Origin of the sequence: Marinobacter sp. 1-4A (genome assembly GCF_016597725.1) — a bacterium.
Classification (GTDB): Bacteria; Pseudomonadota; Gammaproteobacteria; order Pseudomonadales; family Oleiphilaceae; genus Marinobacter.
In genome coordinates this window covers 288,358-346,028 of record NZ_VCGY01000001.1, presented here as the reverse complement: position 1 = coordinate 346,028, position 57,671 = coordinate 288,358, and the positions used below count along the sequence as shown (strand labels likewise).

Genomic DNA, 57,671 nt, shown 5'->3' with positions numbered 1-57,671 from the left:
CTCGACTGGGGCAGGGTAGACGTGTTGCTTGCAGATGAACGCTGGGTAGACGAGACCGACGAGGACAGTAATACCAAGCTGGTAAAAGAAAATCTGTTGCAGAATAACGCGGCAGTGGCGCAGTTCCTATCTATCAAGCAGTCGGCAAGTACGCCTGAGGAAAGTTTGGGCGCCGCAGAAGCTGAGCTCTCCAAGCTAATGCGCCCGCTGGATGTTCTGATTTTGGGGATGGGGAATGACGGCCACACCGCATCGTTATTTCCGGACGCCCCCGAGCTTGCCCACGCTATGAGTGTTGAAACCCATAATGCGTTGGCGGCCATGACCCCGCCGTCTCAGACGCACCAGCGTATTACGCTGACCTATGCCTTAATGCGGGAGGCTCGTTTCATGGCGCTTCACCTCAAGGGTGAAGATAAGCTAGAAACGCTGAAGCGTGCGTGCAGTAAACCGAATGATATGCTCAAGATGCCGGTTCGTGGATTCCTTAAATCTGGCCTTCGAGTTTTCTGGAGCCCCTAAAGCATAGTTAGCCCTATTAAGCCCCTGTGGAGAGAACCATGAATCATGTATCCGGCTTTCACCGCGAGCGCATCAGATCTGTTCTGGGTGCTTCACAGATAATGCCTGTGATCACCGTCAAGAATCCTGACGATGCCGTCCCGCTTTGTCAGGCGCTCTTTGAGGGCGGTATTCGAGTGATGGAAATAACCTTGCGAACAGAGCATGGGCTTAAGGCGATTAAAAGTGTACGAGAGGCTCTGCCAGAAGTCTGGGTTGGTGCTGGCACGGTTACTTGCATTGCCCAGTACCGTCAGGCGGAAACTGCAGGTGCACAATTTATCGTCACTCCCGGCGTTACCAAAGCGCTGCTTGATTTTGCATTAACCTCTGAAGCGGCGCTTTTACCCGGAGTATCTACGGCTTCCGAGTTAATGCTGGGCTATGGTTTGGGTTATCGCGAGTTTAAGTTTTTTCCTGCAGAGGTCGCAGGAGGCGTACCTGCGTTGAAGGCTTTTAGTGGCCCCTTTCCGGATGCAATCTTTTGCCCGACTGGTGGCATTCGCCGCGACACCGCCAGAGGGTATCTGGGTTTGAACAACGTGCAAACCGTAGGGGGCAGTTGGCTGACCCCTGACGATGCGGTTGCAGCGAAAGACTGGGCTAAGATTACCGAGATTGCGTCGGATAGTTTGCGTGATCTCAGCTGATATCAGAGCCAACCCGCACAATCTTCATGGTGTTGGTTCCGCCTTGAGCGTTCACATAGTCACCTTTGGTGATGACCACTAAATCGCCTTTGCTTACGGCTTTCCTGTTTACCAGTTCCGATATAGCCAGCGCATTGGTTCGTTCATTCGGTATCTTTGCAGAATCAAAGGGGACCGTTTGAACGCCGCGATACATCACCACGCGATGCTGCGTTGAATGGTGCCGGGAGTACGCGAAGATCGGAAGGCTAGATTTGATTCGGGACATAAGTCTGGGCGTTGCGCCTGTTTCCGTCATACAAATAATCGCCGTGACACCGTCTAAGTGATTGGCTGCATACATAGCGGACAAAGCAATGGCCTCATCTACGTGTTCCATGCTTTCGTGTATGCGATGGTTCGATTGGTGCATCGTAGGGTGCTTTTCTGCACCAATACATATACGGGCCATTGCTTCTACGGCTTCAACCGGATAATCACCAACCGCTGTTTCTGCTGACAACATAACGGCATCTGTGTAGTCCATAACAGCGTTTGCCACATCGGACACTTCAGCTCGCGTCGGCATTGGGCTGGTGATCATAGACTCCATCATCTGGGTTGCAGTAATCACTGCGCGATCCAATACTCGAGCTCGCGCAATAATGTGCTTCTGCACACCCACAAGCTCCGCATCACCTATCTCGACCGCAAGGTCGCCACGGGCCACCATCACAACGTCGGATGCTTCGATAACCGCATCCAGTGCTGCCACATCGTGGGCTAATTCGGCCCGCTCGATTTTTGCAACCAAACCTGCATCAGAACCGGCTTCTTTAAGCAGTTTGCGAGCGGTGTGCATGTCTTCGGCCGTGCGGACAAACGAAACGGCTACGTAGTCGGCTCCAAGGCGTGCGGCCGTTACGATATCCTGCTTGTCTTTTTCGGTTAGCGCATCGGCGGAAAGCCCGCCGCCACGCTTATTGAGCCCTTTATTATTGGACAGGGGGCCGCCGATCAGAACCAAAGATGTGATGCTGTGACTGTCAACCGACTGCACTTCCATTTCGATGCGGCCGTCGTCCAGAACAAGAATGTCGCCCGGCTTTACATCGTTAATCAGCTGTTCATAGTCGATGCCTACACGCTCTTCCGTACCCGCCTCTTTATCCATTGAGGCATCCAGAACAAAGGTTTGTCCTGTTTTCAGAGTCACCTTGTTGTCCGCAAAGCGTGCAATGCGTAGCTTTGGGCCCTGCAGATCGGCAAGTATCGCCACGAACCGCCCTTGCGCTGCGGCCGCCTTGCGCACTTGTCTGGCGCGTTCCAGGTGTTCGTCAGCACTGCCGTGGGAAAAGTTTAACCGGGTAACATCTACTCCGGCGCGGATGATGGCAGCCAGCGATTCTGGTGTGTCTGTGGCGGGGCCGAGGGTGGCGACTATCTTGGTACGCCTGAGCATATTTCGTGTCCCTTTGATGTTCGAGTTAATGTCGCCCACGTGTGCGGGCGATTGCGGGTTGATCGATTCTATTGGCTGGCCTTCATCAGCGCGAGTGCGTTGTCTAGCATTCGGTTTGAAAAGCCCCACTCATTATCGTACCAAGCCATGACTTTTACATGACAGCCCAGCACGCGAGTGTGGTTGGCGTCGAAAATGCTAGAGAGTGCATTATGGTTGAAATCAATACTAACCAATTTCTCAAGGTTGTATCCCAGCACCGGATTTGATTCAGCAGCAGCTTTTACAGCTGCATTGACCTCTTCTACCGATGTTTCTCTACTTGCAATAAAACCGAAATCGACCAAAGAGACGTTAATGGTAGGAACCCGAACTGCCAGCCCGTCAAGCTTTCCCGAGAGCTCAGGGATAATTTTTCCAATTGCGGCTGCAGCACCGGTTTGAGTTGGAATCATCGATTGAGTTGCAGAGCGTGCACGGTAAAGGTCGGAGTGATAGACGTCGCTCAAATTTTGATCGTTGGTGTATGAGTGTATTGTCGTCATTAGACCGCTTTCGATGCCAATGGCCTTGTGCAAGGCTTCAGCAACCGGTGCAAGGCAATTAGTTGTGCAGGAGGCACTCGAAATAATAGTGTGCTTTGCTGTTAGAACGTCGTGGTTAACACCATAGACGACCATGGCATCAGCATCCGGACTTGGTGCAGAGATAATGACTTTTCGGGCTCCGGCCTTTAGGTGGGCTTCTGCTTTAGCGCGCTTGGTGAAGAGCCCTGTGCACTCGAAGACAACGTCAATATTCAGGTCGCTCCATGGCAGTTCTTCCGGGTTGCGGGTGGCAGTAATGGCAATTCGATCGCCGTTTATGGTGAGGGATTCCGCATCGTGGCTGACTTCAGCGTCAAACCGCCCGTGTACACTGTCATATTTGAGTAGGTGGGCGTTGGTTTCTGCATCCCCAAGGTCATTGATGGCGATGACCTGAAGTTTGTCGCGGTAGTTGTTTTCATAAAGTGCCCGTAAAGTGTTGCGGCCAATCCGCCCAAAACCATTGATCGCGATACGAATTGTCATAGTCTGAGTCCTGATCTAGGTGTTTTTGTTTGAATTATGTTTGTGATGTAGTAAACATAACAAAATAATGCTCGAATATGAACATTGAAACGGTATTGAGCGAAAAAAGAAGGTAAAATTACGTAGTATTTATTGTGATTGCATTAGTTTTGAGACTGGAGCTCCACCATGCACCTGACTGTCCAATCAGTAACGCAAAGAATTATCGACCGCAGCCGCGCTTCTCGAAAGGATTACCTCAAACGCATGCGTGAGCTAAAAGCCAGCGCACCCCATAGGGGCACACTTTCCTGCGGAAATCTCGCCCACGGTTTTGCAGCCTGCGGCCAGAGCGACAAAGACACCCTGAAGCTGATGAACAAGGCCAATGTGGCGATGGTTTCTGCCTATAACGACATGCTCTCGGCACACCAGCCCTATGCGGCTTTTCCGGACGTTATCCGTGACGCGGCCCATGGCATGGGGTCCGTGGCACAGTTTGCCGGTGGTACGCCTGCTATGTGTGATGGAGTGACTCAGGGGCAGCCGGGGATGGAGCTCAGCCTGTTCTCGCGGGACACCATTGCCATGAGCACAGCGGTGGCACTTAGTCACAACATGTTCGATGCCACACTGTTGTTGGGCATTTGTGACAAGATTGTTCCGGGGTTGTTGATTGGCGCACTTAGTTTTGGCTACTTACCCAGTATTCTGGTGCCTGCTGGCCCTATGCCGTCAGGTTTGCCGAACAAGGAAAAGCAGCGTATCCGGCAATTGTATGCAGAGGGAAAAATTGGCAAAGACCAGTTGCTGGAGGCTGAGAGCCGGTCCTATCACAGCCCGGGTACCTGCACATTCTATGGCACAGCAAACAGTAACCAGCTTCTGGTGGAAGTTATGGGCTTGCACTTGCCGGGCGCCGCGTTTATCCATCCGAACACACCACTGAGAGAACAGCTGACCCGTGCAGCGACAGAGCAGGTTATTCGGTTGTCCAAACCTCAAGGTGGGGAGTTTGGCCTTGGCGATATGGTTAGTGAAAAAAGCATCGTCAACGCACTGGTTGCCCTTCTGGTAACCGGAGGATCAACCAACCATACGTTGCACTGGGTTGCGATTGCCCGTGCCGCAGGCATTATCATTGACTGGGCTGATTACGCCGATCTGTCCTCCGTTGTGCCCTCCATGACCCGAATCTACCCCAACGGCGAAGAAGATATTAATGCGTTCCACGAGGCAGGTGGTACGCCATTTCTGATTCGTGAGCTGCTTGAAAAGGGGCTTTTGCATAACGATGTAGAGACGGTTGTCGGGCATGGTCTTGAGCGATATACCCGAATGCCAGAGCTTGAATCTGGCAAGCTGGTTTGGAAGCCAGCACTCAGAGAGAGTTTGCGCCCGGATGTGCTCAGTAGTGCGGCAGAGCCTTTTGCACCAGACGGTGGCCTAAAGGTATTGGACGGGAATTTGGGCCGGGGCGTTATCAAGGTATCTGCGGTTGCGCCAGAGCACCATCGAGTTGAAGCACCTGCTGTCATATTCAATGATCAAAACGAGTTAAAAGCGGCGTTTGAGGCTGGAGTGCTTGATAAGGACTGCGTTGTTATTGTGCGTTTTCAAGGCCCGAGATCGAACGGCATGCCTGAGCTACACAAGCTGACACCATATCTTGGTGTGTTGCAGGACCGCGGGTACAAAGTTGGTTTGGTAACCGATGGCCGTATGTCTGGCGCCTCAGGCAAGGTTCCGGCGGCGATTCATGTGTATCCCGAAGCACTCGACGGTGGCCCCCTTGCGAGGGTTCAGGATGGCGACCTGATTTGTCTGGATGCCGATAGAGGTATCTTATCGATTGTGACGGATGAGGCCGAGTTCGCAAAGCGAGAGCCAGCTAGGCCGGATTTATCGGCATATCATCAAGGCTACGGCAGAGAGCTGTTTGGCTGGATGCGGCGCGCGGTGAGCACGCCGGAAGAAGGCGCCAGCGTTTTGGGCGTCAGTAGCCCCTGAAAATCAGGGGCAGACCGCCGACAGGCTTTTTACAAGTAGTGAACGAGAGTTTTCTGATCGAATCTGTATTGGCTGTTATAAACGCCGTTTTCGGCGCGACGGCCAGCCGCCAATACCATGGTTACCAGCCCTTTGGAGGGTAGGTTCAACAGTTTCTTCACGCGGCATTCGTCCATTCCTTCCATGGGGCAGGAGTCGAAACCGTGTGCGCGCAATGCCAGCATCAGGTTCTGTGCGGCCAAAGCGGTGGATTTGGTTGCCCACACCTTCATTTCATTCACTGAATAGGGTCCGCGGGGAACCGGTCGAGCTAGGCCCACAGCCAGCCCGGCGGTCTTTTTGGCCACGCCCAGAAGCCCGAACGGCCCCTGATTGTAGTGAATGGGTGCGACTTTTTTATAGTACTTCTCAACGATAGAAGGCAGTTTTTCGTCCTTTGGCCAATCTTCTATCGCAAGTTGGGCGTGCTTGCGCCATGTGTCCGGGCGCGCAACGATGGCGATGAGCACCGGGGCAGTGGTGGCTGCATTCTGACCAAGACAAGCTTCTGCTAACTTGCTTCGCAGTGCCGGTGTTCTTACGACATAAAACTCCCAAGGTTGCAAATTACTGGAGTTTGGCGCCAGCGTGGCCAGCTCCAAGCAATCTTCAAGTACGGCATCCGGGATGGGCTCATCTGTGAAACGCCGAACAGACCTGCGGCTGCGAACAACCTTTCGGAACTCTTCAACATCAATCTCTGGCAAGGAAAGGTCACCCACTTTTGCGTTCATTGTTCATTCCTGATTTTGCAGATGTTCCGGAGACCGGCACCGGCTTGCTGCATTGAATTTTGAGCTATATGGTTACGGGAAAACGCTTTTGTTGCAATCGCCCGGATGACGCAGAGCCTATGACGCAAACCCTTGAAGAGCTATCTTTTGAAGAACTTGTTCAACAGGTGCGAGCCTGCACGATTTGTGCGGAGGCTTTGCCGTATGGACCCAGACCTGTGGTACAGCTATCACCGGAGTCCCGTATTTTGGTGGTGGGTCAGGCACCGGGTAGGCGTGTTCATGAAACCGGGTTGCCATTCAATGACCCCAGTGGTGACCGACTTCGGCAATGGATGGGTATAACGCGAGAGGCGTTTTATGATGACCAGAAGCTGGCCATTTTGCCCATGGGCTTTTGCTACCCGGGCGCGGGCAAATCCGGTGATTTGCCGCCCCGGCCGGAGTGTGCCCCGGCTTGGCGTAACGCTTTGCTGCAGCGACTACCCAATGTAGCGCTGACTCTAGTGATTGGCCAGTATGCCCATAGCTGGCATCTTTCAGGAGCGAAAAGGTCCGTTACTGAAAACGTCCAGAACTGGCGACAATACTGGCCAGATGTACTGCCTATGCCCCACCCGAGCCCGCGTAACAACCTTTGGTTGCGTCGGAATCCTTGGTTTGAACAAGAGGTGATACCGAAGCTTCAGGAACGGATTGCATCGCTGCTATAACCTTGCTTCGAAGGTAGGTATCAAGCGCTTCGACATTGCTCACAGATGCATAGAGCCCCTGTTTGGTTCTACGCCAGAGTATATCCTCTGAGGTCATGGCCCATTCGTTTTTCACAAGATGCTGAACCTCTTTCTCATAAAGCGTACCAGCGAAAAGCTCACCTAGATCGGCTATTGAGGTGCAGCCCTGCAAAATGTCTCGGGAAGTCGTGCCGTAGGTTCGCACATAACGGCTTAGAACCGCCTCGGGCAACCAAGGAAACTCCTGCTGAAGTGCCGTGGTGAGGTTGTCTTGATTATCGAAATCGCCACCGGGCAAGATCGCGGTTTTCGTCCAATAGCCACCAGTCTCCGGAAAAAAGTGGCAGAGTTTGTTGGTTGCTGCCTCTGCAAGCTTCCGGTAAGTGGTGATTTTCCCTCCAAACACAGAAATCAGGGGTGCTTTGCCTTTCTCTTGGTTAACTTCAAAAGAGTAGTCGCGGGATGCTTTCTGTGCGTTTTCCTCTTCGCCATCCATTAGGGGTCTCACACCGGAGTAGGACCAAACCACGTCGGAGGGCGTCAGTTGGCGAACGAAATGGGCATTCACAATATCCAGCAGGTAGTCTGTCTCTTCCTGTGAAATTTTGGCTTCTTTGGGGTCACCTTCGTACTCAACATCTGTCGTGCCTACCAGAGAAAAGTGGTCCTCATAGGGAATGACGAACACAATGCGTTCGTCCTCGTTTTGCAGAATATAGGCTTCCTGCTCACGATTGAGTCGAGGCACAACAATATGGCTGCCTTTGACCATGCGGATCATCTTGGGCGCAGGCATGGAGAGGGTTTCACCAAATAGCTTGCTCACCCAAGGGCCGGATGCATTAACAATCACCTTGGCCGAGACGGTTTGCTCTTCTGCGCTCACCGTGTTGCGTAGCGTGATCGCCCAGTTTTTGTCCCCTCGCTCAGCATGAACACACTTGGTTCTTGTCATGATAGTTGCGCCGCACTGCTGAGCTTTCTTGGCGGTTAGTACAACCAGTCTGGCATCATCAACCCAGCCATCGGAATACTCAAAGCCTTTGGTAATATCGGGCTTTAGCGGACCTGATCCATCAAAACGGATCGACCGAGATCCGGGAAGGATTTCACGCTTTGCAAGATGATCATAAAGAAACAAGCCTGTACGTATCATCCAGGCTGGCCGCAGGTGGGGTCGGTGAGGGAGGCGAAAGCGCATCGGCCACATGATATGGGGTGAATTTCTCAGAAGAGACTCACGTTCAGCCAAGGCCTTTTGCACAAGCCGGAACTCATAGTGCTCCAGATAGCGTAGCCCCCCGTGAATGAGCTTGCTGCTGTTTGACGAAGTTGCTGAAGCCAAATCGTTCATTTCACACAGCAGTACCTTGAGGCCACGCCCTGCGGCATCCATCGCTATACCTGTCCCATTGACACCGCCCCCAACGATGACAACGTCATACTGTTCGTGCCCCAAAGTCATTGCTCGTCATCTCCTGCCGCCGAACGAAAGGCGTCTTTTTGAAGTGAAATATTCGATGCTCAAATGCGCTATCGAACAGTATGCGAAAGACACAGATATTCGTAAAGGAAAATTTAGAAAATAAACGAAGATTTAAGCGTGAGGCAAGAGAAGGCAGGTTGCCTAAACATCTCCTGTATCTATCGGGCTGGTTAAACGAGGTGAAGCTTGATTCCTTGCTCGTTCAGAAGTTGGGATATTTCAGCGGGGGGCTGTTGGTCGGTAAATACATGATCGGCTTGGGTAATATTGCCTAACCTAACCATTGCATTGCGGCCAAATTTCGAGTGGTCGGCAGCGAGCAAAACTTGGTCTGAGTTGGCGATAATGGCTTGTGCGACACGGACTTCCCGGTAATCGAAGTCCAGTAGAGAGCCGTCGTTGTGAATGCCGCTGATTCCGATAATGCCAAAATCCATTTTAAACTGGTTAATAAAATCCCGGGTGGCTTCGCCTACAATGCCGCCGTCGCGACTGCGCACTTCGCCACCCGCGATAATCACGTGGAAGTCCTCTTTTGCGGAGAGGATGGAAGCAACATGAAGGTTATTGGTCACAACCTGCAAATTATTTTTTTCCAACAGGGCTTTAGCGATGGTTTCAGTGGTGGTACCAATGTTGATGAACATTGAGGAATTGTCTGGTATGAGTGCAACCATGGCAGAGGCGATACGTTCTTTGGCCTCCAAGTCCATGATTTTTCTAGCCTGATAGGCAGTGTTCACGGTGCTCGAATCGATTCCGGCACCGCCATGGTGACGGCGGAGTTTCTTCTCTTTCGCGAGTTCGTTCAGGTCTCTGCGGATGGTTTGAGGCGTTACTTTGAATTGCTCCACTAGCTGCTCGGTTGTCACAAAACCGTTTTGCTGGATCAGTTCCATAATCAGATCCTGTCGCCGCCGCTGCGCCATTAAACTAACCTCCACCCTGTCGCTTTTCTTATTCGAAATAATGAGCGTTTGTAAACTCTGCTAGAATAAAGTTTAGTCTTTTTGGCTGTTTTTTACAGCCTTTTGAGCGGCTTATCTCTTTGGTAGCTGGCGCGGTTTGCAAAACTTCTTGGCATTCATATTCAAAAAGGCAAAAATGCGAACAAATAAGAAAGCGAGGACGAAAACGAAATGAGCCAGTACCTACTGTCCATTGATCAGGGAACAACGAGCTCTCGAGCCATACTTTTTGACTTGAAGGGGAATATACACGCCGTTCGCCAGCAGGAGTTCCCCCAGCATTTTCCAGATAGCGGGTGGGTGGAGCACAACCCGGATGATATTTGGTCCTCAGTAAAGCAAACCTGCACCGATCTAATGGCGGAAGAGTGCGGTGAAGGCGATAAGGTGGTTGCTGTCGGCATTACCAACCAGCGGGAAACCACCATCGTCTGGGACAGGAAAACAGGTAAGCCGGTTTATAACGCAATCGTTTGGCAAGACCGACGAACAGCCTCATATTGCAAGTCACTCAAGAGCTCCAGCCACGAGCCGGGTGTTCACAGCAAAACCGGGTTGTTAATTGATCCCTACTTTTCGGCCACTAAAATCCGGTGGATTCTAGACAATGTTCCGGGGGCTCGTGAACGTGCTGAGCGTGGAGAATTGGCATTCGGAACAGTCGACTGCTTTCTGCTGTGGCATCTGACTGGTGGGCGCGAGCACAAAACCGACGCCACCAATGCAAGCCGAACCTTGCTGTTTAATATCCATACCCAGCAATGGGATCCAGAGCTGCTCGAATTATTCAATATACCGGAATCGCTGTTGCCAGAGGTGATGGACTCGGCCGATGATTTTGGGGAAATTGTGGATGGCGGAGCCCTTAACGGGGTACCTGTACTTGGGGTGGCAGGCGACCAGCAGGCCGCTCTGTTTGGTCAGACCTGTTTCGACGTTGGCATGGCGAAAAGCACCTACGGCACCGGGTGCTTTCTGATGCTGAATACCGGCGATAAGGCACTGAAATCTGAACACAGGCTGCTAACCACCGTAGCCTACCGCCTAAACGGTAAGCCCACTTACGCTATGGAAGGCAGTATTTTTGTTGCCGGGGCGGCGATTCAATGGCTTCGAGATGGTCTCCAGCTCATTCAAAACGCCTGTGACACTGAACCTTTGGCAGAGGGCACACCAGTGGATCATGGTGTTTATTTGGTACCAGCCTTTACCGGTTTGGGCGCACCTTACTGGGATCCAGACGCACGCGGCGCCATTTTTGGTTTAACCAGAGATACCGGCATCAAAGAAATTGTCACTGCGGGGTTGCAGTCTGTGTGTTACCAAACCAAAGATCTGCAAAAAGCCATGGAAAAAGATGGTATGCGGCCCATCAACCTGCGAGTTGATGGCGGCATGGTAACGAACAACTGGGTTTTGCAGTTTCTTGCGGATATTTTGGGTGCGAGGGTTGATCGGCCGTCAGTGGTTGAAACAACGGCTTTGGGGGTGGCTTATTTGGCCGGGCTTAAAGCGGGCGTTTACAAGTCGCTGGATGAACTCGCCAGTTTGTGGCGATGTGATCGGAGCTTTGAACCGGTCATGACAAAGGAGAAACGCGACGCTTTGTATGAGGGCTGGATTAAAGCGGTTCATAAACTCTAAGCCGCGTTTGTGATGGGGTGGGGGTCAACGAACCCCCAGTTCCCGGAGTCGCTTGTATAGAGTATTTCGGCTGATTGATAACTCTCTAGCCGCGCTTGATACGTTGCCTTTGCACTTATGATAGACCTGTAAGGTTAGAGCGTTGCTGTGTTGATCCCCGTTTTCCTGTCGATGTCCTGTTGGGGTTTTGGGATTTTGAGTAGAAGCAACAGGAAGCTCGTTAGTTTCCGTTTGGGCGGATGGGGCAGTGGTGTCAAATTCGGCCAGAAAATCCGCAGGCAAGTGCCAGATCTGCACATCGTCGCCGTCGGCAATAGCGATAGCCACCCTCAAAACATTGGTCAACTGGCGGATGTTGCCTGGCCAGAGGTGATTTTCCAAAGCTGATAATACTCTCGGAGTTAGAGATTCACTCTGCACCGGATCACGATGCTGACTGTAGATATGCTGAATCAGGTTGCGTTTGTCTGTGCGGTTCCGCAGCGCCGGCAGCTCAACACATAGCCCGTTAATTCGGTAATAAAGGTCTGCACGAAACTGACCTGATTCAATGCTGGACAGCGGCGAGCGGTTGGTGGCGGTGATAAGCAGGATATCCACAGGGATGCTCTCTGTGGCACCAACCGGTGTCACCACACGCTCCTGCAGCACACGAAGAAGTCTTGACTGGGCGGATAGGGGCATCTCGCCAATCTCATCAAGAAATAGAATGCCTTTGTGTGCCTTGCGGATGAAACCGAGGGAGCCTTGCGCCCGGGCGCCTGTAAAAGCCCCCGCTTCATAGCCGAATAGCTCCGATTCCACTAACTCTGGTGGGATAGCGGCGCAGTTCACTGCAACCAAAGGCTGGTCTCTGCGGTGTGTCGCCTTGTGCAGAGCATTCACCAAAACCTCTTTGCCAACACCGGTCTCCCCGGTTATCAAAATTGGCACGCCCCTTTCGAGAACTTTCAAGCTTTGCTCGGCACAGCGACGTACTGATACATCACCGTATTCGAGGTCAGAAAAGCTGGCCGGCTTGCTCCGGAGGTCTGGTTTCTGAGTGCCGCGTCCAGCCTCCAAGGGCATTGTTTCAACTGGGGAAGGCCGCTTCACACGGGCGCTTAGCCTCACCTTGCCTTTGGTCATTAATTGAAGTGGCGAATGCTCCGGATACCCGAGAATATCGTTGCGGTGAGTGGTGAAGAGGTCATCGAGCCAGACGTCTGTGGTTAGCGTGCCTAGAAGCTGATCCGCACGCTGATTGCTGGCAACAACCTTGCCCGACTCATCGCATATAAGAATGCCTGACCAGGGGCTGTCAAAGTTGTCGGCAGTTGTGTTCAGCGTAACCTGAAAGTAGTCCGCCTCAAACTGCCGGTTTAATAGGCGGTTTTCAACCGACTGGGCAAGCAATTTTACCATGCCAAGGGTATGGGCTTGCGGTAGGTAGGCATCACTGAAAACGCTCAACACACCGGTAAGCTGTTTTCGGGTGTCAAAAATAGGTGCAGCAGAGCCAATAATGCTTCGGTGGAATTTAAGAAAGTGTTCGTTTCTCTGGATTTGTATCGCTTTGCCGCTGGCAATGGCGGTTCCGATGGCGTTGGTGCCGCACTGTTGTTCCTGCCAGTTGGCACCTTCCTGAAAAAAAGGCCTGAGACCGGACTCTGTAATGCGCTGGTCGCCCCAGACTTTCAATACGGTGGCATGTTGGTTTGCCAGAAGGATTAAGCACCGGCTGCTGGAGAGCACATTGGTGTAATAGGGAACTACCTCTGCCTCTGTGCTGGAGATCAGTTCATTGTGTTGGCGGCTTAGGTCTTCCAGCCGCATATCACTGAGTGCTGGTGGTGTGGGTTGGTGCTCCGGGTCAAGTCCCCACGCAATACAGCGCTCCCAAGATATCGCAATGTCACTTCGGTCATCCAAATGTTTGTTTTTCCGCATCAGGTTACATCCCTGTGTTCATTTTCTTGTCTGAAACTGTTCAATACTCTGTGCAAATAGTGTTTGCGTCAATGTTCAATTTGAACAAAGTAGTGTTAAACGAACATTGGTGTTTTCGATTTAGAAATGCGTGATTAATTAAATTGCGTTTTAAATCAGATATGTAGGGGTAAACACCTAGGCTCTGTCTGAGTTTGGTACGAGCTTTGCGTTCAAAAAATAGAAATTGAATTCCCGGGCTTTCGTTTTCGTACCCGGGCACGCTTCCATAAGAACAACAAGGAATGCATATGTCCCTAACGCTGGAGAACCTCTCCCGAACGGTTGACGGCATTGATTATGTTCGGGATGCCAACCTCACTTTTGAGGCGGGATCCTTCAATGTTCTGCTTGGCCGAACTTTGGCTGGTAAAACCTCGATGATGCGGCTGATGGCCGGCCTTGATAAGCCAACCGAAGGCCGTGTGCTTTATAAAGGTGAAGATGTTACCGGGCAAAGCGTGCAGCGCCGGAACATTTCAATGATTTATCAGCAATTCATTAACTACCCCACACTCACCGTTTACGAAAATATCGCCTCCCCACTGCGGCTGGCCAAAATGGCAAAACCCGAGATCGATCGCCGAGTCAAAGAAACGGCGTCAATGCTACAGATTGAACCCTTGCTCAAGCGCTACCCCCTTGAGTTATCCGGAGGGCAGCAGCAGCGCACCGCTATGGCCCGGGCTTTGGTAAAAGATGCAACCTTGGTGTTGTTTGACGAACCCTTGGTGAATCTGGATTACAAGTTGCGGGAAGAGCTCCGCGCAGAACTAAGGGAGCTATTTCGGGAGCGGCAATGTATTGCGGTGTACGCAACCACTGAAGCTAACGAAGCTTTGGCTTTGGGTGGCACCACCACCTTGTTGCATGAAGGTCGGGTGGTTCAGACCGGGCCAGTTATGGATGTTTACCGTGCGCCGACGAACACTTTGGCTGCGCAGCTGTTCAGCGAACCACCGATGAACATGATCCGCGGGCGTGTGACGTCTACGGAAGTGACCTTCGATGAGTACTCCCATCACGCATTGACTCAGGAACTGGAGAAACTAACGCCCGGCGATTATTGGTTTGGTATTCGCCCCAGCCATATTTCATTGGTGCCCACCAACGATGACGACCTAGAAATGTCCATGGAGGTTGCGCTGAGCGAAATCAGTGGTTCCGAGACCTTTATGCATGTTGAAAACAGTCATTTCGAGATGGTCATGCAATTGATGGGCGTTCACCAATACCACACAGGTGCCCCGGTAAAGGTCTACTTGCCCGTTAATAAGCTCTTTGTATTCGATAGCAGTGAGCAGTTGGTGCATACACCATCCCGGATTTCAGGAGGCGCGCTCTAATGGCTGAAATTCAATTAAAAGCTTTGGCTCATAGTTACATCGCAAACCCAGCAGGGCCTGGTGATTACGCCATTCGCCAGCTTGACCACATTTGGCACAAAGGGGGCGCCTATGCACTGCTTGGGCCTTCCGGATGTGGCAAGAGCACTATGCTGAACATTATTTCCGGCTTGGTTCAGCCCTCCGAAGGTGACGTGCTGTTTGATGGGAAGCGGGTCAATGAACTGTCACCACGGGACAGAAACATTGCACAGGTGTTCCAGTTCCCTGTGATCTATGACTCCATGACCGTATACGAGAATCTCGCATTTCCGCTCAAAAACAACAAAGTGCCCGCAGCCAAGATCAAAACGCGAGTACAAGAGATTGCAGAGGTGCTTGAGATAGAGGACAAGCTCCATAAAAAGGCGAAGAACCTAACGGCAGATGAAAAGCAGAAGGTGTCCATGGGGAGGGGACTGGTTCGGGAAGATGTTTCAGCGATTTTGTTCGATGAACCTCTGACGGTTATTGATCCTCAGCTTAAGTGGAAGTTACGCAGAAAGCTAAAACAGATCCACGAGCAGTTCGACATTACTATGGTGTATGTCACGCACGATCAGCTTGAGGCATCAACATTTGCTGACAAAATCGCAGTGATGTACGACGGACAAGTTGTGCAATTCGGCTCGCCAACGGAACTCTTCGAAGCCCCCAACCACACGTTTGTCGGCTACTTCATCGGAAGCCCGGGTATGAATATTGTGGAGGTTGAGCGCTGTTCCGGAGGTGTGCGTTTCGGCTCTATTGTGTTGCCTCTTGAGGCATGGCAGGTCGAGCTTCTCGAACGTATGGAAACGAGTAATGTGAAGGTTGGTATACGGCCCGAGTTTATCGAGATTTCACCGGTAGTCTCAGATGATACCTACGCGGCGGAAGTGCTGGATGTAGAGGATCTGGGCACTTATAAAATTGTGACAGCGCAGCTTGGCGGGCAAGAGGTGAAGGTGCGCCAGAATGAGGAATTTGATGCCATTGTTGGTACCCGCGTAGACCTTTCATTCCCGAAGCAGTGGCTCTTGCTATATGTGGATGAATTTCTGGTACAGGAGCAGCAGCCATGAATAAAATACCCGATAACCGTGCCTGGTGGCTGGTTCTGCCGGTTTTCCTTTTGGTTGCCTTTTCGGCACTGATTCCTCTTATGACGGTCGTCAATTACTCGGTTCAGGATATATTCGGGCCGGGTCAGGCCTACTATGTGGGCACCGAGTGGTTCAAAGAAGTGCTAGCGGATGAACGCCTTCGGGACTCTCTGGTGCGGCAATTTGTGTTCTCGGGGTTCGTGCTACTGATCCAGATTCCATTGGGTATTGGTGTGGCTTTGATGATGCCGAAATCTGGCATTAAGGGCTCCTTGTGCCTGATTCTAATTGCTATACCTCTGTTGATTCCCTGGAACGTGGTAGGCACGATTTGGCAGATTTTTGCCCGCGGTGATATTGGGCTGTTCGGCTGGGGTATCAATCAGCTTGGAATAGACTACAACTACACCGGCGATACTCTGGACGCCTGGCTGACAGTGCTTTTGATGGATGTCTGGCACTGGACGCCTCTGGTTGCGCTACTCTGCTATTCCGGCCTGCGCGCCATTCCCGAGGCCTTTTATCAAGCAGCTGAAATCGACCGTGCTTCTAAGTGGGCAGTATTCCGCTACATCCAGTTGCCGCGTCTTAAGAGCGTATTGATCATTGCTGTGCTTCTGCGGTTTATGGACAGCTTCATGATCTATATCGAGCCCTTTGTTCTCACAGGAGGTGGCCCCGGGAGCTCGACAACCTTTCTGAGCCAGACGCTCACAACCATGGCAATAGGGCAGTTCGACTTGGGGCGTGCGGCCGCATTCTCTTTGATCTACTTCCTGATTGTATTGCTGATTTCTTGGTTGTTCTTCACTGCCATTACTCACGCCGACAAAGAAAAATAAGGAGAGTGCGATGAGACAAACACGTTCCAAAAATATCGGGATTACAATATACATCCTGTTGTTGCTGACGCCGGTATACTGGTTGCTGAACATGTCGTTCAAGACGAGCAGGGAAATTCTGGGAGGGCTTACCCTGTGGCCGCAGAATTTCACGTTTGATAATTACGTTGTGATCTTTACAGATCCTAGTTGGTACAACGGCTACCTAAACTCAATGGCGTATGTTTCCATCAACGTGGTTATTACACTGTTGGTTGCCTTGCCTGCAGCCTACGCGTTCAGCCGTTATAAGTTTCTAGGTGATAAACACCTATTCTTCTGGTTGCTCAGTAACCGCATGGCGCCTCCTGCCGTTTTCCTCCTGCCGTTCTTTCAGCTGTATTCATCCATTGGCCTTTTCGATACCCACATTGCCGTTGCGTTGGCGCACTGTTTGTTCAACGTGCCATTGGCGGTGTGGATACTTGAGGGGTTTATGAAGGGAGTTCCGCGGGAATATGACGAGATGGCTTACATAGACGGCTACAGCTTCCCCCGATTCTTTATCAAAGTGTTTTTACCGATGATTCGATCTGGCATAGGTGTGACGGCGTTCTTTGCCTTTATGTTCTCTTGGGTGGAGTTACTTTTGGCGCGAACGCTCACGTCTGTGGATGCCCAGCCTATAGGTGCAATCATGACCCGTACCATCGGGGCGAGTGGTATTGATTGGGGCGTTCTAGCGGCCGCTGGCGTTCTAACCATTATTCCCGGCTTGCTGGTTATCTGGTTCGTTCGCAACCACGTGGCCAAAGGCTTTGCTCTCGGGCGCGTTTAAGGAGAATTTGTATGATTGCCTGGATGAACTGGACACCTACAGTCATAGTATTTTTTGCGGTGATTGCCGCGATTCTTACGGTAATGACCGTTTATGAAATTGTTTCGCCCTGCACTGAGCGCAAAGGCTTTCTGCCGATTGAAACGACGCGCGGAGACCGTTTGTTTATCGGGTTGCTCTCGGCGGCCTATATCCATCTAACGTTTCTTGCAGTTAGCGATGTAACACTGTGGGTCGCCTTGGCGGTCTCTGTTGCTTGGCTATTGGTGCTGTTGCGTTGGGGTTAAAAAACGGCCGGAAGCTCGTTTAAAAGGTTGTAAAGAATTCGAAAGCGAACTAGTTTTTAAGCCATGATCGAAAACGATCACCAATTGCTTTTCGCAAAGGCAATATTCATCAGTTCAAGTGCTGTAACAAGCCTAAACGGAGTGCGGATTTACCTCGCTCCATTCATAAGAAAGTAAACGAGGTTGGGTATGTTCAAAAATAACAAATATCCGAAGACGCTACTGCTGAGCGCTGCAATCGGTGCTGTCAGTATGGGGCTGAGCCTGCATGCCAGTGCTGATCAATACTCAGACGCGGCTGAAAAGTGGGTAAATAACGAATTCAAAAAGTCGACGCTTACAAAAGAACAACAGATGAAAGAGATGGCATGGTTCACCAAGGCTGCGGAGTCTTTCCGTGGCATGGAGATCAATGTTGTTTCTGAAACCATTGCCACTCACGAATATGAATCTAGCGTGCTGGCAAAGGCATTCACTGAAATTACCGGTATTAAGCTCACTCACACCTTGATTCAGGAGGGTGATGTGATTGAAAAGCTGCAGACTCAGATGCAGTCTGGGCGCAACATTTACGATGGTTATGTGAATGACTCAGATCTGATCGGTACACACGTTCGGTACGGCAAAGTCGTAGCAGTTGAAGATATTATGAACGGTGAAGGAAAAGAATTTACGCTTCCTACACTGGATCTCGAAGACTTCATCGGTCTTGATTTCACGACCGGGCCTGATGGCAAGCTCTACCAGTTGCCAACTCAACAGTTTGCCAACCTTTACTGGTTCCGCGCCGACTGGTTTGAGCGTGAAGATCTGAAAAAGCAATTCAAAGACATCTACGGCTATGAGCTGGGTGTTCCTGTTAACTGGTCTGCTTATGAAGATATTGCAGAGTTCTTCTCGGTTCACGTAAAAGAGATAGACGGCAAAAAAGTATACGGCCATATGGACTACGGCAAGAAGGACCCCTCTCTGGGGTGGCGCTTCACAGATGCCTGGTTCTCCATGGCTGGAGCTGGCGACAAAGGCTTGCCTAACGGTTTGCCTGTAGATGAGTGGGGTGTTCGGGTAGAGGATTGTCACCCAGTTGGTTCTGATGTCTCTCGTGGTGGTGCTACAAACAGTCCTGCAGCCGTTTACGCAACTCAAAAGTACATTGACTGGATGGGTAAATATGCTCCGCCAGAAGCCACAGGTATGACTTTTTCTGAGTCTGGGCCAGTTCCAGCACAAGGGAATATTGCACAACAAATCTTTTGGTATACCGGCTTTACCGCCAGCATGATCGAAGAAGGTCAGCCAGTGGTTAATGAAGATGGCACCCCGAAGTGGCGCATGGCTCCTTCCCCCCGCGGACCATACTGGGAAGAAGGCATGAAGCTTGGGTATCAGGATGTGGGTTCCTGGACCTTCCTGAGCTCAACTCCTGAAAAACGCCGTTTGGCAGCGTGGTTGTATGCGCAGTTCACGGTTTCGAAAACAGTGTCTCTTGAGAAGCTTGTTGCTGGCCTCACACCTATTCGTGATTCCGATATCAATTCAGATGTCATGACCGAAATGGCCCCGAAGTTGGGTGGTTTAGTCGAGTTTTACCGCAGCCCAGCGCGTGTTCAGTGGACGCCTACGGGCACCAACATTCCTGATTATCCGAAAATGGCTCAGCTTTGGTGGCAGTACGTGGCTCAAGCCGCGAGTGGTGAAGCCACAGCTCAGGAAGCACTTGATGGTCTAGCAAAGGCGCAGGATAGAGTTATGGAGCGGCTTGAGAGAGCGAATGTTCTGGCCACTTGTGCACCGAAGCTGAATAAGCCTCGTGATCCACAATACTGGTTCGATCAGCCTGGTGCACCTAAGCCGAAATTGGCCAATGAGAAAGTGCAGGGCCAAACCGTTTCATACGATGAGCTAATTAAAACGTGGGAGACTGATCGCGAAAGCTGAGTTCTAAAATGAAATGCCCGCCGCAACAGGTTTAGCTGTTGCGGCGGGCATTGTCATATGGGTCTTAAGTAGCCTTGTTGGCTTTTTCCTATGCAACGGTGTTCACTCAGAGCTGAACGAGTGATGAGGGTGTCACAGATGAACCAGATTTCTATCATTCACCGCTTATATGCTGGTTTTGCCTTACTTTGTGTGATCATCGCATGCTGGGGCATCTTCAACATCTACATCATGTCTTCTTTTTCCGACACGACAACTGAACTCACACTCGACTATTTCCCGCTTGGGGAATTGGTTCAAGATATTCAGTCAAATCGCTCAGAGGCAGGAAAACAGGCTCTTTCTATATTGTCCGCAGATGATTCTGAGGCGCTTGGCTCCAGACAAGCACTCTTGCAAAGAACCCTTGATGAGATGAACGCGGGCGCAAGCCGAGTCTCAAGCTTCGCACGCCTAGATGCCTTCCCCGCGGTCCAGTCTGGCAATCAAGAAACTATCGAGCGCGTCTCAACTCTTAAGGCTTCTGCAGAACAGCTTGGCGAGTACAAGTCATCCGTGCTGGCGGTAACGGAAGTTGTGAATCAGGGGATATCCGTGTTTCTCGCGAATAACGCAGAGATGAAACGACTTTTGGTTCGGGAGGGTACAGAGCCGGCCGGAGACGATATCTACATTCGTGATCTTTTCACGACAGTGATGGAGAGCTTGGGAAATATTGAACTGCTGATCATGCAAATGGTTAGCACCGAGGATGCACGCAAGCTTGAAGACGTTGTTGAAAACTTGAAGTTTAACACTCAGATGATCGAGCCCGATATCGACGCTTTGGTTGCGGAGGTCCCAAGGCTTGAAGGTCTCCCGCCTCTAGTAAGCACATTTATGGCCGCGGTTAATCAGCAGGATGGGATTATCAATCAGTATCTGATGTACCGCCAGAATCGTGCCAAGCTTGATAAAGTGTCCGGCGCGCTGGAGCGTGAGTTGGGTTTGCTTGCTGCCCATCTGGATGAAATGAGCGCAGCGGTATCAGACCGAACAACGGCGGCAGTGTATTCTCTGGATGCAATGGCTAGACGATCTGAGCAGTTGGTGTATTGGTTACTTCCGCTCGTTATTTTTATAGCTTTAGCTACCTCGTTGTGGCTGGGAAAAATGATCAGTCGACCGCTGAAAGCAACGCTTGAACACTTGGCTGGCATGGCGCAGGGAGACTATTCTCAGCGTTTAGAGTTTGATGCAAAGGGCGAGTTTGTTGCTTTAAAAGCCTCTGTTAATCAACTGTCAGATGCCATGGCAACGGTTCTGGGGAGCTTACAGCAAGCTGGAGCTGATATTGCGGTGATTGCCTCAGGTAATGCCACATTTGCGAGAGATTTTAACGAGCGAATCAGAGGCCAATCCGACGATCTGGGAGCCATAGCGGCAGCCATGACTCAAATGGAAGCGTCTGCTAGGGAGGTTGCGGGGTCGGTGCGTGAAACCCACGGGCTGGTGGGTGAGATCAACCAGCAGGTTGAGGAAAACCTTGAGGCAGCCGAGCAAGGAAACCGCTGTGTAGCAGGCTTAGAAACGCAGGCCAGACATACTGCCGGTAAGCTCCAACAGCTTGAAAAGGCTTCGCTTGATATTGAGCGAATTACTGCGACGATCGACGGCATTGCCAATCAGACGAACCTGCTGGCGCTCAATGCAGCCATTGAATCTGCGCGTGCGGGCGAAGCCGGCCGCGGGTTTGCGGTAGTTGCTGATGAAGTGCGTAGCCTTGCTCGAAAAACTACGGAAAGTACAGATACGATACGTACACTGGTTGAACGTCTTCAAGCAGAAGCGACGGAGTCTGTAAGCTCAATGAATAGCAGCTTCTCTCAACTGGAAGCGGTTAGAGCGCTTATGGAAAGTGTATCCGACGGAGCCGAAAAGATTCGTGGAGCAATGGCTCTTATTCATCAGGGAGCTGACCAGATCCGTCATGGCATGGATGAACAGGAAGGTGTCAGCCAGTCTGTCGCCAGACAGGTCAATGATATCAGTGGTTCAGCCACCGTCAGCCTTGAGCAGATTGATGGCTTGGTCACAACCTGCGAGCAATTGGAGGCCTCCGTGGCTGATATCGAAGCGCTTACTGAACGTTTTCGTGTTCATTAGAGTGGCCGCTTGGGCGAAGTCGCGCGGTCGTCACCCGCGCACCCTTTATAGCAGCTTATCGACCCCAACTATCGCATCATAAGAGCTGCCAAGCTCACAACGTTACTGGCTTTCCAGCCTCTCTGCGACGAGCCTGCCATTCTTCGCGGGTTTGTGCGGCGTTATCGCCAGACATAGAGCCGATGATGCTGAAGTAATCCGCACCATACTCGTCGGCCATAATAGCTGTCCGGGGCTTAACTTTAACCACGTAAACAGACTGTACGTTTTGGTGGTCAAAGTCACGCCAGTACTGTTCGTCTTTCAGGAACGTGTATCTATGCCCTTCAAGGGCTCGAATCAATGCCCGGGTATCGGTTGTTCCGGCGCGTTCTACAGCGCTTTTGTACTGGTATACAATGCTGTAGGCGGAAGCTGCGGCGGTCGATGGCCGCATTTCATAGCGCTTTGAGAAGGCTTCAACAAATTCTTTACCACGTGGATAGTTCATCTCATAGGGGACGTTCCATACCCATGGGCTGCCACCAACAACACCTTCCATGATGGTTGGGCCAACCTGAATTGCCATGCCCAGAGTAAGGTTGGGAACAACAATCTGCATTTTTTTAGTCAGGCCCATTTCGTAAGCTACGTTCAGGGCGCGAACCATGTCATCCCCAAACAGTACCAGCATAAGCACTTCTGCACCGCTTGCATCGGCCTGTTCCAGCGCATTCTGGAAGTCGTTCACCAGAGCTCGTGGAAAGGGAGTTTTCACACCGGGATGGCGCTCTGTGTCTTCCGTATCGGAAAATTTGCGCACCGACTCCTCAACTGACCAGCCCCATGTGTAATCAGACGTAATATAGAAATAATCCTGACCGCCATGGTTTTGTTTTAGGTACTGGCTGAGAACCTTAGCCGTCATCCATGCATTGTAAGGTTCGCGGAACATGTGAGTGTGTGCAGCACTTCCGGTGGTCGCATTAGAATAGGTAAGGGTGCCGAAATAGAGCCGGTCGCGCTCGCGGGCGGCATTTCCCGAGGCGATTGCAACGGAGCTGGATACGCCACCAAACACCATTTGAACGCCTTCGTTATCGATCATTTCAGCCGTGTTTCTTGCGCCTCGGGCGGGCTTTCCGCGGGTGTTGCGAATCACCAGTTCCAAAGGTTGCCCCATAACCCCGCCGGCTTTGTTGATTTCATCTACCGCCAAAAATGCCCCCAGCCTTTGTTGCAGGCCCTGATCTTTGTAACGACCTGTTTGCGGATAATTCAGGCCGATTTTTAGTGTTTCAGCACCAAGGGTGCTTGCCGAAAGCAGTAGCAAACAGACGGTTAAAAGGGCTTTTCCGGGTAGCATAAATGGCTCCAGCTTTAGGGGGTGGCCAAGTGAGAAACACTCGGGCCAGCGCTCTGGTTGTTTTGGTTTGATTATTGGTGAGGCTGAGGGTTAGTTTCTTTTTTTGAGGCAGAGCGCGGCAATCAGACAAAAGTGGGAATTTGCGTAAATATTTGTACGTTTGCACGCTCACTTACATGAGTCATACTGCCTTAGCTGGTGTCGAGAGCGATTGAAAAAACCGGGAAACTGAAACCGAGGAGCTTTCCATGACGGGTAAGAATGCGCAGGACGAAACGATCATCTGGCAGACTGGCCACTGCTATCTCGGTGAAATTTTAGTTGCCTGCACATCACAGGGCGTATGTGCTGTTCTCCCGGGTGACTCGGTGGAAGAGTTGACTGCAGATCTGGCTCGACGCTTTCCCGATGCTCGCTTTGATCATGCAAATAATTCCCGTGCAGAGTGGTTTTCCAGTGTGATGAGTTATCTTATTGATAGCCGTAAACCGCTCGATGTTCAGCTTGATCTTCGTGGTACGGATTTCCAGTGCAAAGTTTGGCAAGCGTTGCAGGAGATTCCTTCGGGCAGTTCATCCACATATGGCGACATTGCACGGCGCATGGGAATGCCTACTGCATCAAGAGCAGTGGCCGGAGCCTGCGCCGCCAACCCCCTTGCTGTTGTGGTGCCATGTCATCGTGTACTGCGCGGCGATGGCAGCCTTTCTGGCTATCGCTGGGGTGTTAAGCGCAAACAAGCGGTGCTTAGCCATGAGCAGGGGCTGTCTGAACGATAATGTCGGTCGCTACTTTGTTGCTCATCCAGATTCGCCGGCTCTCTGGCGCGTTTCCCTCTGCGCTTATCCTGCTTGGTTTGCTGCTGCCGGTGACGTCGTATGCCCAGTGGTTTCGGTATACAGATACCGCCATGACAACGCCCGTGGAGCTGGAGTTCTGGTTTACTGACCGGAGTGCCGCCGATGCAATTGCGGAGGACGTGCTGGCGGTATTTCATCAAGTAGATAGGAGTATGAGTCGCTACCGGGAGGATTCCGAACTCTCCGCTCTTAACCGCCAAGCTGCGGAGCACCCAGTGCCCGTAAGCGCCGGTCTTTTTCGGGTACTCAAAAGAGCCGAAGACGTAGCCGTGCTCAGTGGTGGGGCATTCGATATCAGTTTCGGCTCTGTTGGTTATCTTTATGACTTCCGTGAACATCAGCAACCGTCGGAAGAAGATATTCAGGCAAGGCTAAGCCATATTAGCTATCAGGATATTGTTTTAGATGAGGCCGAACACACGGTTTGGTATCGGCAAAAAGAGCTGTTGGTTGATTTAGGCGGCATTGCAAAAGGCTATGCGGTAGACCTTGGGATTGAGCAACTGATGCGGGCTGGGGTTCGCCATGCGCGGCTCAGTGCTGGCGGAGATCTCCGGCTGCTTGGAGACAAACGTGGCCGACCTTGGTTAGTGGGGATTCGCGACCCTCGTTCAGAGAAGCGCAATGCGGTGGTGTTACCTCTTGAGAATCTTGCCATTTCCACTTCCGGCGATTACGAGCGGTTTTTCATCAACGGGCAGGGCGAACGGGTACATCATATTCTGTCACCCGGCACGGGCAAGTCTGTGCGCGGTGTGCAAAGCGTGACTATCATCGGCGAAGACGCGCTCACAACGGACGGGCTGTCTACGGCTGTTTTTGTTCTCGGGCCGGAAAAAGGTTTGGAGATGATTGAAAATCTGCCAGGTGTTGACGCGATTATTATTGATGATCAGCGTGTGATGCACTTTTCTGAAGGGCTGGCGCCTCCGGAGTCAGAACTCTGATTCCGGGGCGCTTTCACCCCTTAATGCGTTAGCGCCTCGGTGGAATGGTTCCGCTGACCACATCAGAGAAGGCAATCAGCCTGTCCTGACTAGCCGTATTGCCTAACCCATGGCCAAGAAACCTTGATGCGAACGCACCTTGCTCGCCGTGTAGTGCCATGTAGTTCAGCAGAACAGTCTGTACTAGCTGGTTCACGTTGTTTGCTGCCGGGCTGGATGCGGTTTCCACAGATGCGTCGGGGCGCATGAAGCCGATCTGATTGCGAATGGGGGTGGGGCGCCCGTTGGGGTTATACACTAAGAAAAACGAGGCTGCGGTCTGCTGGTTGTCGCCAGTCCACTCGCCTTTCCCACGGCCGTCTTCAGAATCATCCAGACGCCCGTTGCTGGACACGGAACCATCACTGAATACGTACAGCATGAGTGGTACCCCGACCCTTGCCGCGTATTCGAGGCAGGCGCCCATGCAACGGCCAGCCAGTTCGTCGCGGCGCTCACCGGTTGCCCGCTCACCCGTATGGTAGTCATAGCCCCCCATGGTCACGGTGCCTGCACCCGCGTAACCGTTTATAACCAGTTTCATCACAGAGGCGGTTTTTTGAAATTCCCGGTTGCCTGCGAATTCGGTACTTGAAAATATCCCGCCGGGGCCAACAATATCGGTATCCAGCATAGGGTCAAGAATGGCTGGGTTGCCGTAATTCTCGATCAGGTTTGCACTCTTGGCGTAGCCGCAGCGCACCAACTTTTTGATGTCTGCGTCGGCACCAGAACCGAGTTTGGTATTTACCTTATTCATTTTTGCGTCACTGATGCGCTGAACAGCTTCCATCACAGAAACGGCATCGGATTGATTCAAGATGGACGTCAGGTCGCCCACATCCACCAAGCCTTTTGCATCCGACGGGCGGTCTATTTTAGTGGGGCGCACTTTCGGGTTGATCATGCTCATTGGCGCCATAGAGTTGCCGCCGGATTGAGAGCTTTGCGAGCCAATCAGGGAGAGCAAGGAACCATCTGCACCGGCCTGGTAGATGCCATACATAGGATTGTGCGGGTTGTTGCCGGTATCGTTTTCGGAGCGTGCAGCAATAACGGCACCATTGATTGCCGCGCGGGTTCCGGCGCTGGTGCTTTGTTGGATTCCCCGCAAGAAGCCACTGTCAGAATGGAACGCAAGCCCAAGCTCCTCATTCACAAAAGCGGGGTCATTCGGAAGCATGTCGCCGGGCAGCCCTAGCTTGTTGTACCCCGCAGTGCTTAGAAAGTCCTTTTGGCCGCCGCTTCCACCCATAAGCACGTTTGAGCCTGCAATGCTGGCGCCTCCGGCAAGGTCAAAACAGATAAAAGGTATTTTCCCCGCACCGGGTATGCCGATACCACAGCTGTCTTTCAGTTCTTGCGACAGTTCTGCAGCGGCCATTCTTGGGTTGGCGAATAGGCTAAACATGGACGCGCCTAACACAGTGGCAGTGCCAGCCATCATGCCTTGGGCAATGAACTCCCGCCGGGTCTTTGGTCGCGAGTGGTCGCTGTGGAGGAGGGGCTCACCATTGGCCAGGGGCCGTTTACGAGATTTGCGTATAAACATGAGCGTTGTCCTCTACTGAACCAGGGTCGTGGCGCTGCCAAGCACCGCGGCACAACTTGCTTTAACAATGGTTTCGGTGCGGTCCGCCGGGCAGACGGCGCCGCCACACTGTGACAGCGCCTCAATGAGGCCGTCCAGCTCCGCTTCGATTGTCTGCGTGCTAGGCTGAGTTCCAAGATTCTCCCCCACAAAGCGTTCCAACAGGGGGGTGGTAATCTGGCGCTTGCCACTGGTATTAAACGCAGTGGCTACTGAAGCAGAGAAGTTGAAGCCGGGGAAGAAAGCCTGCCTTTTCGAAACGTCTGCAACCAAAGCATCACAATATTGAATCGCCATTTGAGTAATCGCCATTTGATGCGAAGAAAGGAAGCCCTCAATATTCTCTACCGTTGGTAGTTGCTGCTTCACTCTGGTGAATGTGTTCGCAATCGCCTCGTTGGTGCGAGGAATGCCCGTCATGCGTGCCATGGATTCATTAATCTCATCGAAGGTTTTTAGTCCAATGTCCGATGCAGGTGGCAAAATTTGCGGCGCTACGGTTCCGGGCAAGGGAGGCTCAGAGCGGGAGAACGTGCTGCTTCCAAGTCGATCAAAGGTTAAAAAGAACTCATCGCTGGCAGGGCCATTTTCTAGGGCGATGATCGTACCTAGCCGCGATAAGGATTGGCCGGTTCCGGGCAGGTATGTTTCGCTATCAAGAGTTACATCAAGGTTTGCCCAAGATTGCCCCACGGTTGCTTCTTTGCCGTTAATACCCAAACGCATGCCCTGAAGCGGGATGTTCGACGGCTCTGCATTCTCATCCAAGCTGATAAAGAAGGGGGCCGTGAAGCGATAGCTGTAGTTATCAAATACGCTAACATCGAAAACAACGAAGCTTTCAGGCACGTCAATCAGGTGGGATACGCCAAACAGCAAGTAGAACTTCTGCCCCACACCCACATCATAATTGGTTCTGATTTGTTCCGGCGTCAGCGACCGACTATGAAAGGCAACCATGCGAATGGCACCCTGCCAAGGTGAGTTGCCGTCGGTTTCGTTGCCTAGAACCAGCGCAAAACTGTTATCCCATTCGGAGAGCAGGCCTGCATTGTCTGGGTCGACATCGCCAGAGTGCTGGCCGTTAACAAAGATTTGCCGTCCGGTGCCCGGGGCATAGTTAATCACCACATGCTGCAGTGTGGCTTGCAGGAGCTTATCGCCGTCTTGAGTTGCGAATGGGGTGTTCTCATCGCTGGTGGTGCTGCGATGAAGCACTTCATAGCGTTGCAGGCTTTGGCTTAGCGTAAGGTTGCGCGTGGTGGCAGAGCCGGAGTAGCTGATGATTCGTGCGTCTTCCTGAGTAATATTGCCCGGCGCGACCCAGGCTTCGATGGCATATTCACCAGAGCCGGTTAGCAAGGTATGTAGTTTGCGGCTGTTAGCGGTAGAGCCCTGAGCTTTGCCTGCAGGTGTTACAGGGCCGCTTTGTGTTTGGACTTCGGGGCCAATATTGATGCCCCAACCCAACACCCAGTCCACGTTGCCGCTGAGTGTAAGATCCAGAGCCGTGGAAACGCCGCTGGTATCGTAAGCGATTTGGCCTTGTCCGGCCTTGAACTCGTAGAGCGCAATGATGTTGTCTTCAAAACGACCTCCAGAATTCGCCAATAACCCATCCTGCTCCAGCACCAGTGCCCTGCTGGCAACCAGAGCAGGGTCGACCGGAGTGGGTGATAAAGGTTGAGCGAATTCTTCAATTGCCATTTCCATCATGCCTGCCGACCATTCGCAGTCTGCTTCACCTTGATTCGCCCAGCAGTTGTGGAAATCCCTTTTCAAGCGAACAACAAAGCGGGAGTTTTCCGGAGTGTTTAGGTCCATCCGGCTCTTGGACTGTTGGTAGGCAATGTCGGGGTTGTCGCTGGCAATGTAAGGCGTTTGCCCGCCATCGCCGTGGCAGTCGGCACAGTAAGCTTTCAGTACCGGATACACGGTGTTTTCGAAAGCAATGCTCTCTGGTGGGAAGGCAATGGTGGCTCCCGGAGGCCTCAGATCGGGCGCCTTTAACTCAACGGTTTTAAGGGAGCCCGTTCCCCCGTCAGCCCATTTGGAAAGGTAGGTGATTATAATATCGGCGCAGACAGAATCGCTGGTCGTCCAACAATTATGGCCACCGGCTACCTTGGTAACCATCTGCGACTGCGAAGGCGTAGCGAGATTCACAATGCTATTTGCTTGGGCATATGCGCTGTTGATGTCTTGCTGGTTTACAAACGTAGGCGACTGGCCACCAGCGCCGTGACAAGAGCCGCATCGGTTATCTTGTACAAGCTTATCCCAAACATTGAGTTTGAAACTTTGTACATCGCCTGTGGCGGGTGGCGGGCCACTGTAGTTTGCAGCACCGGAACCGGATGACGTGTTGGGCAGTGCCTCTGTGGCCTCACCGCCGCAAGCGCTTATCAGCAGAGCAGCGAATACCATTAAAACCACGGAGAGTGTTGAATGGCGTTGGCCTGAACGGAAGTAGGTAAGTGGTCTCATCTGGTATTACTCCCCCGCACAGTAAACAGCAGATTCGGCAAACACCTGCTTCAGATTGAAGTTATGAGACCTGAAGCTCGCCACCATGTTGCTGATCTGTGAGTGGTCTGCGTTCGTGGAGGGTGGCCTGAGACACACATTTTTGAACACTTTTTTAACCTGACATTCGGCGAACGCATCAGAATGCGCCAACTCCTTACCCAAGCTTTTTGCACCACTGCCTGAGCCGGGTAGGCTGGCATCCCAGCCCATTCTCCGGTTAGCACCCTGACGCCAGTAATTGTCCCACTGATCGTCAGGGGTTACATAGCCTTGTTCGAAGGTTGTCGAATTGATGTGGTACTTACCCTGAACCCGCGACTGAGTATCCGGGTCGATGTCGTTGACGGTGTTATACACCAGCTGGCCTAGAGTACCATCCGGGTCGTTGTCGGGGTTGTAATCATAATCGTAGTAAGCGAACGCCTGTGTCATCGGGTCCATGCCTGTGTGGCAACCCACGCAGTTATTTAAAAATACGCGGCTGTCGCCTCCTGGGCTGCGGGAAACGTCCTGACGAATTCTGTCCGGCGGCAGGTTTACATCGGCCACTTGCTCCAGATCGCGGCACAGGTGGTTAATGAGCGTGAACCGAAACATGGCGCGGTTGGTTCCAGCACTGAAAAAGGCCCTGGCTGCTGCGCGAGAGGTCAGTACGCCCGCGGTAGCAGACGTGGGCAGGCCGTTATAGGCGGATTGGTTTACACCTTTGAAATTTTGAGTATCGGACAGGTCGTAGCCAAGCTGATCTATCTGCTCGTAATGCGCATTGCCCGAATTGGAATAGGGAGGCAAATTACTCCAGATACCGACATACAGCGTGTCGTCATAAAGCACTTTGCGAAAATCTGCATCGTCCCTTACGAGGCCGATCACCGTGGCGGTGTAATCGTTTAGCGGCACGAAGGGCGTCATCGCTTCGTTTGTCCAAGGCGCTGCAAAGTTCTTCAGGGTTACATTATAAAAAGCCGGATCAGCCAATGCGGTATAGGCCGCATCAAGTTTTCGACCGGACGAAATGTCTTGCTCCATACTGCTAAGCACAGAGGGCGCTGGCGGTACGCCTGCAATTCGGTCATGAATTCGCTTGGCTTGTTCCCGCGCTCCGGCGGTAGCCGCGCCTGCATGTGTAGCGGCAAACAAAATCAGGAGTGACATACCGCACGCCTTGAATGCGCTGAATCGCACTCCCACTTTGGCTTTCATGTCGCCGTCCTCGGTAATTTTAGCTGGTGCACAATAGGTCAATTTTACAATTGTTAATAGTTTATACTTGCAATTTACTACGGTAGTTGTGGGATGCGCCACGGAATTACAATTGCTTACGCAAAGCCCGTAGAGATATACAGTGGCACAGACTTAGTTTATGTCATGCATTTCGTTCGCTGCAGAGCAGTGACAACGTTTTTTATTGGAGCTAGGGCGCGTGCCTTACATAACGAAAGAGCTCATTGGGGCGATGCTTTCTATCTTTAGAGCACTGCTATGCCTTGGCCTTGTAGCTTCTCTTGCAGGCTGTTTGTCGGGCACGGATAGCCAGCAGGCTGATCCTGTAGTGCTTGAGAATCCGGTTCTTTTTGTAAAGCGGCCATTGCTGGTTGACGGCAATGGGGCGCTGGCTCGAGATAATCTGGCCGACCCTTCAGCCTTCCGCCCGGGCGCTCGTTTGTATTTAAAAGCCAATGCATCCGTTGACGCCAGTGCAATCGATGTATCTTCTAGAGCCTTTTCCGGCCCGGAGTTTCTGGATGATCTGGGCCGCTTGCGTTACGACGTGAAAGACTTGCACGTTTCCCATGATGGCAATCGCGCGCTGTTTGCCATGCGCGCCCCGGAAATAGAAGGAGCCGATGACGAAGATCAGCCCACATGGAACATCTGGGAATACAATCACGCGAACGATTATCTGCGCCGAATCATCACCTCAAACGTCATCGCCAAAACAGGTCAGGATGTGGCACCGGCCTATCTGCCGGACGGGCGCATTGTGTTTTCTTCCACCCGACAGCTTATCTCCAAAGCCATCTTGTTGGATGAAGGTAAAGGCCAGTTTGCAGGTTTGGATGAGAACCGGAATGTGCCAGCGTTTGTGCTTCATACCATGGACGACGACGGCAGTAACATTCAGCAGATTACGTTTAACCAGAGCCACGACCTATACCCATTGGTAACTGATGGTGGCTCGATTCTATTCAGTCGTTGGGACAATGCCGGTCAAACCCGTAACAACGGGGTTAACCTTTACCGCGTAAACCCTGATGGCACAGGGCTGGCTTATCGCTACGGGCGAAACTCCCACGATTCTGTTCCAGCGGCTCCCGACATCGAGTACCTGAAGGCCCGCAAAACCGAATCAGATTCTGTGCTGGTGCCCTTGCGTGCTTTTGAAAGTGACAGTTATGCCTCCATGCCGGTCGAAATTGATATCGACAATTATGTGGATGCCGAAATGCGTATCGACGGCACTGAAGGAAACGGCCAAGTTCCTTTGGTTGCGGGTGTCAGGCTTGATGGCGAGTTGACGCTGGAGGGGCTCTATAGCTCCATTTCGCCCCTTATGGATGGCACCGGCAGGTATCTTGTGAGCTGGACTCCATGCCGACTCGAAGAGGCTGCATCTGGCCGAATCGTGAACTGCACCGAGGCGCGACTGGTATCTGACGCCTATGTTCCCGCGCCGCCGGTATACGGTATTTGGCTTCTCGATATTGCAAGCGGCACCCAAAAGCCCGTTGTGGTGCCCTTGGAGGGTGAGCAGTTTGACGAGGCCGTTCTAATGCGGGATCGTCCCTTGGAAGACTATATTCCTGACTCACAGTATACGGGGGAGGCCGCTCAGTTAGCGGATTCAGGCTACGGTATTTTACACATTCGCAGTGTGTACGATGTAGACGGTGTCGATATGGCGCCAAACGGTATCGCGACAACGGCAAATCCCTCCATTACACCAGTTGCGCAGCGCCCGGCCCGGTTCCTCCGCTTGGAAAAGCCGGTTTCCATGCCTGATGACAACGTATGGGACTTTGATAACAGCGCGTTTGGCCGCAGTCGTGGGCAGCTTATGCGGGAAATTCTCGGGTATGTGCCGGTAGAGCCGGATGGCTCGGTAAAAGTAGCTGTGCCGGCAAATGTCGCCTTTGCGGTCAGCGTGTTGGACGCTCAGGGACGCAGGATCAGCGATCGCCATCAAAATTGGCTGTCGGTGCGCCCCGGTGAAACTCTGGAATGTCAGGGTTGTCACGATTCCCAATCGCCCATTCCCCATGGTCGCCCCGGGGCGGGTCCGGATCCTGTCTGGGTTGGTGCGAGCACAACCGGCCTGCCTTTTCCGGGTGCAGACCCCACCCTGTTTGCCGATATGGGCGAAACCATGGCAGAGGTCTATGCGCGGACGCAGCAGCTGCGTCGGCCACTACCAGATCCGATATACAGCGAAGGTGAGTGGACGAACCTTGCCGGGAGTGTTGAGGATCGAACACTGGCCTATGAAAACCTGCAAACACCGCCTCCGGTGTCCACCGTGTGCGTAAACGATTGGACGGCCAATTGCCGGGTGGTTATCAATTACGAAGCCCATATTCATCCGCTTTGGGGCTTGAGCCGCGATGTTCTAGGCGTTGATGCAACATGCACCAGCTGCCATACCAACGCCGACGCTGCCGGTGTGCCATCCATTGCAGCGGCACAACTGGACCTTACAGACGGCCCTTCCGATGCCGAGCCGCTGCATTTTAAAGCCTATCGAGAGCTGCTCTTTCCCGATAACGAGCAAGAGCTCAGCGACGGTGTTTTGCGAGACCGGCTAGTCGATTCGGGCGAGGTGCTTAGAGATGAAGAGGGCGTGCCTATTCTGGATGAAAATGGTAATCAGCAACCTATTCTCGTTCCTGTGCCGGTGAGGTCCAGCATGTCCGTCAACGGTGCCCTCGCCAGCGAAGGGTTCCGGGATGTATTCGGAGTGGAGGGTTCCCATAGAGGTTTCCTGTCACCTGCGGAATTGCGCCTTGTAGCGGAATGGCTGGATTTAGGAGCCCAGTATTACAACAACCCATTCGCTGCTCCAGAAAACTGACCCGGGACCCACAACACACTCATGCCCATTGTCATTGTGTTACTCATGCTCTGTTTACCTGCGACTGTATGGGCGGGCTGGTTGTGGGGTGACGATGAACCTGCGCAGGTGGTTCAGGTTGTGGAGCCGTTTGTTACTTGGCGCACAGGCCCGGCGGTGGGGTATCCCGTATTTTACAGCAGTGAAAAGGGCGAATGGCTGACACTTTTACAACGCAAAACCGGCTGGGTAAAAGTACGTGACCGCAAAGGCCGTGAGGGTTGGGTGGCGGTGGCCGATATTGCCCAAACGAGAGATGCAACGGGTGAAAGGGTTACCCTCAGTGTGCCGGACTTAGCCGCGTTCATTGAGCGGAATGTTGAAGCCGGAATAATGATGGGAAGGTTCCAAGGTGCGCCGGTAACGGCCGGTTATGGAGGCTACTGGTTTACGCCCAATCTCGCCGCAGAGCTCTGGGGTTCGCAGATGCTGGGCAGCGCTTCGGAAATGTTGATGGTAAACGCCAACATTGTGCATCAGCCATTTCCCCATTGGCGGGTGTCGCCGTTTTTCACCCTCGGGGTAGGCCATATATGGGTGGACCCGAAAGCAACCTTGGCGGTGCCCGAGGAACGAGACAACAGCGTTGGCCATGCGGGTGTGGGGTTGCGAGCCTACATCTCAGAGCGTTATTTCATACGGGCCGAGGTTAAGGACTACAAAGTCTTTACCAGCCGATCAACCAATGAAGAAGCGACAGAATGGAAAATCGGACTAAGCATCTTTTTCTGACCGGGTTTTGCCTTGCACACCTTATGGCTGTTGCGCCTTCGGTGTTTGCTGCAGATGAGACCGAGCGCGATGACCGGCCTTTAATCGAGCCGGATGTAAAGCCTGTGCCTGTTGATCAAGCGCTCATTGATACCGAAAACTTCGAGATAGGCGCCTTTGCGGGTGTGCTTAACATTGAGGATTTTGAATCGTCGTTTGTGTACGGAGGCAAGCTTACCTACCACCTGAGTGAATCGTTTTTTTTCGAGGCTGGGGTAGGCTTTGCCGAGGCCGGTACAACCAGTTTCGAGAATCTTGCGGGCAACGTACAGGTGCTAACAGATAGTGAGCGTGATTACAGCTATTACAACATCAATCTTGGCTACAACATTCTGCCCGGACAGGCGTTTCTTACTGAAAACTATGCGTTTAATACCAACTTCTATCTAATTGCCGGTGCTGGCGCAACCGACTTTGGAGGCGATACCCGCTTTACTCTCAACGCCGGAGCTGGCTACCAAATTTTGCTTACAGACAGCCTTGCGATACACCTTGGTGTACGCCAGCACTATTACCAGATTGATGTGGTGGGCGCGGAGAAAACATCCATGAACACCGAGATCAGCACTGGGCTGTCGGTCTTTTTCTAAATACAGGAGCCTTGAAATGAACAACCCAGTTAAAGCCGCCGCATTGGTACTGGCATTGTCTGGCGCCGCAACCTTGGCACAGGCAGAGGCGATTAACGTTCCGGCTCCGGATTTCACGTTGAAAAGCCGAGCTGGGGACAATATTCGGCTTGAAGATCATCGCGGCGAAGTGGTTATGCTTAATTTCTGGGCCTCCTGGTGCGGCCCTTGCAGACAGGAAATGCCATTAATGGACGATCTCTACGGCCGTTATCAGGATTTAGGTTTTACAATTTTGGCGGTGAACGTGGATGAAAACCGGGGTGAGGCCTTACGTTTTCTCGACAAGGTACCGGTGAGCTACCCGATCCTGTACGACCCGAAAAGCTCAGTTAGCGAGCTTTACGAGGTGCCTGCCATGCCCACGACCGTGATGATCGATCGCGATGGCAACGCCCGCTACATTCACTATGGCTACAAACCCGGTTACGAAGACGAGTATGAAGCCCAAATTAGAGAGTTGGTGCGAGAGTGATTCCCGGGTGGGCAAGTGTAATGTGTAAAACAACCGCCATTGTGCCTTTGCTTGTGGCATTAATGCTGTCGGCGACCGCTGGGTGTAGTTCTATAGAGCCTTGGGTAAAACCCTATGAAAGGGATCGCTTAGCCGACCCAATCATGAGCCTGAGCCGCCACGGCAAAGCGGATTCGTATATGAACCATGTGTATCAATCCAGAGAGTCTGCCCGTGGAGCGGAAGGTGGCGCGGGAGGTGGTTGTGGGTGTAATTGATGGCCGCAGTTTGTGCAGGCTGCTGTGGCCAAGTCTCACAGCCATGGTTCTATGCCCACTTGCGCAAGCTGCAACCCTGCCTGTTGATAGCGTAGACATGCTCTACCATCGCTACGATGGCGGAGGCATGGTAATCGACGGCCCTGTCATTTTGGCGCGCAAGAGTGTTGGGCCGCAGGTGTCGGTGTCTGGGCAGTATTACGTGGATATGGTGTCTGCGGCCTCTGTCGATGTACTGGCAACCGCAAGTGCCTACAAAGAAGAACGCACTGAATACACACTCGGTGTCGACTATTTGTACGACCGGGCGATTATGAGTATGGGCTTTACCAACAGCTCGGAGAACGACTACGAAGCCAATACCCTCTACTTCACTGTAAGCCAAGAGTTCTTTGGCGGAATGTCTACGGTCACTCTTGGCTATGCAGGTGGCTGGGATGAAGTTGGCAAGCGTGGTAACGACAGTTTTAGTGAAGACGCCGACCGCCGCAACTTCCAACTCGGCCTGAGTCAGGTGCTCACTCGCAACATGCTGGTTGGGCTGGATTTGGAAGTGGTTACGGATGAGGGGTTTTTGCAGAACCCCTATCGCCAGAACCGGTATTTGGATCCGAATGATGCCACTGCATTTCTTTACCAGCCCGAGCGTTACCCGGAAACCCGAACCAGTACAGCGGTGGCTGCACGAGCGATTTATCACCTGCCTTATCGAGCCTCCATTCGTGGCGAGTACCGGTATTTTACGGATACCTGGGGCATTCAGGCCCACACGGTTCAATTGGGCTATGTGCACGGCCTGAACCAACACTGGTCGTTGGAAGGCTCGGTTCGCTATTACCGCCAGAGTGAGGCGGATTTCTACAGTGATCTATTTCTTTATGAAAACTCACAGAACCATTTGGCGAGAGACAAGGAAATGAGTGCGTTTTCGGGCACAACCCTGGCAACCGGTGCGGTCTATGAGTGGAAGCAAACGTCCTTGCCCGGCATCAAACGCCTGCAATTCAGCTTGCTGCTGGATTGGCTGAATTTCGATTATGACAATTTCCGGGATGTAACCGCTTCGGGCAATTACTTGCCGGGAGAGGAGCCGCTTTATTCATTTGATGCACTGGTGACCAGAGCATCACTGATTCTTGAATATTGAGTAAGCAGGAAACCAGATTATGACGGATTCATTGAAAACCTTGGCCACCGCCCTTCTGGCTGCATTGATGCTGCTCACGGGTGCTGCTTTGGCAGCCGAACCTGATGCAGCCGACGATAGCAGAGCCGTTGCGGAGCGCGTTGAGGATCTCAAAAAGAAAGTCATTCGCCTTAACCGGGATCTTTTTATTCTGGAAGAGGATCTGTTGTTTCCCGCTAGCACCCAATTTGCCGTTTTCCTAAGCGTCGACGCAGGCCAATTCTTAAAGCTGGACGCGGTGAAGTTAAAAGTTAACGGCGAGATTGTAGCTTCCCACCTCTATACGGAGCGTCAGGTCACTGCTCTTGAACGGGGCGGCATGCAGCGTTTGTATATGGGTAACCTCAAAACCGGAACCCACGAGGTCACAGCTTTTGTAGAAGGTATGGGGCCAGACAATCGCGCCTACAAACAAGCAGCTACTCTGGCGTTTGATAAGGGTACCGAGACGGCGGCTCTGGAAATTCGTATTCAAGATCGTTCATCGGATTACCAGCCAGTGGTTTCTATTGTGGAGTGGGAGTGAACCGGCCTGTGGCTTTGCTCCCAAGAGCACCTAAGCCTGATTTAGGCTCGCGTTTAGTTGCGGCAGCCGTAGCCTGCCTGTTGTTTATGCTCGATGCAGCCGTGGTTATTGCTGATGTAGCGCCAGCAAGGGCCAAGGACCCTGTGTACGGATGGGTACTCTATAACTACCATCAAGGCGAGGCACTCAAAGCGCTAACCTTGCTGGAGGTTGCCCGTGAACGTGGCGGCATTCGTGGCCATGGAGCCTATCCGGAATTAGTCGAAGGCGGGCTAATGCTTTCCTACGGAATGCCGCGGGAAGCTCGCGATCTCTTCACCCGGTTACTTGAAGAGACCAAGGCTACTGACACTCAACCTGACATAAATGAAAGCAGTGCAGGTGAGCGCGGCGCAGACTCTGGCGTAACTCTGGCGCCCGGTATACGCAGCCAAGCGTGGTTTTATCTCGGTAAAGTCTTCTACTTAGAGGGTGACTACCCTCAAGCCCATGAAAACTTTCAAAAGGTGGATGCGCTGGTACTAGAAGAAAGTAACTCAGAGTTATACGCAGAGTGGCTCTACCTGAGAGCAAGGTTAGCCATGTTGTCCGATAGCGATAACAGCAGTTACGCAAGCTCTCATGAAAGCCCTCGTGAAAACCCTAGCATGAATGCGAGCGGCAAGACGCTGGTGGAGTACCTGCGTGCACAACTAAAACACTCAGGCTTATGGGCTCATTATTTGAGTTACAACCTAGCTATGGCCGAGGTTACGGCCGGTGATGTCGAGAAAGCACAGCAAAGTCTGCGAAAACTGATTTCCGGTATGGAAGGCGAGACGCCAACAAATCATAGGAATTCTGAGTATCGTGCTTTGTTGGATAAAAGCCGGTTATCGCTCGCTCGGCTGTACCTGAGAGAAACCCGGTTTAATGACGCGTTAAGGCTATTAGGCGCAATGCCTCTGGACAGCGTATTTTCCGATACAGCGTTATACGATTACGCCGTTGCAGCGGCAGAGCAGGGCCAGTTGCAACGGGCTTTGGATGCGTTGGAGGCACTGTCGCAACGCACCTTGTTTCTATCCTGGCGCGAGCAGGTACCCTACGCCCGGGGATACGTGCTTGAACAGTTGAACCAGCCCCGTAAGGCGCTAAATGCCTTTGCTCAGGCTTCCGAGCACTACGAGTCTCGTGGTCGAGAGCTCATTGCGACGCGTCAGAGTCTGACTGAAGAGAGTTTGATGGCGCGCTTGAGCTTTCTCCGGAACAACGACGACATTGCAACAGACGCCTACGGTCGCCTGCGGGTGATGCCCTCGGATTTTGGCATTTCAGATGTGCTGGCAACGGAGCCTTTCCAGCAGGCCTTGAGCGAACTCAATGAGCTTTACCAGATGCGGGCCTTGCTGATACGGCGGGAAGGCCAACTCGGCACCTTTGAAACTATGTTGGAAACCCGCCGGGTACAGCGCGAACGCCGAAGTCGTGAGGCGCGCTTTGAACTGGAGCAGCAAAAGGCGGAGGAATGGGTGGAGCAACAAACTTCGTTTCGCGCGGAGATTGAAGCTGCCCTTGCGGCTGAAGATGTCGGCTTCTTTATGACAACGAAGCAGAAAGAACTCAAGGCTAGGCTGGACAGGGTTGCCGCGACCCTTGCACAGCTTCGTGATGGCTCACTTGGCAACGGCAACAGTGCCGAGCACCAGCGCGATAAGTATGCGCGAATGAAAGCCTACTTCGACTGGACCCTCGCGAACGATTACGGCGTAAATCGCTGGGCTGCACAGAAACAGTTGCGTGAATTGAATGCGGAAATGCAACAGTTCGAGAGCCAAAGAGCAGCCATAGAAGCTCTGATGTCAGGTGATGAAAAGCATGATGAGTTGGCAGGTCGACTCATCCGCAAAGGCGAGGACATTCAATCGCTGAAAGCGCAGGTACAAGAAGCCATAGCGCAAGCACGCAGTATTCTCATGGAGCGCTTGGATAAGGCCCTTGAACAGCAGGGCAGGGAACTGCGGCGCTATCTGGTGGCATCCCGCCATGCGCAAGCACGGCTGGCGGACCAACTGTTCCGGGCAGGCCAGAACGCGGAGGCCGCTAATGAGTAAGAGCCGCCTAACCCGTGAGTTTTCGGCCTGCAATTGTTCTCTCAAAGCTGCCCGAGCATTAACGCCCCTAGTATCGGCTCTGTTGATTGCTGGGTGTCAGACTCTGTGGTGGGGGCAGAGCGACGGAGATATCCCCGTTGCTGAGCTGGGCACCCTTGCTTCTCTTACTTCTCGAAATACACAACCTGCGACAGAGCTTAAAGAGCTTGGGGCAACGCCGGATCAGCTGCCAGCGAATCGGGTCTCTCTTGAATCCGTGATGCGCGGTTATCAGGATTTACTGCCGCTGGTGGACGACCCCACCAAACAGATCACGATTCGACACAGGCTTGCGGATCTCGAATTCGCCCGGGCCGAACGCATACTGGCGGATTCAGCAGAGGATGACCTGTCTGGCGCCATCGCAGCATACAGAAGCTTGTTGGCGGATTACCCGGAACGTGATGGGAACGACCAGATATACTACCAGCTGGCAAGAGCCTATGAGTTGCGCGGCATGACCAGTGAACAGCTGGCTGTGCTGGATACTCTGGTATCAAGGTACCCGAGGTCAGCCTACTGGGAAGAGGCACAGTTTCGCCGTGGCGATATCCTGTTTATAAACGGCCGCTATTCGGAAGCAGAACAAGCGTTTGCTGAAGTCACACGGGCAAGCAGCGCACGCAACTCAGACTCATCCTTCGAAATGAACGCCCATTACATGAAGGGGTGGAGTCAATTTAAACAGGGCGAGTACCAGCAAGCACTGTATAGCTACATAGCTGTGCTGGATTTGATCATGCCGGTTGAAAGGGCGGTAGAAATGCCGGATCAGCCTTATCAAACCCTTACTGAAGATCTGTTCCGGGTTTTTGGTCTTTCACTGTCTTATCTTGATGGTGCTGAAACCCTTCAATCCCTATTTCGCCAAACAGGCAGCCGACCTTACGAAACACTGGTGTACGATCGCTACGCCACCTTGCTCGTTGAGCGTGAACGATACAGCGACGCGATTGCGGTTTTTGATGCTTTTATTGAAGAACGTCCGCAAAGCCGGTGGGCGCCACGTTACTCTATGCGCGCAATCGACACCCTCGAGTTAGCCGGTTTTGATAAGTTTGTTCCTGGTCGTAAAGCAGGGTTTATAGCAAGCTATGGAATATACAGCGACTTCTGGCAGGAGGCTGATTCTGAAACGCAGGCTTATATTGAAAGCCAACTTGAAATACTGCTGCCGGAGTTAGCAGACCGCCACTATTTGCTGGCAGGGGAAGAGCGACGGCAAGGGCGCAAGCCTCAAACTCCTCAGAACCGCGAGGCAGATAGAAGCGAACGAAGCTTGAGTGCGGAAGAGCACTACCGACAGGCTGCGGCTTACTACGCTGAGTTTGCCGCTACTTTTCCGGATCACCCGCGTACGCCGGAGCGGTTGTTTCTGTTGGCCGAAACCTATGTAGAACTGAGAGAGTGGCCAGATGCCATCAGCGCGTTTGAACGTGTTGCCTATGATTTTCCAGCCGCTGGCTCTGTGTCCGATCGTGCCGCGGAGGCGGGTTATGCCTCGGTGCTGGCCTACCGGGAATATGCCCGCAATTGGATGGATAAAACAACGGTGGATCTTTTCGCTCTGCAAGAGATGCAACAGCTCAACCGCCTTCGATTTGTAAATGCATACCCGGAAGACCCCCGCGGACCGAGCGTTTATTACATCGCTTTGCAACGGGAATTTGACCAGCAAAACCTTGAAGAGGTAATCCCCATGGCCGAGCGCTTGGCCACCTGGACCCCGGCAGCAGATCCTATGTTGGTTACCGAGGCTTTACTGCTGGCGGGCCACAGTCTGTTTGAGCTTGGGCGCTACGCTGAAGCCGAACAAACCTACCGTGATGCACTGGCTATGATGGCCGCTGAAGACGATAGGCGCTCTGGTATAGAAGAAAACATGGCAGCAGCGGTATTTCGTCAAGCAGAAGGGCTGGCGAGAGTTGGAAATTTAGACGCTGCCGTAACTGAGTACCTGCGTGTTGGCGCCGTTGCGCCAGCTTCTATACTGAATGCTAATGCGCAATACGATGCAGCCTCTCTTTTGGTTGGCGCCGCACGCTGGGACCAAGCGATTAACGTACTAACCGGGTTTCGCTCGCGTTTTCCCGAGCATGAGTTGATTCAAACTGTACCAGCAAAATTGGCCCTTGCTTATCGGGAAACGGGACAATGGGAAAAGGCCGGAGACGAGTTGAATCTAATGGTGGCAATGGCCACCACACCAGAGGAGCGCCGGCAAAACCTGCAGATAGCAGCAGAGCTTTACGATCAGGCCGGTAATCACGCCAAAGCTATAGATACCTGGCGGCAATACGCCAATCGTCACCCCGAGCCAGCGGACATCTATATGGAAGCGGCCAACCGACTGGCCGAGCTTTACCAAATCCGTGGTGACATTGAGAAGCGGAATATCTGGTTAAATCGGCAAATGGAGAAGGTTGATCAAAGCCCCGAGCTTGTAGATGAACGCATGCGCTACTTGGCCGCATCTGCCTCCGCAACTCTGGCGCGGGATGCTTTGGCACGCTACGACAGTATCCGCCTGACCTTACCTCTGAATAAAAGCATGGTGGCCAAAACGAATGCACTGGAAACGGCTGTGCGTGCCTACCAAAAAACAGCGAGCTATGGGCTGTCGTCGTATGCCACAGAAGCTGGCTTTCAGATTGCTCACATATACAGCCGCCTCGGCGCAGATTTGATGGATTCCGAACGTCCGGAAGGCCTCAGCGAACTGGAGCTTTCGCAATACGAGCTCTTGTTGGAAGAGCAGGCTTATCCATTCGAAGACAACGCTATAGATATCCACGAACAAAACATACTCCGTGCCCGTGAGGGTATTTTCGACGAGTGGGTACAACGTAGCTATGAATCCTTGCGTCGCCTGCTTCCCGGCCGCTACAACAAGCCTGAAGTTACCGCCGGGGTGGTTCATGAACTGGGATAAGAATCTAAGCGCAACGCTTCTGCTACTGTTGCTTCTGTCTGGTTGTGCGCTGGCGCCCGGGGGGGTGGATACACTAGAAAACAAGGACGCTCTGAAAGAATCGGAAGCGCACTTGCAGGCGGCATTCGCTGAAGCCGTTGTGTTGATGCAAAACGGCGATACGGATGAGGCCGGAGCCCGCTTTGAGCAGATGGCTGCACAGTACCCGCAGCGGCCTGGCCCTATTGCCAATTTAGGCTTGCTGGCGTTTCAGGCAGGTGACATGGAGCTCGCCCGAAACCGGTTTGAACAGGTTTTGAGTATAGACCCGGCACACCCGGTTGCGCTCAACCATCTTGGTGTTATTGCCCGGATGACCGGTGATTTCCCGGCAGCTGAACGACATTACCGGAAGGCCCTCGCTGCGCATCCCGAGTACTTGCCCGCAATACTCAATTTGGCATTTTTGTTGGACATATATCTTGGGGAACCAGCCAAGGCTCTGCTGTTGTATGAGCAATACAAAACACTCGCAGAAGACCCCGACCCACGATTGAAAGACTGGATGTTCGATGCAAAAAACAGAATTTAGCGCGAGGTACAGGGCATGAGACCAACAGGAAGAAGAATTCTATTTGTGGGTCTGACATTGCTTTACGGTTCGTTTGCCCAAGCTCAGGAGTCGGCCATAGTGACCATTGAAGGCACCCGTATTAGGGGCGATCAGGAGGTGCCTACTGTGATGTATTTGGTGCCCTGGCAGCCAGCAAACGTGGAGGAGCTCCGGGCACCCGATGAGCAATTAATAGTGGAGCACCAATTTGCGCCGTTAGAGCGCTACGAGTTTCAACGGTTTGTCCGCTATCATGATGCATTCAATAATGAGCAGGGCGCAGTGAAACCGGAGGTTCAGTGAGATGTGTGTCACAGTGCATCTGTGCCCGAGTGCAAACTACAACAAACCACAACAAAGACTTCTGCTAACTTAACCCCTTTAAGGCAGAGCAGCGCTTAGACTATCTCAAAATTCGGACTATGGAGTGCCCAGAATATGATCGATACCGCCGTTCGCTTCTTCCAGGAAGGTGGCTTTTTTATGTTTCCGATCGCCGTTGTGCTGATCATCGGACTCATTGTAGCCATTGAGCGATACGTATACTTATCTGCTCAAAAGATAACCAATCGCAGGGATTTCAACCGTCTGCACCAGATGATTGCAAAGCGAGATTTCAAGGGGGCGCTCAATTACGCCCAGGAATCCGGTACCGGCATGTCGACCATGATCGGCTATGGCCTTCAGCGGTTAGCACGTCGTCAGGGCCGTGAAGACATAGAATACGCGATGGAAGAGGGGCTACTGGATGTTATTCCGCGCCTTGAAAAGCGCACTCAATATCTTGCAACCCTCGCCAATATTGCAACACTGCTTGGTCTATTGGGCACCATCATTGGTTTGATTGCCGCATTTACAGCAGTTGCTGCCGCTGACCCTGCGCAAAAAGCCAGTTTGCTGTCCCAGAGTATTTCTGTGGCCATGAACACCACTGCTTTTGGCCTTATGTCGGCAATCCCCATGTTGTTGGTTCATTCCGTTCTGCAAACCAAGACCAATGAGATTGTAGACAGCTTTGAAATGGCCGGTATCAAGGTTCTTAACCTGCTCAGCGATGGCACCGGATCGCGCCCGGGTGCCCCGGCGCAAGCCGCATCGCCTGCTGCCCCGGCGGCAGCGTCGGCCTGATAACCAGTTGAAGGATTTCAGGCTATGAGACGGAAACATCGTCGATTACAGAGCGAGCCGGATCTCGACATCACGCCATTTATGAATCTCATGATTGTGCTGGTACCGGTGTTGCTTTTGAACATGGTGTTTGCACACACCAGTGTTCTGGAACTCAACTTTCCCACCGGCGAGAGTCTTGCAGCAGAACAGACTGAAGAGTTGCAAATACAGGTGGTGATCCACGGGGATCGGTTTGTGGTTGCGGATAATCAGGGCGGCGTTATCAAAGCCATTGCGCAAAACAACGGCGAGTACGATTTCGCCGTACTCAAAGACGTTATGAAGGAGCTGAAAAGCCGTGTTCCCGAGAAAAGGGATATCATTATCATGCCGTCTCAGGAAACCTCCTATCAGGTTTTGGTGAGCGTGATGGACACGGTTCGTTCCTACGATGCCGTCGTTGCAGGCAATCTGGTGGAAGCAGAGCTGTTCCCCGAGATTTCTCTGGGTGATGCGCCGGTAACCGATACTGACGAAGCGCAAGAAGCCGGGGGGAAATCATGAAAGAATCCGCAAAAGCCCGCCGTTTGAAGCGCCACCACAGGCGCAACAAGAACCAGAGCAAGATGAATCTGGTGTCGCTAATGGACATCTTTACGATTCTTGTGTTCTTCCTGATGGTTAACTCATCGTCTGATGTGCAGGTGCTTAACCAGAGCAGTGCCATTAAGCTGCCGGACTCTTCAGCTGTGCAGCCGCCGGATGATGTGCTCGCACTGATAGTGACCGATCAGGACATCCTCATAAACGGGCGCTTAATTATCAAGCGCGAAGCGCTGCAAAACCTTGAAGGGCAGGTAGAGCCGGGGCTTAAACAGGAGCTGGATTATCAGGCTAGCCGGTCGGGTGCACCAGCACCGGAAGCCGGGCGGGCGATTACCATTTTGGCAGACCGCGAGCTGCCCTACGATCTACTCAAAAAAATCATGTCGACCTGTGTGGATGCAGGGTATGCGAGCATATCGCTAGCGGTTAACCAACGTTCTAAAGAGAGCACCGGGGTATGACCCGGAATCAAGCTGAGTATGGGTATAGGTTGCCTTGGAGTCAGGAGAGTGGAGAGCGCAAGCGGTTGCTTTCTATTGCTCTGGTTGTGGCACCGTTGTTCGTGGCCTTTGCCGGTTACGTCAGCTTGATTGAGTTGCCTGAAATAGATAGGCAAGTGGCGGAAGCCTTACCGCCGCAATTGGCCAAATTGGTGATCGAGAAGAAAGAGCCCCCCAAGCCGGTTTTGCCTGAGCCAGAGCCCATACCTGAGCCAGAGCCGGAACCTGAAATAAAACCGGAAGCAAAGCCGGTTGAGGTAGAGCTTGCTAAACCGGAACCCCAGCCCGAACCTAAACCCGAGCCTCCGGTGCCTGAGCCAGAGCTAAAAGAAGTACCGAAGCCTGAAGCTGTTGCCCAAGCCCGTGAAAAAGCAAAAAACACAGGTATTTTGGCGATGGGTGACGAGCTTTCAAAGCTCAGTTCACTGGCTAACTCGATAAAGCTGGATACACCGTTGGCACAAACTGCCGAGCCAATCACCAGAAAAACCGAAGATACTTTGGCTGCTAGAGCTACCACCAATGCGCGCAGTGCAGGTGTTCAGGACGCTGCGCTTGAGCGGGAAAGCCGTCAGCTTGCGTTGGCAGAGCGTGAAAGGGCAGAAGTAGCGGAAGCTGAACGTGTTGCCGAAGCCAGAGAAGTTGTACGGCGCGAAAAGCAGGAAACCGCCTCCCGAACACGGAGCAAGGAAGATATGAGGCGAACAATGGATGCGAACAAGTCCGCTATTTACAGCATCTACAACCGTGAACTTCGGCGTAAACCGTCACTGCAGGGAAGCATTACCCCCGAATTGGTTATTGAGCCCAGTGGCGTTGTGTCCAAATGCTCAGTGGTTGAATCGACACTGGGTGAGCCGGGGCTGGAGAACAAAATCTGTAACCGGCTAAAGCTTGTGAATTTCGGATCGCGGCCCGGAATAGGCCAGACAACGATCCGTTACCCGATTGAGTTGCTGCCCGGCTGACGGCTTTCAATTTATTGGAAAGCCCAATACACCGGAGAGCGCCTAAGCTTCAAAAATTCCCGCTTTAGGGTTTTACCCAGCGGCTTCTGCCGCCTTCACCCGTACATAGCTACCGGGTGCGTCTTCGATGACTGCAAGGTCGCGATCCCCGGGTACCCTTGCGGCGACAGGCTCACCGGCATACTGCTGTATCCATTCCAGCCAATGCGGCCACCAGGACCCCGGGTGGTCCTCTGCGGTTTCAAACCATTCATCAGGGTTCTCGCTCATGGTTTCGTTTGTCCAATAGCCGTACTTTTCTTTATAGGGCGGATTAATTACCCCCGCAATGTGGCCTGAACCAGACAAGACGAAACGCACATCGCCACCATGAACAAGCGCGCCTTTGTAGGTGGTCTTCCACTTGGCAATATGATCCTGCCGTGCCGAAAGGAAAAACGAAGGCACATCGATTTCTCTGAGGTTGATGCTCTCTCCCGCAAAACTGAGCGCATCTGGCTCAACCAACTTGTTGTTGAGGTACATCTCGCGCAAATAGAAACTGTGCATGGCTGCAGGCAGGTTGGTGCCATCCGTATTCCAGTACAATAGGTCAAAGGCCGATGGCTTCTTCCCTTTCAGGTAGCTGTTCGTCCAGAACGACCAGAAAAGTTCGTTCTCCCTAAGCAGATTGAAGGTAAATGCCATAGCGCGGCCATCGAGATAGCCTTTGTGTTCCAGCATGCGTTCAATGCCGCGGATTGAATGCTCATTGATGAACACGCCAATGCCGCCGGGATCGGAAAAGTCCAAAAGGCTGGTCAAGTAAGTGGCGCTAACGACTGGCTCTTTCCCTTTCTTCTTTAGCCAGGCTAGAGTTGAAGCCAGTAGGGTTCCGCCAATACAGTAGCCGAGAAGGTTCATTTGGTCTTCGCCGGTGGCCGCCGTTACTGCCTCCATAGCCGCCAAAGGGCCTTCCAGCATATAGTTTTCCCAAGCTTTGTCTCGCATCTCAGGCCCGGGGTTACGCCAGGATATAACAAAAACGGTCTGGCCCTGATTAACCAGCCACTGTATGAAAGAGTTTTTGGCTGTGAGGTCGAGGATGTAAAATTTGTTGATCCAAGGCGGCACAATAAGCAAGGGGCGCTTACTCACGCTTTCTGTTGTCGCCGTGTACTGGATAAGCTGCATCAGATCATTTTGATACACCACTTTGCCCGGCGTGGTCGCAAGATTACCGCCCACTTCGAATGCGGACCTGTCCGTCATGCCGACATTGAATAGCGAAGGATTTTGGCGGAAATCGTCAATAAGCAGCCGGGTGCCATCGACCAGATTCATCCCCTTGCGCTCCCAGGTTATTTTCAGCGCTTCGGGGTTTGTTATAAGAAAGTTGGCAGGGGAGAGGGCGCTGGTGAGCTGGCGCGCGTAAAACAGCATCTGCTCACGACCTGCAGGCGGCAGCCCCTCCATCTCTTCTACCCAATTAAGAAATGCTCTGGAATTGATCAGGTAAGATTGGTGCAGGACATCGAATGGCAAACGAGTGTGCCATTCCTCTGCTTTAAAACGCCGGTCATCTGGATCTGCTTTGGCTACCTGCTCCTTTTCCTGTCCGGTCAGCCGGGCTAGAGCATAGGCTCCAAGGGCCGCATGCTTGCGGGCGAGGTCTACTTCAGCGCCTATAAAGCGTAACGGATGCAGAAGCAGGTCTTCAGCCATGGCTCGATAGGCATCTGACATTTCTGTCAGAGTGGAGAGCTTGGCGGCATCCATCATGCCGGAATCCCCCAGCAACTTCTCGAGTTGCTTTTGACCTTCGCGCACTTTTTTTTCAAACGTACCAACCAGTTGGTTGGTTTTTTTTCCTAGCAGATCCAATCCCAGCATAGTGTGCTCCAATTACTTGGTATCGGGGGCTTCTTCGGATTCGCCAGAGACGGCTTGCTGCATCTCTTCGCGGGCTTCCTTAAGATAGTTCTGCCATGCCTTCCAATCCTCGGTGAGTTGTTCACTCATGGTTTTCAGGGTTTCTGCTTGGTCGCCAGTCACAGCCTTGAGGTCTTCAAGGTTGCGCACTTCCGATACTTTCTTCGCTTGCTCCATGGTTACGTCAGCGTAACGACGGAAGGCGCTCATCTGCATTTCTGCAGCCTTGCTGAATTGCTCGAAAAGCGCCTGATTAATGCGTGTAGCTTTTTCAAACATATCGTTGGTCATTAGAACAGCTCCTTTGTGTATGATGATTGCATCATCCTTATTGTGACTGCTCCAGCATGCCATAATCATGACGGACATCAACTAAAGGGTCTGCTTATACTCTGGCGAGACCTATAGATATTTGTAAGAAGCGGAGCTGAGTGTTTCCATGTCTGAGCAGCATTTAGATGTCGTGCAAGGCTATCCCAAAAGCCGGTTGATGGGCTTAATTCTGGGTGCCGGTTTTTTTTTGATGACCATTCTCGTACCGCCACCTGAGTCTATGGCGATAGAAGCATGGTCGGCACTTGGCCTGATGCTGCTGATGGCAACTTGGTGGTCAACAGAAGCCATACCTATACCTGCCACGGCTCTGCTGCCCATTGTGCTTATACCAGGGCTCGGTTTAGGGACTGTGTCTCAGGCAACATCCCCTTACGCTCATCCCATCATTTTTCTTTTTCTAGGTGGCTTTACTCTGGGTCTTGCTATGCAGCGTTGGGATCTTCACCGCCGCATTGCCTTAATGACGCTCAAGACAGTTGGCAATCAACCGAAGCGCCAAATTGCCGGCTTCATGTTGGCGACGGCCTTCCTGAGCATGTGGGTGAGCAATACAGCAACCGCAATCATGATGCTGCCTATAGGTTTGTCGGTTATTTCGATGATGGGTAATGGCCAGTCGGAGAATGTCCAGCGTTATGCTACGGCATTGCTGCTGGGTATAGCATACGCCGCCAGTGTAGGTGGCATTGCCACTCTTATTGGTACTCCGCCCAACGCACTTCTGGCAGCCTACCTTAGCGAGACCCAAGGGGTATCTGTGGGGTTTGCCCAGTGGATGCTGCTTGGTGTTCCCGTTGCCACAGTCATGCTGGTTCTAATTTGGTGGTGGCTAACCCGTAGAGGTTTTGGCCTATCTGCACAGGAAGGTGCCGGTCAGGCTATTGATGATGAGCTCGCGGCTCTCGGCGACATGAGTCGAGGCGAAAAACTGGTGGCTGCGGTGTTTGTGCTAACAGCCAGTGCGTGGATCTTTAGGCCACTGCTCTCTGCCAGTGCCATGCCTTGGCTTACGGATACCGGCATTGCGATATCCGCAGCGATTGCCATGTTTATTATTCCGGTCAATGTGCGCCAACAAACGTTTGTTCTCGACTGGGACACGGCCAAAGCGATTCCATGGGGTGTGCTTTTGTTGTTTGGTGGCGGTCTTGCCATGGCCGGAGTTATCAGCAGTTCCGGGCTGGCTAGCTGGATTGCTGCGAGCATGGGCGCGGCAAGTGCGCTGCCGGTGATTGTTTTGATTATGCTGGTGGTGGCGGTCATTATTTTTCTCACGGAAGTAACCAGCAACACGGCAACTGCAGCTGCTTTTTTGCCTCTTCTTGGCGCGTTGGCGCTTGCTCAAGACGCGTCACCTCTTCTGTTGACAATTCCGGCGGCTATTGCTGCGAGTTGCGCATTTATGATGCCCGTTGCAACGCCACCCAACGCTATAGTGTTCTCTAGTGGACATATGAAAATCGGCGATATGATCCGAGCTGGTTTTGCACTGAACGTGATGGGCATTGTGGTTGTTACTTTGCTGTGTTATCTGCTTATGGATTTTGTCTTCAAGATGTGACAGCAGTGCTGTCGCAGCGCCAGATTTGAGGCACAGTTATCTTTAAACGCTCTGCTATTTCGGTATCTTCCCGTAACAATATGTAATCCGATAAATGCTACGGATAACAACAAACAGGGATTTCGTCTGACATGCTGCTGGTGCTCGCTGGGTCCATTCTTACATTCGCCATGGTGCAAGAAGCTACTGTGGTAGAACCCTTTGAAAAGGGTTCTGTGGTCATCGAACAAAAGGTCGATGCCAGCCCGGTGGAATTGCGTTCGGATTTTCGCATTGAACCGCTGGTCGAGCAGAAGTTCCGGAATATTGTGCGTCAGGCCTACGACTACAGTTGCGGTAGTGCAGCCCTGACCACCATTCTCAATTTTTATTTGGGGCGCACTTTGTCTGAGCGCCAAGTAATGGAAGGCCTGCTGCATTACGGCGAAAGCGACCGCATCGTCTCGCGCCGGGCCTTTTCCATGCTCGATATGAAACGCCTAGTGACGGCGCTTGGTTATCCGTCGGGCGGCTTCCGCGCGACCATTGACGATCTGATTGATCTCGACCACCCGGCTATTGTTCCAATACACCATGCGGGCTTTAAGCACTTTGTTGTGCTCAGAACCATTCGTGACGGGCGTGTATACGTGGCGGATCCGGCCGTAGGTAATTTGTCGTTTACGCTGGCTCAGTTTGAGGAAAAGTGGGACGACAACGTTCTGTTCATCGTTTTCCCGGGCAGCGATAAGCCGCTAGACAATCTGGAACTCAAGGAAGAAGACCTGCGCTTTGTAGATGACCAAACCATGACGCTACTGGCTCTGGAACGAATGCCAGCGTTTCATGAATCGACAGCTAGACGTATCCAGAACGTACTCGAACGTCAGAAGAACAACCCTGACGGCAGTGTTGAGAATACCCGAAAGCAATTGCATTACCGTCGCAATTAACATTTGCCCGGCACATTGTCTGGCTTAGAACTATTACCAATAAAAATTAAGGGAGTTAGGATGAATCGTTGGTTTATGCGAGGTCTTATCCTTGTTTCCGCGGCAGGTTTGCTTCCGGGCATGGCCCTGGCGCAGGACGACAATGTAGGTCAGGCGAGGGATGCACTCGCAAAGCAGGAGGGGGATGAAGACTCTTCGCGCCAGCTTGAGGAAGTGTTTCAAGCTGCGGAGAAAAACTACTCCTTGCAGAAAAAAGGTACCCACTCCCTTAACTATTCGTTCGATTATTCCTATACCGCCGACCAGCGGCTGGATCTTGCGATTACAAACGGCTCTGTGCGGAATCTGGATGTGGTGCCCTCCGCAACCCACAACTTTACTAATTCTTTCTCCTACGATTTCGGCCTTTTGGACAACCTGACGGTTGGCGCCAGAGTGCCTTTGGTCGTGAAGTACGATACTGAAGATGAACTGAACGTTTACGATCTCGGCGATGTATCCTTCACAGGGCGTTGGCAGCCTTTTTCCTACGTACCCGGCAAGATGTCGACAACCCTATTCGGCACCTTTACCAGTAAAACCGGTGTTAGCCCGTACGAAATAGACATCAATGAACAGCTTTCGACCGGTAGCGGGTATTACTCTGTTGGCGGTGGTGCAAGCCTTTCAAAAGTGCTTGACCCGGTTGTTGTGTTCGGGTCTGTGAGTGTTACCTACAACTTGCCTGCTGAGGATTTACAGCAAGTACGTGGTGCGCGGCTGCTTGACAAGGTTGAACCAGGATTTGGCCTTTCCGGCTCTGCCGGGTTTGCCTATTCGCTTTCCTATGATATTTCCCTGAGTATTTCGGCTCAGTTGAGCTACAGCGACGAAACCATTCTCACATTCACGAACGGTGACCAAGCAATGGCACAGGACCAGATGACCGGCTTCCTGAGCATGTCGCTAGGGACACGGGTTAGCGACACCACGATTGTGAACACCAGTCTTGGTATCGGTCTGACTGAGGACGCACCGGACTTCTCTCTGGGTGTATCCCTACCCATTAATTTCTCCGGCCTAAAAGAGTGATTGGCGCCGCTGACGTTTTAACGGGAAGGGTAGGATTTCATGGGACATAATAGCCACAAGCGGCAACTTCTCGCGGCAATGGTCGCCACAACCTTATCGTGTGGCGCTCAGGCACAGCTCGCGCAAAACTTGACCATTCACCCGAAGGCACTGGCGCTGGGTAACGCGGTAACGGCAGACCCACCAGGCATTATGGCGGTTCACTACAACCCAGCAGGTCTTACAAAGCTGGACGGCCGCCAGTTTGAAGTGAATTTATTAAGTATATATCTTGATGTCGACGCTGACTTTATTGCTCCGGATGGATATGAAATATTTGGTATTGATGGGCTTGAGATCGACCCCAATACCGGCAAACAGCGGGATCCAGTGGCAAATTCGCACAGCCACTCGAACAATGTTGCTCTGTATGTTCCCGGTTACGGAATTCTCCGTATGCCTCCTGGGCCCGCGGTAGCACCATCTGCGGGTTTTAGCATCAATCCGCCAGGGTCTAAGCTGACCTTTGGCAATGCTTTTTATCTACCAATGGCAGCGGGCTTCTATAGGGACAAAAAAGATCCCGCTCGGTATCAGCCACAAGCTTTTGCGCTGCAGCGTACAACCTACCTTGCACCAACCGTGGGTTATAAAATTAATGAGGAATGGTCTGTGGGCGCAGGGATTCACCTATCTCATATGGGTCTTGCGGCGGACCAATACATGCGGGCGCCAAACATGCTGTTGGGCGTTGCGGAAATTCTGCAGGACGCATTCAACTGTGAAAGCGGTGATGAACCATTGCAGCCCTGGCTTGCGCTCTGCGGCGGCAACGTGGGGCCTTGGGATGACATTGGGGCCATGAGCCTTAATGTTCAGGAAACTCTGTCACCCACCTATACGCTCGGGGTGATGTGGGATCCTCTGGACTGGTTCACTTGGGGGGCAAGCTACACCTCCGAAGCTGAAATGAACATGAAGGGCACCTTCGAGATTGAATACACCGATAACTGGTCCGGATTTTGGCAGAGTGTTAACGGATCGGTTCTGGGCGCTATTACTTCCGCCATTCTTAGCTTGCCGTCCGGTGCTCCCCGAGAGGCCGGTAACGTCAGTATGGATTTGGTTTACCCGCAACATTTTCAAACCGGCATTAGTGTAGATTTGCACCCGAAGCTCACATTCAATGTTGATGTAGGCTGGACTGACTACAAACAGTGGGATGCCTTTCAGTTCCGCTTTGATCGAAATCTTGAATTCCTCAACGCTGCGCGTATTTTGTCCCCCGACAACGCCACACCGAACACCCTCAAGCTGCCGCTGGGCTTTAGTAGTCAGTGGAACTGGGCATTTGGTGCAGAGTTCCATGCTTCATCGCGGCTTGATTTGAGAGCAGGTGTTGAAATCCGAGATTCGGTTATACCGGACGATCAGCGCTCGGTAATGGCACCTTTTGGCGGTGCTAACCTGTACAGTGTCGGTATGGGGTATAAGTGGGACAAAAATACGGAAATTGATATGAACCTCAGTTATCTGCATTCTGTTGAAAGTATTCCGGCGAATACCAGTTGCAACCTTAACTGCGATAATATTACCAACATCATCTACAACCCCTATGCTGGGTTGGATGTGAAAACCTCTTTGCGGGTTGTTATGGCGGGTCTTAGCTTCCGGAAGAAATTCTGACTGCACGCTGCTTCGTGCTCAAAAGGGCATATCAGTGACAACACATAAACACCTGACAGCAGTTACTGGCATGGTTTTGGGTTTGCTGCTGTCCGGCTGTCAGGTCGGCGGCTCAACAGTATCAGACAGGGAAGGCTATTTTTCCTGGGTGGATGAGCAGGGGCGCGTGCGCTATTCGCCCATCGTCGAAGCGCCTACCGAGGCTAAACCCGTCGCCAATCCGCCTGTGGCAGAAGATGAGTTTACCACCGACCATTACCCAGACGCAGAAGAGCTTCGGCGCAAGGGGTATGTGCGCGAGGGGGATGGTAAACCCTATTTTACTTGGCGCGATGCTGACGGTATTCTCCGAACCAGCTATTACCAGCCTGACACTCGCACGGATGAAGAAAAGGGGCGTGTCGTACCGCCTGTTGAGACAACTCCGGCAACGGTATATCGCGCCGAGGATACACTCCTTGAGTCAACGCCTGTGGAAGGCCACGATCCCAACGCTTTTGCCATTCTGGGGATTAGTGACAGCGTGGATGACTACCTAACACGCTTCTCTGAAACCTGTTGCCAGGCGCTAGACACCCAGAACCATGAACGCTGGCAGGAAGGTCGCGAGTTTGGCGTACATCTGACTGAAAACTCCCCGGAACACCAATTCCTTACTGGTTTAAGCCCCTACCAACTGATTGCGCTGCCCCAAGAGGACCCGGGGGGGAAGCGGGTGTTCCGTTTGCGTTCATACGCTAGCAAAGGCGTTTTTGTGCCATCGGTGGTGTTTCTTGATGGCCAGTTAAGACCGGTGAGACTGGTTACAGAAATGGTCTCGGATTTTGAACCGGAGAATTGGCACCGCCGCGGCTACCTTGAAGCGCGGATCCCGGTTTCAGGCGTTAGGAAAGAGCGCTGGATGCTCATCTTTACGCGCAACGATGATCTCGAAGGCCAGACGGTTATTGAAACCCGTCGTGGCCCCCGCAAGATACCCCACGTAAAAAACGGCGAAATCGGCCTGATCTTGGTAGAAGCTCGTTGAGTCCGGTTCAATCTTCCGGTTGGCTCAAATCCAGCCACTGCTGAGAAAGCCAATAAAAGCCGCCCCCTTGAGCAGGGTGGGTGCAGTTATAGCGGAACCGACGGCTGTTGAAAGGTCCCGGTGCCGTTATCGAAATCGAGTCATCCAATACGTCAAAATCAATCCGTCCCATACCCGATGCGAAGCAGGTTAGCCTGCTGGGTTGAATCTCGTCTACCAACGGCAGAGTAAGGGTTGGAGGATTTTCATCCATGATGCCGTCAGGCAGCTTGCCAGTATCTATGGGAAACGCTTTACTGGTCAGCTTGTCTCTAAGCCCTTCGAGCTGACCGTAGGTATTCGCCATAGGGAATCGGGGCAAACGAGTTTGCCCCGAAAGCGGGCCTATGGCTCCCGATTGCTGCCCATATCCGTACCAGCTTCTTTTCGCTACCTCTGCCTCAAGAGCTTCATCGAACTCGCCATAAGGGTACGCAAACAACGGTAAATCGGCTCCAAGTCGCCGCTTTAGCTCAGCCTGTGCAGTATCCAAGCTGTGGGTTATTCGTTTTTTCCAGTCGCCTTCTGCCTCTTCCGGACGCCGCGCTAGGTGGCCATGTCCGGAGCTGTGGTTTGCAATGGTTACACCATCCCGTTTAGCCAGTTCTTCGAGTTGCTGCCAAGTCATGTACCCATGGCTTCCAATGGCGGCTGTGTCGACAAAGATGGTGTAGGGCAAGCCTCGCTTCCGGAGGATCTCTGCGCCTTTGGTATAAACCGACTCATAGGCGTCGTCAAAGGTGATAGCGATGCGTTGCTTGGTTGATGGATCATCAGAAAACTGGTTCTCTGTGGCATCGTGCAGGTCTACAACCTCAAGTCCCAGTTCAGAGACCAGATCAAGTTGCGCGTTAAATAGTGATGCGGATGTACTGGTTGAAGGCGGTGTCGTGTCGCTGATGTGATGGTATTGAAGGACGACCAAATCGGCTTTTACGGAGGCACTGGCTAGAAAAATTGAAAAGAGCGTGCCCGACATCCCAAATTTTCCGGCTTTCATGTTTGCTCCATCATTTGACTGAAATGTGTCTTCAGGACGGTAAAGGCCTCATTAAGAGACTGTATTTCTTCGGTCTCCCCGCCTCGATCTGGATGGGCGTGCATGACGGCCCGACGAAATGCCTGTTTTACGGTGTTAAAACAATCGGGAACTGAATCGAAACCCAATACTCTTGCCGCGTGTAGAGTCTCTGGCTTGCTTGGCCCCAAGCCCTGATAGCCCGACCAAAAGCGATCCATCATTTGTTGAATGGCTTCCTCTGGCAGCTTGTATTGGGATAGGTCCAGATAAAATTTTCGGAGGCTGTCCACTGCGCCGGGCAAGCCGGTTCCACCAACGGTATCCTGTCGTTCAATAATAATGCGTAAAGGCGATATCGTCAGACTTTCTCCGTTCTCTATCAAGGTATCTTTGAGGTGGTAAAGCACGTGGAACAGCAAAAAATGGACAGGGTAAAGTTTTTGCGTGTCGTGAAACTCTAAGTCACCGATCAAGCGCCACGGTGGGCGCTGAAGTGTTTTGATGAGATTGAGCTCATCCGTGCCTTCAGGCGAGTTGCGAAGCACATGCTCAACGGCTACCAGCATATGTTGGATATGCTGGTCCAATATTTCATCTGACGCAGTTGCAGATAGGCTGCTCGAGAGCTCCGGGGAGGCGGAAGTGTCTGTCATAGACCCATGTTAGGCCAGTCAATGCGTTCAGGGAAGGGCAGCTAGCCCGGGTATTCCGCCTTTAAACAGTGCTGTCGCTAATTCGGTCGCGCGAGCTACCTCACTGTTGGCCCGTTCCGGGTGTTGATACACGCGTCGAGCAACCATTAAACCGGTCTCATAGGCCACACCGAAGAACGCAGCGCACAAGTACTCCTGATCAACATTCGGCAAGATGTTTTGATCAATCGCGTCCCGAACATCGTCTTCAAGGGACAACATGATAAGTTCGAGTATTCCGGAGCCAAAGAGCTCTTTCAGGGCACGATCGTTACGGTGGGCAAGTTCGTAAACAAGTGGGTCACTTGCAGTGGCGCTGTATACGGCGAGATAGGACTGATGAATAAAGTCCTCCGCGGTGTCTGCCGAACGCCGTGAATGCGTTAGGTTTTCGTTTAGGCCGCCCAGAAAGTCGGACAGCAGTGCGGCAAAGATGTCTTGCTTGCTGCGGAAATAGTTGTAGAAAGTACCCGAGGCCAGGTGTGTTTGCTGGATGAGGTCACGTATGGTGGTATTTTCGTACCCCTTCTCCTGAAAGCAGAGGCGAGCGGCTTTGAGTATCGCCGCGCGGTTGCGCAGGCGGTTGCGTTCGCGTTTTCCTTTGGCTTCTTGCCCTGAACTCAACATATCCATGTCAGTAACCTGTCCCTAAAAGAAGTGGATGCGTATAATCTCACGATCATTTCCCCACTGAACACAGTTGATATGCCCGAAGCGATAAGTGACAGCCCCGAACAAACTTATAGTTCAGAATACGAACGCCGTCAGAAACTGGAGCAGAATAAACTGCAGAAACGCCTGCGCCGAGAGGTTGGTCAGGCAATTGCAGATTTTTCAATGATCGAAGCAGGCGATAAGGTAATGTGTTGCCTGTCCGGTGGCAAGGATTCCTATGCCATGTTGGATATTCTCCTGAATCTGCAGAAAAATGCACCGGTGTCGTTTGAGCTGATTGCTGTCAATTTGGACCAGAAGCAGCCGGGCTTTCCGGAAGACATCCTGCCGAATTATCTGTCTGCCATAGGCATCGAATATCACATCATCGAGAGAGATACCTACAGTATCGTCAAAGATAAGGTGCCTGAGGGTAAAACCACCTGTGGTTTATGCTCGCGTTTACGCCGAGGCATTCTTTACAACTTTGCAGAAGAGCAGGGTGTTACCAAAATCGCACTGGGGCACCACCGTGACGATCTGTTGGAAACTCTGTTTTTGAATATGTTTTACGGGGGCAAGCTTAAAACCATGCCGCCAGTGTTGCACAGCGATGATGGCCGGAATACGGTTATCCGGCCTTTGGCGTACAGCCGCGAGAAGGATATTGCCAGATATGCAAAGCTTAGGCAGTACCCGATCATACCCTGTAACCTTTGCGGCTCTCAGGAAAACCTGCAACGCCAAGTTATCAAGGATATGTTCCAACATTGGGACAAACAACACCCTGGACGACTTGAGACCATGTTCCGGGCCTTGTGCAATGTGGAACCATCGCACCTTGCTGATACCAGTCTTTATGATTTTCGCGAA

Annotated in this window: 50 protein-coding genes (2 of these 50 only partly in view); 35 read left to right on the top strand and 15 right to left on the bottom strand. The window is 52.3% G+C overall.

What is annotated here, in order from left to right:
* Both pgl and FE845_RS01515 read left to right on the top strand, forming a co-directional pair.
* On the top strand, window positions 1-522 hold the 3' portion of the coding sequence (gene pgl / locus FE845_RS01520; RefSeq protein WP_200361326.1) for a 6-phosphogluconolactonase. It extends 198 nt beyond the left edge of the window; the window shows 522 of its 720 coding nt (coding positions 199-720); its start codon lies beyond the left edge, outside the window; the stop codon is at window positions 520-522.
* Between the two features lie 38 nt (window positions 523-560).
* Window positions 561-1,211, top strand: coding sequence for a bifunctional 4-hydroxy-2-oxoglutarate aldolase/2-dehydro-3-deoxy-phosphogluconate aldolase (locus FE845_RS01515; protein WP_200361318.1), 651 nt, complete (start codon window positions 561-563; stop codon window positions 1,209-1,211).
* Here the strand turns inward: FE845_RS01515 and pyk are convergent.
* Both pyk and gap read right to left on the bottom strand, forming a co-directional pair.
* A complete protein-coding gene (gene pyk, locus FE845_RS01510; RefSeq protein ID WP_200361316.1) occupies window positions 1,204-2,652 on the bottom strand; it encodes a pyruvate kinase in 1,449 nt (482 codons plus the stop codon). The genes FE845_RS01515 and pyk overlap by 8 nt on opposite strands.
* Window positions 2,653-2,720: 68 nt before the next feature.
* A complete protein-coding gene (gene gap, locus FE845_RS01505; protein ID WP_200361314.1) occupies window positions 2,721-3,725 on the bottom strand; it encodes a type I glyceraldehyde-3-phosphate dehydrogenase in 1,005 nt (334 codons plus the stop codon).
* 168 nt (window positions 3,726-3,893) lie between these two features.
* Here gap and edd point away from each other — a divergent pair, with 168 nt between their 5' ends.
* Window positions 3,894-5,714 (top strand): phosphogluconate dehydratase, encoded by a 1,821-nt coding sequence (gene edd / locus FE845_RS01500; RefSeq protein WP_200361306.1) that lies wholly within the window; start codon window positions 3,894-3,896, stop codon window positions 5,712-5,714.
* Window positions 5,715-5,743: 29 nt separating this feature from the next.
* Here edd and FE845_RS01495 read toward each other — a convergent pair whose 3' ends face one another.
* Window positions 5,744-6,487, bottom strand: coding sequence for a nitroreductase family protein (locus FE845_RS01495; RefSeq protein ID WP_200361305.1), 744 nt, complete (start codon window positions 6,485-6,487; stop codon window positions 5,744-5,746).
* 119 nt (window positions 6,488-6,606) lie between these two features.
* On the opposite strand from FE845_RS01495, the gene FE845_RS01490 reads away from it, so the two are divergent.
* Window positions 6,607-7,200, top strand: coding sequence for a uracil-DNA glycosylase family protein (locus FE845_RS01490; protein WP_200361300.1), 594 nt, complete (start codon window positions 6,607-6,609; stop codon window positions 7,198-7,200).
* On the opposite strand, the gene glpD is transcribed toward FE845_RS01490, so the two are convergent.
* Together glpD and FE845_RS01480 are read right to left on the bottom strand one after the other, a co-directional pair.
* Window positions 7,094-8,686 carry a glycerol-3-phosphate dehydrogenase gene (glpD, locus tag FE845_RS01485; RefSeq protein ID WP_200361292.1) on the bottom strand — a complete coding sequence of 531 codons (1,593 nt, stop codon included), beginning with the start codon at window positions 8,684-8,686 and terminating at the stop codon, window positions 7,094-7,096. The two genes, FE845_RS01490 and glpD, sit on opposite strands and share 107 nt — an antisense overlap.
* Before the next feature lie 191 nt (window positions 8,687-8,877).
* On the bottom strand, window positions 8,878-9,636 hold the full coding sequence (locus tag FE845_RS01480) for a DeoR/GlpR family transcriptional regulator (RefSeq protein ID WP_200361290.1): 759 nt from the start codon (window positions 9,634-9,636) through the stop codon (window positions 8,878-8,880).
* A 210-nt stretch (window positions 9,637-9,846) separates the two neighbouring features.
* Here FE845_RS01480 and glpK point away from each other — a divergent pair, with 210 nt between their 5' ends.
* Window positions 9,847-11,319, top strand: a complete 1,473-nt coding sequence (gene glpK / locus FE845_RS01475; RefSeq protein WP_200361288.1) for a glycerol kinase GlpK — start codon at window positions 9,847-9,849, stop codon at window positions 11,317-11,319.
* 24 nt (window positions 11,320-11,343) lie between these two features.
* On the opposite strand, the gene FE845_RS01470 is transcribed toward glpK, so the two are convergent.
* Entirely contained in the window at window positions 11,344-13,248 is a 1,905-nt protein-coding gene (locus FE845_RS01470) for a sigma-54-dependent Fis family transcriptional regulator (RefSeq protein WP_200361274.1), read from the bottom strand.
* Window positions 13,249-13,538: 290 nt separating this feature from the next.
* On the opposite strand from FE845_RS01470, the gene FE845_RS01465 reads away from it, so the two are divergent.
* From FE845_RS01465 to FE845_RS01435, 7 genes are all read left to right on the top strand, one after another.
* Window positions 13,539-14,633: an ABC transporter ATP-binding protein gene (locus FE845_RS01465; protein ID WP_200361272.1), complete on the top strand. Its 1,095-nt coding sequence runs from the start codon at window positions 13,539-13,541 to the stop codon at window positions 14,631-14,633.
* Window positions 14,633-15,736 (top strand): ABC transporter ATP-binding protein, encoded by a 1,104-nt coding sequence (locus tag FE845_RS01460; protein ID WP_200361270.1) that lies wholly within the window; start codon window positions 14,633-14,635, stop codon window positions 15,734-15,736. The genes FE845_RS01465 and FE845_RS01460 overlap by 1 nt, the downstream gene beginning before the upstream one ends.
* Window positions 15,733-16,599: a carbohydrate ABC transporter permease gene (locus tag FE845_RS01455; protein WP_200361268.1), complete on the top strand. Its 867-nt coding sequence runs from the start codon at window positions 15,733-15,735 to the stop codon at window positions 16,597-16,599. Before FE845_RS01460 ends, FE845_RS01455 begins: the two co-directional genes overlap by 4 nt.
* A gap of 10 nt (window positions 16,600-16,609) precedes the next feature.
* Window positions 16,610-17,416: a carbohydrate ABC transporter permease gene (locus tag FE845_RS01450; RefSeq protein WP_200361266.1), complete on the top strand. Its 807-nt coding sequence runs from the start codon at window positions 16,610-16,612 to the stop codon at window positions 17,414-17,416.
* Between the two features lie 11 nt (window positions 17,417-17,427).
* Window positions 17,428-17,703: a DUF2160 domain-containing protein gene (locus FE845_RS01445; protein WP_200361264.1), complete on the top strand. Its 276-nt coding sequence runs from the start codon at window positions 17,428-17,430 to the stop codon at window positions 17,701-17,703.
* A gap of 189 nt (window positions 17,704-17,892) precedes the next feature.
* The gene (locus tag FE845_RS01440) at window positions 17,893-19,641 is read left to right on the top strand and encodes an extracellular solute-binding protein (protein ID WP_200361262.1); all 1,749 of its coding nucleotides are present in this window, start codon (window positions 17,893-17,895) and stop codon (window positions 19,639-19,641) included.
* 138 nt (window positions 19,642-19,779) lie between these two features.
* A complete protein-coding gene (locus FE845_RS01435; RefSeq protein WP_200361261.1) occupies window positions 19,780-21,786 on the top strand; it encodes a methyl-accepting chemotaxis protein in 2,007 nt (668 codons plus the stop codon).
* A gap of 94 nt (window positions 21,787-21,880) precedes the next feature.
* On the opposite strand, the gene FE845_RS01430 is transcribed toward FE845_RS01435, so the two are convergent.
* The gene (locus FE845_RS01430) at window positions 21,881-23,131 is read right to left on the bottom strand and encodes a substrate-binding protein (protein WP_200361259.1); all 1,251 of its coding nucleotides are present in this window, start codon (window positions 23,129-23,131) and stop codon (window positions 21,881-21,883) included.
* A 248-nt stretch (window positions 23,132-23,379) separates the two neighbouring features.
* Between FE845_RS01430 and FE845_RS01425 the strand changes: the two genes are divergently transcribed.
* Both FE845_RS01425 and FE845_RS01420 read left to right on the top strand, forming a co-directional pair.
* A complete protein-coding gene (locus FE845_RS01425) occupies window positions 23,380-23,910 on the top strand; it encodes a methylated-DNA--[protein]-cysteine S-methyltransferase (protein WP_200361257.1) in 531 nt (176 codons plus the stop codon).
* Entirely contained in the window at window positions 23,910-24,938 is a 1,029-nt protein-coding gene (locus tag FE845_RS01420) for an FAD:protein FMN transferase (RefSeq protein ID WP_227713992.1), read from the top strand. The genes FE845_RS01425 and FE845_RS01420 overlap by 1 nt, the downstream gene beginning before the upstream one ends.
* A gap of 28 nt (window positions 24,939-24,966) precedes the next feature.
* Here the strand turns inward: FE845_RS01420 and FE845_RS01415 are convergent, their stop codons facing one another.
* From FE845_RS01415 to FE845_RS01405, 3 genes are read right to left on the bottom strand one after another with little or no spacing between them, the layout of a single operon-like run.
* On the bottom strand, window positions 24,967-26,529 hold the full coding sequence (locus FE845_RS01415; RefSeq protein WP_200361255.1) for a general secretion pathway protein GspF: 1,563 nt from the start codon (window positions 26,527-26,529) through the stop codon (window positions 24,967-24,969).
* A 12-nt stretch (window positions 26,530-26,541) separates the two neighbouring features.
* On the bottom strand, window positions 26,542-29,055 hold the full coding sequence (locus FE845_RS01410; RefSeq protein ID WP_200361253.1) for a LamG domain-containing protein: 2,514 nt from the start codon (window positions 29,053-29,055) through the stop codon (window positions 26,542-26,544).
* A 6-nt stretch (window positions 29,056-29,061) separates the two neighbouring features.
* Window positions 29,062-30,300, bottom strand: a complete 1,239-nt coding sequence (locus FE845_RS01405) for a hypothetical protein (RefSeq protein ID WP_227713991.1) — start codon at window positions 30,298-30,300, stop codon at window positions 29,062-29,064.
* Window positions 30,301-30,520: 220 nt separating this feature from the next.
* On the opposite strand from FE845_RS01405, the gene FE845_RS18760 reads away from it, so the two are divergent.
* The 15 genes from FE845_RS18760 (at window position 30,521) to FE845_RS01330 (ending at window position 45,889) form a co-directional block, all read left to right on the top strand.
* Window positions 30,521-33,166, top strand: a complete 2,646-nt coding sequence (locus tag FE845_RS18760; protein WP_320159659.1) for a hypothetical protein — start codon at window positions 30,521-30,523, stop codon at window positions 33,164-33,166.
* Window positions 33,167-33,187: 21 nt separating this feature from the next.
* A complete protein-coding gene (locus FE845_RS01395) occupies window positions 33,188-33,937 on the top strand; it encodes an SH3 domain-containing protein (RefSeq protein ID WP_200361251.1) in 750 nt (249 codons plus the stop codon).
* A complete protein-coding gene (locus tag FE845_RS01390; RefSeq protein ID WP_200361249.1) occupies window positions 33,907-34,566 on the top strand; it encodes an outer membrane beta-barrel domain-containing protein in 660 nt (219 codons plus the stop codon). The genes FE845_RS01395 and FE845_RS01390 overlap by 31 nt, the downstream gene beginning before the upstream one ends.
* 16 nt (window positions 34,567-34,582) lie before the next feature.
* Window positions 34,583-35,080, top strand: a complete 498-nt coding sequence (locus FE845_RS01385; RefSeq protein ID WP_200361247.1) for a TlpA family protein disulfide reductase — start codon at window positions 34,583-34,585, stop codon at window positions 35,078-35,080.
* Between the two features lie 20 nt (window positions 35,081-35,100).
* Window positions 35,101-35,337, top strand: coding sequence for a DUF4266 domain-containing protein (locus FE845_RS01380; RefSeq protein WP_200361245.1), 237 nt, complete (start codon window positions 35,101-35,103; stop codon window positions 35,335-35,337).
* A 43-nt stretch (window positions 35,338-35,380) separates the two neighbouring features.
* Window positions 35,381-36,484, top strand: coding sequence for a DUF3570 domain-containing protein (locus tag FE845_RS01375; protein ID WP_227714045.1), 1,104 nt, complete (start codon window positions 35,381-35,383; stop codon window positions 36,482-36,484).
* A 19-nt stretch (window positions 36,485-36,503) separates the two neighbouring features.
* Complete coding sequence (locus FE845_RS01370; RefSeq protein WP_200361241.1) at window positions 36,504-37,049, top strand: AraC family transcriptional regulator; 546 nt, start codon at window positions 36,504-36,506, stop codon at window positions 37,047-37,049.
* Window positions 37,046-39,142, top strand: coding sequence for a hypothetical protein (locus tag FE845_RS01365; protein WP_227713990.1), 2,097 nt, complete (start codon window positions 37,046-37,048; stop codon window positions 39,140-39,142). Before FE845_RS01370 ends, FE845_RS01365 begins: the two co-directional genes overlap by 4 nt.
* On the top strand, window positions 39,135-42,113 hold the full coding sequence (locus tag FE845_RS01360; RefSeq protein WP_200361239.1) for a tetratricopeptide repeat protein: 2,979 nt from the start codon (window positions 39,135-39,137) through the stop codon (window positions 42,111-42,113). The genes FE845_RS01365 and FE845_RS01360 overlap by 8 nt, the downstream gene beginning before the upstream one ends.
* On the top strand, window positions 42,100-42,684 hold the full coding sequence (locus tag FE845_RS01355; RefSeq protein WP_200361237.1) for a tetratricopeptide repeat protein: 585 nt from the start codon (window positions 42,100-42,102) through the stop codon (window positions 42,682-42,684). Before FE845_RS01360 ends, FE845_RS01355 begins: the two co-directional genes overlap by 14 nt.
* Window positions 42,685-42,699: 15 nt before the next feature.
* The gene (locus FE845_RS01350; RefSeq protein WP_200361235.1) at window positions 42,700-43,008 is read left to right on the top strand and encodes a hypothetical protein; all 309 of its coding nucleotides are present in this window, start codon (window positions 42,700-42,702) and stop codon (window positions 43,006-43,008) included.
* Window positions 43,009-43,143: 135 nt separating this feature from the next.
* Window positions 43,144-43,833, top strand: coding sequence for a MotA/TolQ/ExbB proton channel family protein (locus tag FE845_RS01345; RefSeq protein ID WP_200361233.1), 690 nt, complete (start codon window positions 43,144-43,146; stop codon window positions 43,831-43,833).
* Window positions 43,834-43,857: 24 nt separating this feature from the next.
* The gene (locus FE845_RS01340) at window positions 43,858-44,379 is read left to right on the top strand and encodes an ExbD/TolR family protein (RefSeq protein WP_200361231.1); all 522 of its coding nucleotides are present in this window, start codon (window positions 43,858-43,860) and stop codon (window positions 44,377-44,379) included.
* Window positions 44,376-44,882: an ExbD/TolR family protein gene (locus FE845_RS01335; protein ID WP_200361229.1), complete on the top strand. Its 507-nt coding sequence runs from the start codon at window positions 44,376-44,378 to the stop codon at window positions 44,880-44,882. The genes FE845_RS01340 and FE845_RS01335 overlap by 4 nt, the downstream gene beginning before the upstream one ends.
* Window positions 44,879-45,889 (top strand): AgmX/PglI C-terminal domain-containing protein, encoded by a 1,011-nt coding sequence (locus FE845_RS01330; protein ID WP_200361227.1) that lies wholly within the window; start codon window positions 44,879-44,881, stop codon window positions 45,887-45,889. Before FE845_RS01335 ends, FE845_RS01330 begins: the two co-directional genes overlap by 4 nt.
* Before the next feature lie 72 nt (window positions 45,890-45,961).
* Here the strand turns inward: FE845_RS01330 and FE845_RS01325 are convergent, their stop codons facing one another.
* Together FE845_RS01325 and FE845_RS01320 are read right to left on the bottom strand one after the other, a co-directional pair.
* Complete coding sequence (locus tag FE845_RS01325; RefSeq protein WP_200361225.1) at window positions 45,962-47,761, bottom strand: PHA/PHB synthase family protein; 1,800 nt, start codon at window positions 47,759-47,761, stop codon at window positions 45,962-45,964.
* 12 nt (window positions 47,762-47,773) lie between these two features.
* On the bottom strand, window positions 47,774-48,091 hold the full coding sequence (locus FE845_RS01320; RefSeq protein WP_200361224.1) for a phasin family protein: 318 nt from the start codon (window positions 48,089-48,091) through the stop codon (window positions 47,774-47,776).
* 148 nt (window positions 48,092-48,239) lie between these two features.
* Here FE845_RS01320 and FE845_RS01315 point away from each other — a divergent pair, with 148 nt between their 5' ends.
* The 5 genes from FE845_RS01315 (at window position 48,240) to FE845_RS01295 (ending at window position 54,392) form a co-directional block, all read left to right on the top strand.
* The gene (locus FE845_RS01315; protein ID WP_200361222.1) at window positions 48,240-49,697 is read left to right on the top strand and encodes an SLC13 family permease; all 1,458 of its coding nucleotides are present in this window, start codon (window positions 48,240-48,242) and stop codon (window positions 49,695-49,697) included.
* Window positions 49,698-49,828: 131 nt separating this feature from the next.
* Window positions 49,829-50,629 (top strand): C39 family peptidase, encoded by an 801-nt coding sequence (locus FE845_RS01310; RefSeq protein ID WP_200361213.1) that lies wholly within the window; start codon window positions 49,829-49,831, stop codon window positions 50,627-50,629.
* 60 nt (window positions 50,630-50,689) lie between these two features.
* On the top strand, window positions 50,690-51,700 hold the full coding sequence (locus FE845_RS01305; protein WP_200361211.1) for a transporter: 1,011 nt from the start codon (window positions 50,690-50,692) through the stop codon (window positions 51,698-51,700).
* A 39-nt stretch (window positions 51,701-51,739) separates the two neighbouring features.
* Complete coding sequence (locus FE845_RS01300; protein ID WP_200361209.1) at window positions 51,740-53,365, top strand: OmpP1/FadL family transporter; 1,626 nt, start codon at window positions 51,740-51,742, stop codon at window positions 53,363-53,365.
* A gap of 34 nt (window positions 53,366-53,399) precedes the next feature.
* Window positions 53,400-54,392, top strand: coding sequence for a MalM family protein (locus FE845_RS01295; protein WP_320159658.1), 993 nt, complete (start codon window positions 53,400-53,402; stop codon window positions 54,390-54,392).
* 7 nt (window positions 54,393-54,399) lie between these two features.
* Here FE845_RS01295 and FE845_RS01290 read toward each other — a convergent pair whose 3' ends face one another.
* From FE845_RS01290 to FE845_RS01280, 3 genes are read right to left on the bottom strand one after another with little or no spacing between them, the layout of a single operon-like run.
* Window positions 54,400-55,431, bottom strand: a complete 1,032-nt coding sequence (locus tag FE845_RS01290; protein ID WP_200361201.1) for a polysaccharide deacetylase family protein — start codon at window positions 55,429-55,431, stop codon at window positions 54,400-54,402.
* Window positions 55,428-56,105, bottom strand: coding sequence for a DNA-J related domain-containing protein (locus tag FE845_RS01285; RefSeq protein ID WP_200361193.1), 678 nt, complete (start codon window positions 56,103-56,105; stop codon window positions 55,428-55,430). Before FE845_RS01285 ends, FE845_RS01290 begins: the two co-directional genes overlap by 4 nt.
* A gap of 27 nt (window positions 56,106-56,132) precedes the next feature.
* On the bottom strand, window positions 56,133-56,777 hold the full coding sequence (locus FE845_RS01280; RefSeq protein ID WP_200361191.1) for a TetR/AcrR family transcriptional regulator: 645 nt from the start codon (window positions 56,775-56,777) through the stop codon (window positions 56,133-56,135).
* A 72-nt stretch (window positions 56,778-56,849) separates the two neighbouring features.
* On the opposite strand from FE845_RS01280, the gene ttcA reads away from it, so the two are divergent.
* On the top strand, window positions 56,850-57,671 hold the 5' portion of the coding sequence (gene ttcA / locus FE845_RS01275) for a tRNA 2-thiocytidine(32) synthetase TtcA (RefSeq protein WP_200361189.1). The gene runs 99 nt beyond the window's last position; the window shows 822 of its 921 coding nt (coding positions 1-822); it begins with the start codon at window positions 56,850-56,852; the stop codon falls past the right edge of the window.

Excerpts from the sequence above, each read along its gene's own strand:
- FE845_RS01515 (WP_200361318.1), top strand. The coding sequence starts at position 561 with ATGAATCATGTATCCGGCTTTCACCGCGAGCGCATCAGATCTGTTCTG.
- pyk (WP_200361316.1), bottom strand. The coding sequence starts at position 2,652 with ATGCTCAGGCGTACCAAGATAGTCGCCACCCTCGGCCCCGCCACAGAC.
- gap (WP_200361314.1), bottom strand. The coding sequence starts at position 3,725 with ATGACAATTCGTATCGCGATCAATGGTTTTGGGCGGATTGGCCGCAAC.
- edd (WP_200361306.1), top strand. The coding sequence starts at position 3,894 with ATGCACCTGACTGTCCAATCAGTAACGCAAAGAATTATCGACCGCAGC.
- FE845_RS01495 (WP_200361305.1), bottom strand. The coding sequence starts at position 6,487 with ATGAACGCAAAAGTGGGTGACCTTTCCTTGCCAGAGATTGATGTTGAA.
- FE845_RS01490 (WP_200361300.1), top strand. The coding sequence starts at position 6,607 with ATGACGCAAACCCTTGAAGAGCTATCTTTTGAAGAACTTGTTCAACAG.
- glpD (WP_200361292.1), bottom strand. The coding sequence starts at position 8,686 with ATGACTTTGGGGCACGAACAGTATGACGTTGTCATCGTTGGGGGCGGT.
- FE845_RS01480 (WP_200361290.1), bottom strand. The coding sequence starts at position 9,636 with ATGGCGCAGCGGCGGCGACAGGATCTGATTATGGAACTGATCCAGCAA.
- glpK (WP_200361288.1), top strand. The coding sequence starts at position 9,847 with ATGAGCCAGTACCTACTGTCCATTGATCAGGGAACAACGAGCTCTCGA.
- FE845_RS01470 (WP_200361274.1), bottom strand. The coding sequence starts at position 13,248 with ATGCGGAAAAACAAACATTTGGATGACCGAAGTGACATTGCGATATCT.
- FE845_RS01465 (WP_200361272.1), top strand. The coding sequence starts at position 13,539 with ATGTCCCTAACGCTGGAGAACCTCTCCCGAACGGTTGACGGCATTGAT.
- FE845_RS01460 (WP_200361270.1), top strand. The coding sequence starts at position 14,633 with ATGGCTGAAATTCAATTAAAAGCTTTGGCTCATAGTTACATCGCAAAC.
- FE845_RS01455 (WP_200361268.1), top strand. The coding sequence starts at position 15,733 with ATGAATAAAATACCCGATAACCGTGCCTGGTGGCTGGTTCTGCCGGTT.
- FE845_RS01450 (WP_200361266.1), top strand. The coding sequence starts at position 16,610 with ATGAGACAAACACGTTCCAAAAATATCGGGATTACAATATACATCCTG.
- FE845_RS01445 (WP_200361264.1), top strand. The coding sequence starts at position 17,428 with ATGATTGCCTGGATGAACTGGACACCTACAGTCATAGTATTTTTTGCG.
- FE845_RS01440 (WP_200361262.1), top strand. The coding sequence starts at position 17,893 with ATGTTCAAAAATAACAAATATCCGAAGACGCTACTGCTGAGCGCTGCA.
- FE845_RS01435 (WP_200361261.1), top strand. The coding sequence starts at position 19,780 with ATGAACCAGATTTCTATCATTCACCGCTTATATGCTGGTTTTGCCTTA.
- FE845_RS01430 (WP_200361259.1), bottom strand. The coding sequence starts at position 23,131 with ATGCTACCCGGAAAAGCCCTTTTAACCGTCTGTTTGCTACTGCTTTCG.
- FE845_RS01425 (WP_200361257.1), top strand. The coding sequence starts at position 23,380 with ATGACGGGTAAGAATGCGCAGGACGAAACGATCATCTGGCAGACTGGC.
- FE845_RS01420 (WP_227713992.1), top strand. The coding sequence starts at position 23,910 with ATGTCGGTCGCTACTTTGTTGCTCATCCAGATTCGCCGGCTCTCTGGC.
- FE845_RS01415 (WP_200361255.1), bottom strand. The coding sequence starts at position 26,529 with ATGTTTATACGCAAATCTCGTAAACGGCCCCTGGCCAATGGTGAGCCC.
- FE845_RS01410 (WP_200361253.1), bottom strand. The coding sequence starts at position 29,055 with ATGAGACCACTTACCTACTTCCGTTCAGGCCAACGCCATTCAACACTC.
- FE845_RS01405 (WP_227713991.1), bottom strand. The coding sequence starts at position 30,300 with ATGAAAGCCAAAGTGGGAGTGCGATTCAGCGCATTCAAGGCGTGCGGT.
- FE845_RS01395 (WP_200361251.1), top strand. The coding sequence starts at position 33,188 with ATGCCCATTGTCATTGTGTTACTCATGCTCTGTTTACCTGCGACTGTA.
- FE845_RS01390 (WP_200361249.1), top strand. The coding sequence starts at position 33,907 with ATGGAAAATCGGACTAAGCATCTTTTTCTGACCGGGTTTTGCCTTGCA.
- FE845_RS01385 (WP_200361247.1), top strand. The coding sequence starts at position 34,583 with ATGAACAACCCAGTTAAAGCCGCCGCATTGGTACTGGCATTGTCTGGC.
- FE845_RS01380 (WP_200361245.1), top strand. The coding sequence starts at position 35,101 with ATGTGTAAAACAACCGCCATTGTGCCTTTGCTTGTGGCATTAATGCTG.
- FE845_RS01375 (WP_227714045.1), top strand. The coding sequence starts at position 35,381 with ATGGTTCTATGCCCACTTGCGCAAGCTGCAACCCTGCCTGTTGATAGC.
- FE845_RS01370 (WP_200361241.1), top strand. The coding sequence starts at position 36,504 with ATGACGGATTCATTGAAAACCTTGGCCACCGCCCTTCTGGCTGCATTG.
- FE845_RS01360 (WP_200361239.1), top strand. The coding sequence starts at position 39,135 with ATGAGTAAGAGCCGCCTAACCCGTGAGTTTTCGGCCTGCAATTGTTCT.
- FE845_RS01355 (WP_200361237.1), top strand. The coding sequence starts at position 42,100 with ATGAACTGGGATAAGAATCTAAGCGCAACGCTTCTGCTACTGTTGCTT.
- FE845_RS01350 (WP_200361235.1), top strand. The coding sequence starts at position 42,700 with ATGAGACCAACAGGAAGAAGAATTCTATTTGTGGGTCTGACATTGCTT.
- FE845_RS01345 (WP_200361233.1), top strand. The coding sequence starts at position 43,144 with ATGATCGATACCGCCGTTCGCTTCTTCCAGGAAGGTGGCTTTTTTATG.
- FE845_RS01340 (WP_200361231.1), top strand. The coding sequence starts at position 43,858 with ATGAGACGGAAACATCGTCGATTACAGAGCGAGCCGGATCTCGACATC.
- FE845_RS01335 (WP_200361229.1), top strand. The coding sequence starts at position 44,376 with ATGAAAGAATCCGCAAAAGCCCGCCGTTTGAAGCGCCACCACAGGCGC.
- FE845_RS01330 (WP_200361227.1), top strand. The coding sequence starts at position 44,879 with ATGACCCGGAATCAAGCTGAGTATGGGTATAGGTTGCCTTGGAGTCAG.
- FE845_RS01325 (WP_200361225.1), bottom strand. The coding sequence starts at position 47,761 with ATGCTGGGATTGGATCTGCTAGGAAAAAAAACCAACCAACTGGTTGGT.
- FE845_RS01320 (WP_200361224.1), bottom strand. The coding sequence starts at position 48,091 with ATGACCAACGATATGTTTGAAAAAGCTACACGCATTAATCAGGCGCTT.
- FE845_RS01315 (WP_200361222.1), top strand. The coding sequence starts at position 48,240 with ATGTCTGAGCAGCATTTAGATGTCGTGCAAGGCTATCCCAAAAGCCGG.
- FE845_RS01310 (WP_200361213.1), top strand. The coding sequence starts at position 49,829 with ATGCTGCTGGTGCTCGCTGGGTCCATTCTTACATTCGCCATGGTGCAA.
- FE845_RS01305 (WP_200361211.1), top strand. The coding sequence starts at position 50,690 with ATGAATCGTTGGTTTATGCGAGGTCTTATCCTTGTTTCCGCGGCAGGT.
- FE845_RS01300 (WP_200361209.1), top strand. The coding sequence starts at position 51,740 with ATGGGACATAATAGCCACAAGCGGCAACTTCTCGCGGCAATGGTCGCC.
- FE845_RS01290 (WP_200361201.1), bottom strand. The coding sequence starts at position 55,431 with ATGAAAGCCGGAAAATTTGGGATGTCGGGCACGCTCTTTTCAATTTTT.
- FE845_RS01285 (WP_200361193.1), bottom strand. The coding sequence starts at position 56,105 with ATGACAGACACTTCCGCCTCCCCGGAGCTCTCGAGCAGCCTATCTGCA.
- FE845_RS01280 (WP_200361191.1), bottom strand. The coding sequence starts at position 56,777 with ATGGATATGTTGAGTTCAGGGCAAGAAGCCAAAGGAAAACGCGAACGC.